The sequence below is a fragment of the Photorhabdus akhurstii genome, assembly GCF_019090985.1.
GTDB lineage: Bacteria > Pseudomonadota > Gammaproteobacteria > Enterobacterales > Enterobacteriaceae > Photorhabdus > Photorhabdus akhurstii.
The window spans coordinates 1,384,115-1,441,785 of record NZ_CP020335.1 but is presented as its reverse complement, the minus strand read 5'-3'; the positions used below and the strand labels follow the sequence as shown (position 1 = coordinate 1,441,785).

Sequence of the window (57,671 nt, the reverse complement as noted above, 5' to 3'; positions counted from 1 at the left end):
AACGAGCCGCATTTTCATAGGCTTTATTGGCTAAAATAACGGCCTGCTGAGACAACTCATCACCCTTAAGATGGGGATAACCGGCGATGCTATACAAATTAGCCGCTTTCAACCAGAAATTGCCGGCTTCCGGGATCTGCTCTACCTGCAACGCTTTCTGTTGCCACAACATCGCCTGATGTGACCACTCAAAAACCCAGTTACCTTTACGATAACCAATCACAGTATCCAGTAAATTATCATCACTGCGCTGCGCGTTTGTCATGGCAATCCGGCACAACACTTCTTCTATTTCAAACGGATCAATTCCTCGCCAAATCCACATCAGCCGGTTAATCATACGATACCAGCTACCATGACTATTACCATCCAACGTACTGTAATTACCTGCAATTAACCGAGGATGGCGATGCTTTACCAGCGTGGAAGTTTCCTGATGTTTTTGTCTTGGCTTAAAAAGTGATTCTGAAAGGTTCTGGTTTGCCATAACAAATGCTGACGTTATTTACCTTCACAAATTGGCGGAACGAACGCCACACCCATATCCCAGGGTTGTTCGATCCAAATATCTTGAGGAATATCAACAATATAATCATCAACCAGAGGTCGGCCCGCCGGCTTTGCAAAGATAGTCACAAAATGGGCTTTGGGATACATTTCACGGATGGCTTGAGCGGTTCCTCCAGTATCAACCAAATCATCCACAACGATGAAACCTTCACCATCGCCTTCCGCTTTTTTCAGAACATGTAGTTCACGTTGATTATTATGGTCATAGCTGGAAATACAGACTGTATCTACATGACGAATACCCAATTCACGCGCTAAAAGCGCGCCAGGTACAAGACCACCGCGACTCACGGCAATGATGCCTTTCCACTGTTCGACTGGGAGTAAACGTTGCGCCAATTTGCGGGCATGTATTTGCAACATATCCCAGGTTACGACATATTTTTCGCTCATAAAAATTGATCCCGACAACTTAAGAATACTTTAGAAAAGCACCTCGCAAAAAAAGTTGCGCGAATTATAGTGACTTAGGTCGGTAAAAACTAGCGGAAACAGGGAATCGATGAATCGTATTATTCTTAACAAAAGTAAAGTGGTATTCTGAGTCCAATAACATCATGGCGTTAAGCGCTCATCATATAGAAACTATTTCTCATGTAGATCCCATCTTAATTGAGATGCAGTCATAGGAGATTCGTCGTGTCAGAACTATCACAATTATCCCCTCAACCTCTATGGGACATCTTTGCCAAAATCTGCTCTATTCCTCACCCTTCTTACCATGAAGAAGCGCTGGCAACCCACATTGTTCAATGGGCGCAAGAAAAAGGGTTGCATGTTGAACGTGATCAAGTCGGCAATATTCTGATCAGAAAGCCCGCCAGTAAAGGCTTAGAAAATCGTAAAGCGGTTGTTCTGCAAGCACATCTTGATATGGTGCCGCAGAAAAACAACGATACAGTGCACGATTTCACTAAAGATCCTATCCGTCCTTATATCGATGGTGAATGGGTTACTGCCCAGGGAACAACACTGGGGGCTGATAATGGTATTGGCCTGGCATCAGCGTTGGCTGTACTGGCTGATGACAATGTAAAACATGGCCCGCTAGAAGTTTTATTGACCATGACGGAAGAAGCCGGAATGGATGGCGCTTTTGGCCTGCAACCGGGCTGGCTTCAAGCTGATATCTTAATCAATACCGATTCAGAAGAAGAAGGGGAAATCTACATGGGTTGTGCTGGAGGTATCGATTTTACCACCACTTTAGCATTGACTCGTGAAGCTGTTCCGGCTCACTACAAAACATCAAAACTGATCATCAAAGGTCTAAAAGGCGGGCATTCCGGTTGTGATATTCATGTAGGGCTAGGTAATGCCAATAAACTACTGGCACGCTTCCTTGCCGCCCATACTCAGGAATTGGGGCTAAAACTGCTCGACTTCCAGGGCGGTACGCTGCGTAATGCCATTCCTCGTGAAGGCCATGTTATTGTTGCTATCCCTGCCAATAAAGCAACGCAGCTTACCCAATTGAAAGATAAGTACTTGGATATACTGAAAAATGAGTATGCCATCGTTGAGAAAAATCTGACTGTATTACTGGAAGAGGTCGAAACAGACATTCAGGCATTAACTGATGATTGCCAAAACCTTTTTATCTCATTGCTAAACAGTACTCCCAATGGTGTTATCCGTATGAGTGATGTCATCAAAGGCGTGGTAGAAACCTCGCTAAACGTGGGCGTTGTGGCGATGGAACAAGATAAGGTAAATATCATTTGCTTAATCCGTTCGCTTATCGACAGCGGCAAGTCCTATATCATAGGAATGCTCTCTTCGCTGGCTAAACTGTCAAATGCTGAGATTTACGCTAAAGGGGATTATCCCGGCTGGCAGCCAGATGCAAGTTCTCCGGTAATGCACTTAGTACGTGAAACTTATCAACAGTTATTTGATAAGATACCCAATATTATGGTGATCCACGCAGGGCTGGAATGTGGCTTATTCAAGAAACCTTACCCTGATATGGATATGGTATCTATCGGGCCAACCATTACGGGCGCTCACTCTCCTGACGAACAAGTGCACATCAAGAGTGTCGGGCAATATTGGCAACTACTCACTGCAATTCTGAAAGCCATTCCTGAAAAGGCTTAATCAGCTCTCCCCTGCTTCGATATGATTGCAGGGGGATTACCATTCAAGCAAAAGTTGCCGCTCAATTTCTGGGTCCTGCAACGTCACGTGCAAACCCACTAAACGAACGCCACGCCCTTCCCGGCGAGATGTCCATGTTTTCTGAGCCAATTGCAGTAAATCCTGCTTATCCAATAGTGGATGAACATGCTCTTGAGTGGTTAGTTGAAAATCATCAAATTTCAGTTTAATCCCCTGACGGGCAATTCGCAGATCAGGTTTAACGTTACTCAACCGTTTTTCTAATTCGAGATATAAACTTTCTATCAGTTCAGTGCACTGTTCCCAATGATGAATATCTCTCGCAAGTGTCCGCTCCACACCAATTGATTTTCGCAGACGGTCTGGATTCACCAATCGTTGATCAATACCGTGACAACGATCCCAAAGTATCTGACCAAATTTCCCCAACTGTTTTACCAAAACAATAACGTCATATTTTTGTACATCAGAACAAGTTTCCAGCCCCATATTAGCCAGCCGTTGCACCATGACTTTGCCAACCCCCGGAATTTTTCGCAAAGGTAAAACCTTAACAAAATCAGCCACTCGTTCAGGAGGAATGACATACTGCCCATTCGGTTTATTAATATCAGAAGCGATTTTTGCCAAAAATTTCACCGATGCAATACCGGCTGATGCCGTCAATTGTAATTCATCAAAAATGGCTTTACGGATCTCCTGTGCGATCAGCGTGGCAGATCCATAACAATGATCACTATCAGTGACATCCAGATAAGCTTCATCCAATGACAGAGGCTCTATCCACTCAGTATAACGAGACAATATCTGATGGATATGCCGGGAAACCTCCCTATACAGCGCCATACGCCCCGGAAGAACTTTAAGCTGAGGGCAGAGTTTCAGCGCCATTGCAGTAGACATTGCACTACGTACCCCAAAACGACGAGCAAGATAATTAGCGGTACTAATAACACCCCGCTTGTCTGCGCTGCCGCCCACAGCAATGGGAATATGACGAAGTGACGGATCATCACGCATTTCAATAGCTGCGTAGAAACAATCCAAATCAATATGAACAATCTTTCGCATTCTGCTTTAGCCTATCAACAATGACTGTATAAACATACATAAAAATAGACTCAAGAGCAATCTAGCAACAACTTTGAAAATATCTTGAGCAATAAAATAATTAATTAATACCGTTATTAACTTTTCCCTGCCCGATTCCTTGCGTTAAGTGACCTATCCTGTAAGTGCGACTTTTCTATTTAACGACATTCCAAGGATGCTTATAACAATGAAAAATAGCGGGAAACCACAAAAAACCTCAGCTACAGCGACTACACAGCCAATTAATCGCACCCTTCATTATGCTTTATCGAGCATAATTATGCTGAGTACTGGCCTGCCAGGTTATCTGGCGGCGCAGGAAAATGAAGAGCAAAAAGCAAAAGAAAAACCGGAAAAATCAGAGAAAGTCATTACACTTTCTACACTTTCTGTTATTGGCGGGTTGAATAACAGCGTCAGTGCTGGAAACTCGGTATTGAAAAAAGAGGATATTGAACGTACCCAGGCAGATAATATTGCCGAGCTGCTCGATCAACTTCCCGGCGTTTCCATGTCAGGATCGCCTCGTCCGGGCGGCCAAACTCTGAATATCTGGGGAATGGGTGATACCGAAGATGTTAAAGTCACCTTAGATGACGCACCGAAAGGCTTCGAGAAATATCGGCAAGGCTCTATCTTTATTGAACCCGAATTAATCAAACGAGTCGATGTCGATAAAGGCCCACATAATCTACTTGATGGTAATGGCGGATTTGGCGGAACAGTTAAAGTTGTCACCAAAGATGCCAGTGATTTATTACAACCGGGAGAAGATTTTGGCGGATTGCTGAAATACAGTTATCACACCAATGACCGCCAAAATATTTATAGCAGCGCAGTTTATGGCCGGACAATAGAAGGCTTCGCTGACGGCCTGTTATATATGAGCAAACGAGATGGCGGCAATATTAAACGACCGGATGGCACCCGCTTTGCATTCTCTAAAAGTGATCAGGCATCCTATTTACTGAAAACGAATTTTTACCTGAACGATGCTAATACATTGACACTTTCTGCGATGCGTTCTGATTCTGATGGCTGGCAGCCGTGGGCAGCAAAACGTGATGAAATAGCCGTTCCGTCAGAAGCCGACGTTGAAAAATATGGTTGGAATGAAGCCTGGCGCCGGAAGTTGGTTTATCGTGATCAAACAGACCAAAATTACACAGCTAAATGGAATATTGCACCGGAAGATAATCCATTACTTAATCTGACAGCAACTTATGCTTATTCCAAAACCGAACAACATGATAAACGCTCTAAAAAAGCCCACAGCGGTTTTCTTGGCTCATTGGGAAATGAAAGCTGGATCGACTATGTGGATAACCTAGTAGATATAAATAATGAAAGTACTTTTATAACCGGACCGATAGAACACACATTATTAGCTGGAGTTCGTTGGCATAAAAATCAACGTAATACCCTTATCCATGATAGAAGTAAAGACAAAAAACCTGAATATAATCATGGCTATTTTCAGCCAACTTATATGCCTTCAGGCGAGCAAAAAACGAATAGTTTCTATTTGCAGGATACAATGGTTATCGGCAGTGTTACTGTGACGCCCGGTGTTCGCTATGACCATATCACCAATATTGGCAAACCCAATATCGCGACAATCTACAATGATAACTCACCAAATGTAGGTCATGATTACCGCAATGTCACCTATACCGGCTGGTCTCCTCATTTTGGCATTATGTGGAAAGCAACACAAAACCTGTCACTATTTTCAGATATCAGCCGAACATGGCGCGCTCCGTTGGTGGATGAACAGTATGAAATGCAATATGCCAAGGCAAGTGTCACTGCCACCAGCCGTAACTTGGATGTAGAAAGAATAACTGGTTTACGCTTCGGTGCGCTTCTGAATTTCAATAGCCTGCTGGCGGACCAAGATAGTTTGCAAATCCGTACGACTTTATTCCGTAATAGAGGCAAGGATGAAATATTTACCCGTCGCGGAATAGTATGTAAATCACCGGATTGCGAAAAGCCTTTATCCAACTACCGTAATTTACCGGGATATACCATTCAAGGATTGGAAATCGAGACTTTCTACGACAGCAATTACTTATTCGGAAAACTTTCTTATTCGACTATCCGTGGTCAGAGAGATACTTCACCTCGCGATCCGTGGGGTAATAAAACCTGGATTGCGGAAATTCCCCCCACCTCCGCCCGCGCCATGTTAGGCGTAAAAATCCCTCAATGGCAAATGGCAATAGGCTGGACCGGAGATTTTATCCGTAAACAAGACAGATCGCCTAAAGATGGAGATCCAATGGCAACACTCTGGTCAATACCCAAAAGCAAAGGTTATGCACTGCATGGTTTATTCGCCAGTTGGCAACCTACTTTCTGGCAAGGTCTTGAAGCGCGTGTCACGGTAAATAACCTGTTTAATCGGGATTATTACCCATACCTCGGTGAATCGGTTTCCGGGATTGGGCGTAACATTAAATTCAGCGTCTCGCAGAAGTTCTAATATCCCACCCAAAGTTCCCTCTGTTTGAGGGAACTCAGACTGTTGATCATTCAGCTCTCCAAGTTTCTTTCTCACACTGACACTGAAATACCGCAACTGACTGTTCTTCTGAAAAATCACACTTATTTAGTTGAATAAATTATTAATTTTAATTAACAATAATTACCTTGATTGATAAAATAGTCATTTCTTTATTGAAAAAGGTATGTTGTCGTCAGAATGGATACCTGTTAATTAAGACTCTTATTATTTTATCGTATGGTTCATCTTATTTAGGCTTTTTCGCTCCACATGATTTAACTATCCTTTTAACACGCTTATTTATATGCATTTTTTTCTTACTTTATATCTTATAGTAAAAAATGTTAATTGATATTTCCATGTGTACACCGTCAGAGTTATTATTTTTTCCGCCGACAAAAAAGAACATTTCATAAATTTCGCAGAAATCAATACCTATTTTTCTAGTGCTTGAGCTTACTATCTTTATCAAATATCATTAGATATATTTTACTATACCCCGGAAATAGAATATGACGGAACGTATTTATCTGTCCAGTCAGGTACTGACTGGTGATATTGAGGTAATTGATTGTATGCCTCGCGATGATGGTCGTTATGCCGTATGGCTGAAATCTACTATGTTTCACCCTCAAGGTGGGGGTCAGCCCAGCGATATGGGCTGGATCAATGAAGTGGAGGTAGTTCACGTTTCTGTGGAAGACGGCGAAATCGTTCATCTAACCATAGAGCCAGTGGCACCGGGAAGCGTTTTTGCCCGTGTTGATGGTGAACGTCGCCAATTACATTCGCGGCTGCATTCAGCCGGACATCTTATTGGGCATGTAGTTGAGCTAGCGATGTGGCACCCAATTAAAGCTCACCACTGGCCGGGTGAAGGAAGAATAGTATTCAAGCCGGGAGTGGATGCTCAAAGTATATCGGCAGAGTACATACAGATGATCTGTGAGAACTATATTACAAAAGATTTACCGTGCAGAGTGACTTTGAGAGACGATGGATTCCGAGAAGTCAGCTTCGGTCATTTTACGCCTTACCTCTGCGGTGGTACCCATGTGACATCGCTAGGGCAACTGGGAGGTATCAGAGTACAGGAGGTGCAGATAAAGAAGGGCAATCTAATCGTTCATTATGATGTGGTTTGATGGCTAACCGCATTGTTTCAGAGCATTATAGGTAACGATAAGGAAAGAGATAATATGATTATAGAAACTGATCGTCTTGATGCTACTTATATAGAAAAACTTGCTGACCAGGAAGTTCTGGCCATTCGAGTAAAGCAATTTATTCCTAGTGTTTTAGCGATGAAACTGGGTAAAAAAATACTGGGGCATGGATTTGATAAGTATTTGAATGCACCGAGCATAGGACGGATTGGAATGGCATTTTATGAGGCAGAAAATGAACCACCTCGTGTAGCTGATTATTTTGAAAGTGTGTTTAAAAACATCAATGACTTGCGGCAACGCTGTTCACCTTATCTATCTCCGATGGATCTGATGAGATGTACTCTGGATGAGATTTGGTCTGCCGGCGCTCAACTAGAAACACTTTATGGAAAGAAAATGTACGTGGGGCTGTCGAGGGTGATTAAACCCGGAGTTACCTTTCTTGCTCATCACGACATTTTTGCTAAGGATGCCCCTGATAGTTTCAGAGCTAAGAGCCTACAAGCACAGTTTGCGGCTAATGTTTATCTTGCTATGCCCAGTGAAGGCGGTGCCTTACAGATTTGGAAAGATAAACTTTCTCCCGAAGAGTTTGATTCTATGCGTGGTGACAGTTATGGCATTGAACCTTCCTTGCTCGGTAAACCAGAGCTGGAGATCCAACCAGATGTGGGTGATCTTTTGATCTTTAACTCCCAATGTATGCACGCCGTGACTGCTGGTGTAGACGATCTACGTTTGAGCTTGTCATGTTTTATTGGCTACCGCGGAGCGGCAAACCCGCTGTCATTCTGGAGTTAATATGTTGTATAACTATTGGGGGGAATTTCTAGGACTGGCGGTGATTCATTTTCTGGCAGTGGTAGCACCGGGGCCAGATTTCGCTGTTACCATACGACAAAGTGTGAGGTTTGGTCGCTGGGCTGGGATGTGTACGGCAGTGGGTATCGGAGCGGGAATATCAGTACATGTCATCTATACACTAGTGGGAGTTAGCGCATTAATGCATACCACTCCGTGGTTAATGGAATTAGCAAAACTTGTTGGGGGGACTTACATCATATGGCTCGGTATCAAATTTATCAGGAGTAAACCTACCGATTTGGCTGTCTTAGAAAATGAGGGAATTGTTCAAGCTTCACAGAGTAGATGGAAAGCATTTCTGATGGGGTTTATGACAAACGCCCTTAATCCTAAGGCGACGTTGTTCTTTTTGGCAGTTTTCACGACTGTGGTGAGTAGCAATACACCTATCCCGATACAAATATTTTATGGGGCGTGGATGTGTGTGGTCAATGCGGTATGGTTTGTATTGGTCAGTGTTATTTTTTCTAATGTATTGATTCGTAATAAATTTATACGCAAAGGGTATTGGTTCGAGCGGGTGATGGGACTGGTGCTGATCGGATTTGCTGTTCGGTTATTATTCATGTCTGTTTGAATTTCTCCAAAATAGGGATTGGCAACGAACGTCTCAATACTGGTATATCCTATGAATTTCAAGATGCATCGAGACGGCAAGGAAGCGAATCCCCGGGAACATAGGTAACTATGTGACCGGGGTGAGCGAATGCAGCCAACAAAGGGTAACGGGTATATTACCGTCGAAGAAAGACCGAAAAGAACTATCTGGAATACATGAACTCGACACCAGAAATAACTATGCCTTCTGCTGAAACCAGAATCGCCACATTTGAACAGCTTGAAAAACTTGAGATCACTCTTGATAAATTGCCAGTTCAAGTAAAAAGCGCTTTTTTGCTGGCACAGCTACAAGGTCTGCGTTATAGCGAAATCGCTGATCAACTTCAGGTTTCTTCCAGTTCAGTAAAGCAGTATTTGCAACGAGCACATAACAAATGTAAAAAAATTCAAATTCTCACTTAGAATTCAAAAAACCGTGTTAAATTCAAAATTGATTTCATTACGAAATCATTAATAAAGTTAATTATTTTAACTGAACTATAATTGGATGTTATGGAGAAAACGATGCGACACGGAATTACCGCTGCAATCCTACTTTGCTGCTCTGCCAGCACTTTCGCAACAACACCACAAATTATCGCTCATCGTGCTGGTACAGGTGATGCACCTGAAAATACCGAGTACGCCATTTCCAAATCCTTAGAGAATAAAGCAGATGCTATTTGGATCACTGTTCAGCTTTCAAAGGATGGTATTCCAGTACTCTATCGTCCGTCAGACCTAAATAGCTTGACCAATAAAAGTGGACTCGTTTCTGCTTATAAAGCAAGCCAGTTGGCTAAATTTGATGCCGGTTACAAATTTGGCTCTGATGGTCATCATCCATTCCGTAATAAAGGGTTAGGTATTCCAACATTAGAACAAGTCTTAAAAAAATATCCAGATACTTTCTTCTATATTGATCTTAAATCACCGGATGCAGATCCAGCACAACAAGCCAAAGCGCTTGAAAAAGTACTGACCAAACAAAAAGCGCTTGCCCGTACCCGCTTCTATTCCACTAACGAAACTTACCTTAACGCATTACCGGCAACAATTCAGCGTTTTGAAAGCCGTGATAAAACCCGCACTATGCTGGCAAATATCACAATGGCTCATCAATGCGATATCCCTGCAAATACCGACACCGCTCGCTGGTATGGTTTGGAAATGCGTCGTAACGTCGAAGTTGTTGAGAAATATACTCTTGGTGAAGCACGTTCCAAATCAGTATTGTCATGGGATAAGGAAGCAATGGAGTGTTTCCGTGCTAATGGCGGAGCTAACATCATTTTATTTGGCATTAAAACTGAGGAAGATTTCAAACAAGCTAAAGAGCTTGGCGCCGATGGTGTGCTGGTGGATTCTCCCAAGCTGTTCAGTACCTTCAAAGCAAAATAAAAATTGGGGGTTCCCAGAAAAAGACTCCTCAGTAATCATTTTGGAGGAACACTTTCCCCCATACAGACAAAACAAGGCAAAACCCGCATTCTTATGCGGGTTTTTTCCACTGAATCGCATTTTCCAAGCCCAAGATAAGATTTTTAATAATCAATCTCCAATTTCTTTAAGCGTGAGATCAATGTCGTTGGGTTCATTCCCAATAATTTTGCTGCGCCATCATCACCAAAAATTTTCCCTTTGCATTGTTTAACAGCAAGAGAGAGATTTTTAATCTCCAAATCTTTCAGTTGCTGCATGGTCAGCACGACTTCAATTTGTTGAAGTTTATTGTGAATATTCTGATGCGTAGTTTCATTTTGTTGTTGATCTTGTTCTAGCAAATATCTAAAGGAAACAGTGCCTTGTTTCGCTATAATTAGCGCGCGTTCAATGACATTTTGCAATTCACGAATATTGCCAGGCCAGTCATATTGCTGTAGTTCTAAAATATGCCTTTGTGAAAATGGCAGATAATTAATTTTACGCTTGTCACAAATCAACTTAGCAAAATGCGTAACCAAAAGTGGAATATCTTCTTTACGGTCACGTAAAGCTGGTGAACAAATCGGGAATACATTTAAACGGAAATAGAGGTCTTCACGAAAGCGCTTGTGTTTAACTTCTTCTTTTAAATTGCGGTTGGTGGCAGCAATAATCCGCACATTCACATGTCGCGTTTTTTCTTCGCCAACCCGCTCAAAGGTTCCTTCCTGCAATACACGCAGCAGTTTACTTTGTAGCTCGATAGGAATTTCGCCAATTTCGTCTAAAAACAGTGTACCCTGATCTGCCAATTCAAAACGTCCGGCACGGTCACGCACAGCCCCAGTAAATGCACCTTTGACATGTCCGAAAAATTCACTTTCAAACAGTTCCGAAGGAATGGCGGCACAATTGACTCGAATAAGTGGTTGCTGTTGACGGTGACTGGATTGGTGAATAGCACGAGCAATCAGCTCTTTGCCTGTACCTGATTCACCATAAATCATCACATTGGCATCAGTTGGGGCGACCACCTTGATTTTTTCAATAATCTGTAAAATGGATGCACTACTGCCAATAATTTCATCATATTGATTTTCATGTAAAATTTCCTCTTGCAGATATTCATTTTGCTGTTCTAGCCGGCTTTTTAAATCTTGTAACTCTTCAAGAGCATGGGTTAATTGCTTTTCGGTATTCAGCCGATCGGTAATATCGCGAAACACCACTACCGCGCCAATAATTTCACTGTCACGAATCACCGGAGTACTGGTAAATTCCACCGGAAAGCAACTGCCGTCACGACGCCAAAAAATTTCCTGAACCCCCTCATGCACAATACCATCATGCACCGCTGCATAAATCGGGCACTCTTCTTCAGGATAGGGGTCGCCATTTTCATGGGTATGGTGATGAATCTTATGGATATTATCATTCAATACATCTTCAGGTTGCAGCCCCAACATTTTAGCCCCGACAGGGTTAATAAAAGTACACAAGCCTTGTTTGTTAATACTGTAAATACCGTCACCGACTGAACTCAGCAATAAATGCTTGCCTGTGTCGGAGTCAATAAGTAGCTCTTGTAAGGCTTGCGATTCTTTTAAACCTGTACAAATGGCTTTATTGGTATTTTTATTAAGTTGGCGCAGTTCTAAATCTTTGACATCCACCAGCGACCATATCAGCAAGGTTTTATTTTTATAGGGCAATGAAACAGAAGTAATATCCAATTGGATTTTTTCACCATTTTTATCAAAGATATACAGCTCATTGTTCCAAGCCCACCCTTTCGCCAAAGCGCCTTCGGTAAATGCCACAAGATACGGCAGTTGTCTGAAATGACCAAAAATGGAAGTCACCGTTTTTTGAATAATTTCATGACGTTCATATTGTAATAATCGGGTGGCGCTAATATTCACATCAATAAACTGGTTTTGATGTGGGTCCAATACAATTAATGCCTGTGACGTGTGTTCAAATACCAACGGGCGAGTCGAGTCTTCATAAACTACCCAGTCTGAGATAAAGTCAGTCGTATTCATACTATACCCGTCATCTTTCAAGTTGCCTCTTTGTTGGCTGCACTCGCTCACCCCGGTCACATAGTTACCTATGCTCCCGGGGATTCACTCCCTTGCCGTCGCGATGCATCTTTAAATCCATAGGGTATATGAAGTTTCATAATTTAAGCTATGAAATTTCATAATACTACGAAAAATCCTAATTCCCTAGTAGTTCGAATTATCTCCATGAAAAATATTTTTATAAAAATTAAATGATATTTTTCAATGTGATAAGAATTAACTTCCGCTCCAAAATATAACTTGGCACAGCTCTCGCATTAATACAGTCAGACTAGACTACATGTTGGTTCATTCCCAAATAACATTGAACTAGGAGTTGGTTATGCCAAACATTGATATCGAACAATATAAAGACGGCGATTTTCTTGTCGATTATGAAGAAAAAGTGTTTGAGGACGTCAAAGCCCAGCCAGGTGAAAAGGCATTGGTGACTTTCCATACCGTTGCATTTGAAGGATCAATTGGCTTGGTCAATGTGTTACAGGCAAAACGTCTGTTGCGCAAAGGCTTTGAAACCAAAATTTTGCTTTACGGCCCAGGCGTGCAATTGGGTGTACAACGCGGTTTTCCAACTTTAGGGGCAGAAGCTTTTCCGGGTCATCTGGCCGTCAATAATCAGTTGAAAGCCTTTATGGCAGAAGGAGGCGAAGTCTATGCCTGCCGCTTTGCGTTGCAAGCGTTATATGGGCAAACCGAAAAAGCGCTTATTCCGGGCATTCGGCCAATTAATCCATTGGATGTAATGGATTTAAGACTGCTGATGCGTCGTGACAATGCCTTAATCATTGATACCTGGACTGCCTAAGTAAACATAAACTATAAGGGGATAAGGTTATGAACCGAATAATTAAAGCTGCCGCTGTGCAATGTAGTCCAGTGCTTTATAGTCAAACCGCAACGGTAAAAAAAATCTGTGACATTATTTTAGAGCTTGGAAAACAAGGAGTGCAATTTGCAGTCTTTCCTGAAACCGTCGTGCCTTATTACCCTTATTTCTCCTTTGTACAACCGCCATTTGCTATGGGTAAAGAACATTTAAAGCTGTTGAATGAATCGGTGGTTGTCCCTTCCGAAGCAACTTTAGCGATTGGTCAAGCCTGCCTTGAAGCCAACATGGTGGTGTCGATTGGCATTAATGAACGCGCGGGCAGTACGATTTATAACGCGCAACTGTTATTTAATGCCGACGGTTCAATCATTCAGCATCGCCGCAAAATTACCCCAACTTACCATGAACGAATGGTGTGGGGACAAGGCGACGGCAGTGGTTTACGCGCCATTAATTCTGCGGTGGGACGTATTGGTTCGCTGGCATGTTGGGAACATTACAACCCATTGGCGCGTTTTGCTTTGATGGCTGATGGCGAACAAATTCATGCTGCCATGTTTCCCGGTTCGTTGGTAGGACAAGTCTTTGCCGATCAAATCCGCGCCACCATTCAACACCATGCTTTAGAGTCTGGCTGCTTTGTGGTCAATGCCACCGCATGGCTGCATCCCGAACAACAACAGCAAATTATGCAGGATACCGGCTGTAATATCGGTCCAATTTCAGGAGGATGTTTTGCCGCCATCGTTTCTCCCGAAGGCAAACTCCTGGCTGAACCGATCACACAAGGTGAAGGTTATTGCATTGCCGATCTGGACTTTAGCCTGATTGATAAACGCAAACGCATGATGGATTCGATTGGACATTACAGCCGTCCTGAATTGCTCAGCTTATTGATTGATCGTCGTCCAACACAGGTATTACATGAACTGAAAGTTGAAACATCAACTCAAAGTCATCTCGAAAAGCTCTCAAAATTTAATGAAGAACATGCCGAAACCGTATTGATGTAAACCCGATCGATAGGGGGTTAAAGATGTCTGCAACACAACTATTAACCAATTTGCAATTATTAACCGATTTGCAATGTAATGGTCTGAACTGGGAAGGCGATTTTGGCTTGTCCCGTAAAGGCGGCGCAGGGCCAAGCGATCATAAGGCGCTGAGCCTTGGCGGGCAGACCATGATGATTCCTGTGCTGAACCTTGCGGCACAAGATTCTCCCTACACCGCAAAGCCTGAACCGCACTCTGACAAGGTAGTTGTCTTTAAAAACCGAATTCCTGTGGCGACCTTAACCGCACCTGCACGACCACGTTTTTATGATTTAAAAACCGCCGAAGGCATTGCCTACGAACAAATTGCGACCTTACATAGCCGTGATGTATTGGCGACAACGGTGTTACAGCATTGCATTCGTATGAAGGACAAGGCAACTGCCTGCCAATTTTGTTCGATTGATCAGTCTCTAAAAGAGGGGCGAACCTTGCCCCGTAAACGCCCGGAACAATTGGCTGAGGTGGCGAAAGCCGCCGTTGAACTGGATGGCGTCAAGCAAATGGTGATCACCACCGGTACGCCAAACACGGGAGATCGCGGCGCCAAAATTTTATATGACTCAGTTAAAGCGATTAAGGCGCAAGTAGATTTGCCGATACAGGTACAGTGCGAACCACCTGATGATTTTGCCTGGTTTCAACGTTTAAAAGATGCAGGCGCGGTGTCGATCGGCATGCACCTTGAGGCGGTAAGTGAACGTGTACGGCAGAAAATTATGCCAGGCAAAGCCGAAGTCTCGTTGGCAAAATATTTTGCGGCATTTGAGGCAGCCGTTGCGGTGTTCGGTCGAGGACAAGTCAGTACCTACATTTTGGCAGGATTGGGCGACACCGAACTGGAAATCGTGGAGATGACCGCCAAACTAACTGAAATTGGGGTATATCCATTTGTGGTACCGTTTGTACCGATTCAAGGCACACCATTAGAGCATCACCCTAAACCTGATCAAACTTTTATGCAGTCGCTCTATCCGAAAATTGGACGGCAACTCAAACAACATGGTTTGAACTCCGAAAATACCCAAGCAGGCTGTGCCAAATGTGGCGCTTGCTCTTCGCTGAAAGCATATGAATAAGGAGAATGTGATATGAAACCTCACTATCCTTGGCTGCTTGAGCAAAATAAAGTGCTGAAACAATTTGTTAGCGATGACATTGCCATCAAAATTGTGTCGGAAGATTGGGAGCGTCGCCAATATTATCGCTTGCGTGAAATGACCTTTCGCGATGAACAGAAAATCTTACAAGAAGATCGTGACGAATACGATGTTAAAGCATTAGGCATTGTTGCCATTGAGAAAATGTTTGGTGAGCATGATCGAGTGATTGGCGCGGTACGGATTTTCCCGGATGGCGAACAGACATGGTATGGCGGGCGTTTATGCGTAGAACCTTTATATCGACGTCGCCATATCATTGGTAAAGCGTTAATCAATACTGCGGTATCGACCGCCAAGAACTTGGGATGCCGTACTTTTTTAGCCACCGTGCAAAGTCAAAATGAACACTATTTCCAAAGGTTGTGTTGGGATAGTTTACGTCAGTTGACCATTGCCAACATTCCACATGTGCTGATGCAGGCACAGATTGAAAACTATCCATTACCGCATGTCCCGATGCAAGCCTATATGCAAAAGGAGACGCAATGATGGAACTCAATCAATTACTCGAAATGTTAAAACATACGCCTGCTATGCAGTCCAAACAGGCAATTGCTCACCATGTTTCAATTAACACAACTTGCCATGTGGATTCATTGGATAGCTTATATGCCTATCCCGGAGATGACACGGCGGCAGTGCCGCTAAATGGTCAATATGTATTACACGCCTGTGAAGGCATGTTACCCAGTTTTGTTGCCGATCATCCTTATTTTGCCGGATGGTCAGCGGTCATGGCGAATATTAGTGATATTGCCGCAATGGGTGGTCGGGCATTATCAGTGGTGAATAGCTTTTGGCATACCAGTAGCGAAAGTGCCCAGTTGTTAATGCAAGGTATACAGGATGCTTGTAACGCTTATGGTGTGCTATTGGTCGGTGGGCATACCAATCTTGGCGCAGTTTATCAGCCCACTTTATCAGTTGCGATTCAAGGCATAGCGCGAAAACTACTCTCGGTGTTGCATGTCAAACCACAACAAAAAATTCTGATTGCTTTAAATCTAAAAGGGCAATTCCACCCCAATACCACTTATTGGAAATGCTTTGAGCGTGTGCCTGACCGCATTTTACAGTCACAAATTGCCTTGTTGCCGCAATTGGCGGAGACAAATCTGGCTCACGCCGCCCGTGATATTAGCAATGCCGGTATTCTAGGCAGTTTGTTGATGCTACTCGAAGCGACAGCATCGGGGGCGCAGATCAACTTAGATGCCATTCCCAAACCTGATGATGTGGACTGGTTTAAATGGCTACAAATCTTCCCCAGTTTTGGTTTTTTACTGACGGCCGATGCAAATGAATGTGAAGCAATAATCGAACTGTTTCACCGTCAGGGCATTGCTTGCGCGGTGATTGGTGAAACCAATGTCAGTGGTGTAGTTGGCGTACAACAACAAAAGCGACACGGCATATTTTGGGATTTTAACCGCCAAATATTCACCGGTTTTTGTTATGCCGATGCTTTAAAAAAGTTACAGGCTCAATCCATACCGATTAAATCTAAAAGTCAGCAGGAGTCGATGTTATGCCCAGTGTGAATTTTACTGTGAAATGGCCTAATGGGGAGCTGATTCAATATTACTCACCCTCAACGGTGATTTATGAATATTTGTCCATTGGTCAACGTTACCCAAGCACGGAGTTCTTACATCAAGTTGAAAATGGTCTGCATGCCGCATCGGAAAGGGTACGGGCGCGTTATGGCTTTTTCTGTAGTTCGGCCGTGGACAATCTGGCGATTATCAAACGCCAAGCCAAATTCTTCGGGCTAAATCCAGAAGATCAAATTGAAGTTATTGAAATGACGAATCAATGAGAGGGATATCCCATGTTAAGTATCCAAAATCAAATGTTACAGCCAAATTACGATGTGGTCATTGTTGGTGGTGGTCAGGCAGGTTTATGTATCAGTCACTATTTGCAAAAAGCAGGCATTAACCATGTAGTATTGGAAAAAGAATCCGAGTTGACCCATAGCTGGCGCCATAAACGTTGGGATAATTTCACTTTGGTGACACCGAACTGGCAATGTCTATTGCCTGAACATCCTTATCAGGGGAAAGATCCTGACGGCTTTATGAAAAAGCCTGAAATTGTGGCATATCTTGACGAATTTATTGAAAAAACTAATCCTCCCGCCATCTTAAATATTCAGGTAGAACATGTGAAAAAAGTGGCGGCACATGAGTTTGTCATTGAGACCAATCACGGTATAACCACAGCCAAACAGCTTGTCGTTGCAGCAGGAGGATATCACACCCCAATTTACCCAAAATTAAGCGCTGCCTTGCCTAAACATGTGAAAGTGATGCATTCGGAAGAATATTTAAATGCAGACCAACTGCCAGAAGGTGCTGTATTGGTCGTTGGGTCAGGACAATCCGGTGCGCAGATTGCCGAAGATTTACATCTGGCAGGCAAAAAAGTCTATTTATCGACCGGCAATGCACCACGTTGCGCTCGCTTCTATCGTGGTAAAGATGTGGTGAAATGGTTGTTTGATATGGGGTATTACGAAACTACCGTCGAAAATCATCGCTATAGTGAAGAAGTGCGTAACAGCACCAACCACTATGTCACAGGGCGTGACGGCGGGCGTGACATTGACCTGCGTAAATTTGCCTTAGAAGGTATGCAACTGTTCGGACATTTTAATGACTTTAAAGAGGGTCAATTTTGGTTTAGACCAAATTTATCGGAAAACCTGGACCTTGCCGATACCACTTATAATCGCATTAATGCCTCAATTGATGAATATTTAGAGAAAAACAATATTGCAACCGACGAACCTGCATCGGTATATCAACCTGTTTGGCAGCCTGAGCAGGAAATCACACACATTGATTTAGCAAAAGAAAATATTACTTCCGTGATTTGGTGTATTGGTTTTAAACCAGACTATTCATGGCTTGATTTAGATATTTTTCAAACCAATGGTTATCCCAAACATGACCGTGGTATTACTATCGATCCGAATGTCACATTTATTGGTTTGCCGTGGTTATATACATGGGGTTCTGGACGTTTTCTGGGGATCGATCAGGATGCCGCCTATGTGGTGCAACATATTGAGCAACAAATAAGTCAGCAAAATATACATATACCACCTACTCTAATTAAAGGTGCTAAATCTAAAATCAAAGATAAAAGAATATCTCAAATGTGAAATTCCTAACTTCACCTGACAGAATATTTTTAAACGCTTATTTTTTTAATAAAGAGTCTGGTTGCAAAAACGGGGGTGACCATAGATTTTTACGGAGAGCATAAAAAACCTTGGGGCATTTATGTGGTAAAGCAGCTAAAGAAGCCACTTTAACGTATAAGTATTGGGCCGATAATGGGTAATAGTCCGGTTGAATTGCCCACTTTACCGCTAAATAACTCAAGTGCCCCAGACTTTTTTATGCTCTCCCCTAGTTGCTGAGTATACCATTTCTGGTATACTGAATTCACACAATACCAGAAAAGGTATAAACAGGATGGAGCAACAAAGTGAAAAGCTGCTAGTGTGGATAGGCAGCAGCAAGAAGGACTTGCTGAACTTGCCGAAGGACGTGCAGCGCTTCTTTGGCTTTGCCCTAGACTTCGCGCAGCGTGGCGAAAAGCATGATGCTGTGAAGGTGATGAAAGGGTTTGGTGGTGCCGGCGTTCTGGAAGTGTTGGAGGACGACATAGGTGGTACCTACCGAGCGGTGTATACGGTGAAATTTGACGAAGCGGTCTTTGTGCTACATGCCTTTCAGAAGAAGAGTAAGCACGGCATAGCGACGCCGAAAGAAGATATGGACATCATCCGTAATCGACTGAAAGTGGCCGCTGTGATGGCCCAGGAGATGAAAAATGAAAGAGAAAACCATTAATGGCGTAGCAGTTGAAATCAGCTCCGGCAACGTGTTTGCCGATCTGGGTTTCCGTGATGCCGAAAAGCACAAAATTAAATCCGGCTTGGCCTTTGAGATCATCAAATCTATCAAGCGTCTGGGGCTGACACAAACTACTGCTGGCGAACGTATTGGGATCAGCCAGGCAAAAGTATCCCACCTGTTCCGGGGCGATTTTTCCAACCTGTCAGAACGTAAGATGATGGAGTGTCTGAATCGGCTGGGGTGTGACATCGAGATCACTGTCAAGCCGACTACTGCCCAAACCGGGCATTTAATTTTGGCACATAGCGGGTAAGGTAAATTTGCCCATCTCTGATTAGCGGTGGGTAAAGACCAAACACATTGAAAGTTATAGAGAGCATAAAAAACCTTGGGGCATTTATGTGGTAAAGCAGCTAAAGAAGCCACTTTAACGTATAAGTATTCATGGGCCGATAATGGGTAATAGTCCGGTTGAATTGCCCACTTTACCGCTAAATAACTCAAGTGCCCCAGACTTCTTTATGCTCTCATTTTTACGCTCTCCTGTGGAAGAACCCCCAAATTTGACGATCAATTTAATCGAGGATCTAAAATATCTATTACTTTAGCTAAGACTTCATCAACGCTCCACATAAGCATCCATCACAGGCTGACGATGATCCTTATTACCTGTCAAACTTAATGAGGTTCCTGTCATACCGTGAAAACCATTGGTAAAAGCAACGACTCGACAGCGTTGGGTTACTTTACGTGCAAGCTTAATCGCCGATTCAACAACACTGCTACCAGTCGGTGAAGTAAACTGTAGTTTATAGGTCAACTCTCTGGGTACCAGAATGTTTTCTTGAAAAGCGGTGATAAAGTCTTTTTTCGCTTTAGTGTGCAAATCCAATGCACCTTGAATACCATCTTCATTGATGTACTGAAAGCCAGTTTTAGTGCGTAATGGTTATGCCCATAATTCAACGCCCCTGCACAACTGAGAAAATCAAGATATGGCGAGCCATCTGTTTAAGTTCTCCTCCAAACGTTTTCTGAATGAGGCTAATGTAAGTCAGCCTCGTAGATTAGATTTCTGCGTTTACAGCAACTAAAAACTGTGAAATCAAATACCAAAAAATTAACTATCCGACGATAATTAAATAATCTGCTCGGATACAAATGCTATGTCTTCTATCTTTTCACTAAGTCGTTCGGCCAACGCTAAAGCGAATCCCGTGCCATAACGTTTTTCATCTGCTGTCACATTTATTAAAATACCTTCGCCTTTCAAATCATTTATCAACTCAACCCTAATCGGTAAGCTGGTATGGTCACGCATATCTTCATCACTATTCACCAACCCTTGCTCTAATAACTCATTGCGAGAATGAAAATGAACGTAGCTAAATGCAGCCTCGAAGGGTGGCCCTCCTAACATGGTTTGTATTTCTGAATATGGAAAGCGTCTAAAGGGCAATATTTCTTTTTCAGCATCGAAAGACTGTCTTGCCAGTGCCTGCCAGTTATTAGCAGAGTCAAGATTCAACTTTATCGGAATATGATTAAGGAACAGTCCAAGAGTTAAATCCGCACCTTCCATCTCAGTCCTACCGTTAACAGACATCCCTGCAACAAAGTCAATATCTTGTAACTGATGAGCTGTTGTCAGATAGAAACCAGCAAAAAACATACTTTTTAACGGAATGCCCCAATCTGATACATTTTTTAGCAATTGCTTCACTGTTCGTTCCGGCAAGACCGATACTGCTTTCCTATAATCAGTATCTTGATATCTATCCGTTTTTCCTTTAGCTAAATATTGACTAAAAAACTGTTTCGCCTTGTCGTTACTTAGCGCTTCACGCTCAAGTTTGACAAACTCTGACAATGGTGCTGGTTGCTCCAATAAAACAGACTCGCCAGCTAAATTGGCTTGATACAATCTCAAAAGCTCAAGGATAAAAACAGACTCACTCCAACCATCAAGGATCGCATGATGAAAGGCATAAGCTAACCGAAATTGCCCTTCATTCAATGTCGCCGCATGTACCCTCATTAAAGGAGCCTCTTCAGGATCAAATGGTTGGCTTAACTCAACCATTACCTTTTCGTGACGTGCAGCCAACTGTTCATCATCAAAATTTGTGTAGTTTTCCACTATAAGTGGCAATGATGGTAGTGATTCAACCAATTGCATCACTTCACTAAAAGAGGCCAAATCAAATCTTGTTCTGAGAACTGGGTGCCTTTTGGCGATTGCCTGAAGCGTGTCGTGAAATATTTTTTCATCCAGTGGCAAGTTGACATCCCGAGCAATAACATCAAGGTAGATTGCTTTACCACTGTATAATCCCTCAAACAGCATCCCTAGCTGCAATCTCGTCGCTGGATAAGCAGTTTCGATATTAACAGGCAACCTTTGCTTATCCGTTTCATTTATCAATGGGTTATCATTCTGCTGACTGAGAGCTTCTTCTGTTCGTGCCAAACCGCGGCAAACCCCACACAATGTCGGATTGCGAGCTAGTCCATTATCTGTTTGTTCTGGGAGCACCAAATCTTTACACATCGCCCTAAGCGTCGAGGTACGAAATAAGGTAGAGAGTGTCAGATTGAGTCCTCGTTTTTCAGCTTCCGCGATAACCTGAATAGCCAATAACGAATCGCCTCCCAACGCAAAAAAATCAGCATCAGGCACAACGTCAAATGGCCCTAGAATTTGTTGCCAGATCTCTGCCACCAGCGCTTCTGTCACGGAGAGTTCACTGGATACCACCTCTTCTAATCTCTCAGCCTCTTTCCAACCCATCAAAAATCGACGATCCACTTTACCACTGCTTGTTAAAGGTAGCTGTTCATGCTGGATAAACTGACCAGGCCACATATAGCTGGGTAACAACGTTTGAACACGAGTGATGATAGCTTGCTCAACATCAGTGCTTTTATGAGTTGTATGATCAGTGTGAGTTGTATAATGGGCGACCAGTTGTTCAACATGGCGATCACTGTCAATGTTCAGCACAACACAAACAGCGCTCACATCCTGGCAGCTTTTTATTGCATGCTCTACTTCTGCCAGCTCAACTCGATGCCCCCGCACTTTGACCTGATCATCAAGCCTGCCCACAAACTCAATCAGTCCATCATTCGACAATACGCCTTCATCACCAGTAGCAAACATTCTGGCTCCTGGTTGGGTAGAGAAAGGATCAGGTAAAAAACGCAGGCTGGTTAGCCCAGGTTGATATAAATACCCCCGTGCGACAGACTGTCCCCCAATATAGATTTCACCACGCTCACCTGGCCTGACCGGTCTTAACATCTCATCCAATAAGTACATTTCCGCATTGACGATAGGCTTACCTAAGGGAGATTTTATCGCATCAATACTTAATGATGACATAGAGTAACTACTCACCAAGGTCGTTCCTTCAGTCGGGCCATATACGTTATTAAATAAAAAGTGTTTGCCTAATTTCTGCTTCCTAGACAAATATTTAAACGCATGAGTGACTGACATTGCATCGCCGCCAACAAGCAATTGAGGTACGCTATCCAGAGCCTCTTCGCGATAATCTACCAATACGTGGAATAAGGCAGGTGTCAGTAGCAATATCGTAATCCCATGTTCAACAAGGCATTTCGGTAGCTCATCAATGGCTTGATATGAAGGAGAAGCCAATACCAATGCCGCGCCATTAGTCAATGCTCCCCATATTTCAAAGGCAGAAGCATCAAAAGCCGCCGGCGCTAACTGCAATATTTTTTCATTAGGTCCGAAATGAACGTACTGCTGCTTCTGGCTAACGAGGTTGGCAACACCATGATGAGTCACTCCCACTCCTTTGGGGCGTCCTGTACTTCCCGAAGTATAGATAACATAAGCTAGCTGTTGACTGGTAACTTGTGGCAGGGTTTTTGGCACTACAGACTGGATTTCATCGATATAAACAGTGGCAACATTTTCAATGACCGTTGAATCTTTCATCATGGTTCGAGTCAACACCAACCTTGCACGCGAGTCCGTTATCATATAACGAAGTCGCTCAGTCGGATAATCGGGTGGTAGTGCTAAATAAGCAGCACCAACTTTAAGCGCAGCCAACATCGCTATGATCATGTCAGAAGAGCGCTCAATATAGATTCCAACCACATCTTCAGCCCCGATACCCGACTCCATTAGTCGATAGGCAAGTTGGGTAGCACGGTCTTGCACATTTTGGTATGTCATTTCTATATGATGTGCACTAATGGCGATCTTGTGAGGAGCATTCTCAACCATCACATCAAATTGTTCATGCAGCACTATTCGTTCATGCAACACTATGCGTTCTTTCATTATTTATTCCTATGAATAATGTGCAGCAGTCAATTTGACTGGCAAGCGATGGTAACCAGATAGAAAAGTCGAATAGATAGGGCTGGGTTCTCCACACAAAGAGATCTGATCAACAAGCTCCACAAGCAGTGCAGTAATTTCTATTCTGGCAAGAGCGGCACCAAGGCAGAAATGAGCCCCATATGAAAAAGAAATATGCCGATTATCACTCCGATTCAGATCAAGCTGATTAGGTTTAGTAAAGACAGCTTCATCGAAGTTAGCAGACCAATTCCAAACAATGACAACATCACCAGCCCTAATCTGCTGACCGCCTAATTCAACACCTACCGTTGCGGTCCGACCACCATGTAAGGCCGGCGTGGTCCATCGTAACAACTCCTCTACTGCCTTACTAATTTCTGCTTCACCACGTCGCAATTGAGCCCAGCATTCTGGATATTCGGCAAATGCTTTTATGATGCCTATCAATGCCAACCGAGTTGTTTCATCGCCACCCAGTAACACGCTATAGCAATTGAAGACTATTTCTTCTTCTGTTAATGCCAAGGAGTTTTGAGTCATTGCTATCAGGTTACTGACAAGATCATCTTCCAATGGCTCGATTTTGCGAGTCTGAATACATTTATAGAAATACATCAACACTTCATTTCTGGCGAGTCGGGTATCTACTTTATCAACTGACAAAGAGCTCGAAGCCAGTGCTGCACTTGCATTGACAAATAGTTTTGCTCGATCAGATTCTGGAATTTTCAAAATATCACATATAGCCGCTAACGGAATATGTGGAGCTACATCAGTGGCAAAGTCACATTGCCCGGATGCTACCGCATTATGTACAAGCTCATGCATCGCATTTTTGATTCTTTTCTGTACCGACATCAGGTTCTTAGGGCTGAAAGACTTTAACAACTCTTTGCGGATTTGACGGTGTCTGTCTCCATCAGACACTGCAAGCATGCGACCACCCGCTGTGTCTCCATCATGTAACAGTGTAGCCATGACATTTCCACGAACAGAGGTAAAGGTTTGACTATCACGGTAAACCCGCATAGTTAACTCATGGGTGCTGACAACCCAAAATCCTGATTGACCATTGACCGCAGGATGCCAAGCGACAGGTGACTCATTACGTAATTGCCGCCAGATGTTATCTATATCAGGACGTAAATGAGTCAGGGGGTCAGTGAGATTTATGTTATCCGGCACTTTAGCTACATTTGAAATAAGACTCATATCGCCCCCAATTCATGCGCATTAAGAATTTGAACTTCTTCACTGTCCATAAATCGAAGATGAAAACGCAAGCACTGCCCCATACGCTGATAAATATCCAGAAATGCCTTATGGTTATCCACTTTGCCCAACACCATGTTAATTTCATTGGTTTGTGAGCCACCCGGCAAAGTAGTTCCTGCCCACACATATGGGCGATATGACGATACACCATCAAGAGAGAGAAGTTCATCTTCCCCATTAATTCGGAGAATTTCACATGGACGTGTTGGCGCAATATGGCAGATATTGAAATAGACGCGTTCAGGATTGAACACAGGGAAATCAATCATTTTTCCCAGCGCTAATCGTGCAGCCATTTCAAGCAGGCTAATATTGAGGCTGATTTTGGCCATCTCGTTAATACCCCCACCCACTCGACCATTTACTTCAATGATCCTGGGGCCCTGCTCAGTCAACTTCAGTTCGGTATGGGTGATCCCCCGATTAACTCCTAACACTTTGATGGCACTTGACGTTAATGCATAGATTTGGTTTTGTTCACTATCACTTAAGACTGATGGCCAGATATGACCATATTCACGAAAAGGGGGACTAAGTGGCATCTTGCCGGTCACATTTATATGCTTAATCTCTCCGTTAACCACCAAGCTTTCAACCGAGACATAATCGCCAAAAGGCAACGATGGCCGCCCCTGGAGGAACTCCTCTAATACCAGTGAACGACCACCATCAAATCCAATCTGTTTATTTGAAAGCAGTTTTTCTACCAGTCTCTTTCCTGTTTGCGGATCTTCAATAAGATAAGTATCGATGCTGCCACCACCATAGGATGGTTTTAACACTGCGGGAAGACAAACCTGTTCAACAGCTTGCTCCCAATCTGACACAGTGTTAATGAGGTAGAATCTTATCGATTCAATGCCAGCCTCTTGTAAAGCCACTCGCTGCTTATTTTTGTCAGTAAGTCGATATACTGTTTCGAGATCGTGAAAAGGCAAATTCAAGTGTTTTGCCAGCATAGCTGTAAGACGTAAGGCACGCTCACTAAATGTCACAATCCCCGCAGGATTAAGGAGAGCGAGTTCTGATACCGCCCTTGCAATATCAGAACCATCAACTACGTGACAAAATCGTGAGAAGTAGGATATGCGCTCTCTATGTGTGTTCGTTTGAATTGATAACAAGTACAAGTGGTGCAACCCCATTCAATTCAGTGACAATATCTTTGGGAAGGGCTGCGCCTTCATCATAAATCACTATCAGGGGTTGATTATCAAAGGATTGTGGGACATTACGCAGAGAAGCCGGGCGCATATCGGTCCAAACTTCTTCAATCCATTTTTTACATGCTTCTTGCGTTCCACTAAAACCGATCGCTCGCCATCCGGTAGCGAGAGGCCATTCGGAATGAACACAGGCATATTGCTCTTCATCATTTATTACAACCAAATATTCATCCGTCAAACCTTCAAAACTGGATGAATACTTCATTTGTGTTTGGGTATTTTCATCACTCATTAGCGCAGACTTCCTTTTTTAAGCAAGTTTGACGGATACACAAATAAATGTCGTAAAGCTGATCTCGATAATAGAAGTGATCTCCAGGGAACATGACTAATTGGCAAGAATCATGTGTCAGCGATTGCCACTCTTGTAAATGATATGGACTCACCCACGGGTCACGATCACCGCCAATGGCTAAAATAGGGCAATGTACCTTGCCACTGGCTTGTTTGTGCTCAGCCACCAACAAATAATCAGCACGCAATACAGGCAACATGAGATCAAGCACATCCTCATGAAGCAGTTTCTTATCTTCATTTCCTATATTGGTTTTTAGCTCTTCAATCCAAGCTTCCCGGCTCATGCGGAGTATCTCTTCTGGCACCATGCCATTCAAATGTGGTGGACGTGCTGCTGATAAGACCAAATATTCAACGGTTCGGTTAGCTTGTTCTAAAAGTAATGCCAATTCATGACATAACAATGCTCCCATACTATGACCAATAAGAAGAAGAGTACCCTGTGTATGCAGCAATACATCTTTTGCCGCTGTAGCCGCTAAATCTCTTATACATAAAGGGAGTGGTTCAATACTTCGAGAACCTCGTCCCGGATACTGAAGCACCAGTACCCGATAACTATCTGCCAGCAGTTGCTGAACCCAGTCGGTCATAGAATAAGCACTGCCGCCGCCAAAAGGCGCAATCACAACAGTCATTGTCGTTTTCTCTTGATCGCAGTAATTCCATAATCCTGGCGTCAGTTGAACACGTTTCATTCCAACGTCTCTCCGGAAACTTTCAATTTGGGATCACGCCAATATGTAGCTATCCAATCCAGGCATTCTTGTTCTGATCCCGAAAAACCCACATTTTGCCACCCTACCGGTAATGTCCGACCTTCTGGCCAAATGGAGTGCTTATCCTCTTTGTTACATACCACCCTGTAATTCATGATGTTTCGCTCCGCCGTTTGATAGTCACCACTTGATCCGCCTGAGCAAGCAGGTCAATATTTTGCGAGGCTACAATCCAGATCCCCGGCCACTTTTTAGGTAGTGCTGACCATATGGCTCTGGCTGTATCAGTATCCAGAGATGAATCGCAATCATCGACGACATAAACTTCGGCTGAATGACATAGCATACGGGCCAATGCCAAACGTTGGCGCTGGCCTCCTGATAACTGTTTGACACTACCGGAACCCAGCACAGTATCAAGCCCTTCAGGAAGATCAGATGAACCCGGTTTCAGATATACTGCCGTTAACGCCCACTCCATAGTTTCATCACTGATAGCGTCGTTACCCAGTGCCAAGTTATCTCGAACAGTACCGCCAATAAAGCCAGCACCCTGACGGGCATAAGTAACTTTAGGGCTTTGCCACCAATCAACGTCTCCACAAACTTCTTTGTTATTCCAAAGCACACTTCCTGATAAGTGTCGTTCCAGCGCGAGCAGACCGCGAAGCATACGACTTTTACCGGAACCCACTTCTCCATTAACGACAATGAGTTGATTGGGTGTAGCTGCAAACGAAATAGGTTGCGTATCGCTATTGCAACAAAGCCCCCTCACCGTCAGTGATTTCAGTATGTCATCAGCAATAGGGGCTTCGCTGACAGGCTGCTCTGTCTGTAACAGTGGCTGAATTCGCTCGTAGCAGACATCGGCATTTTTATAGTTAGCCAATGCGCGACCAAAAAAGAAGATCTGCTCACTGACCCAACCGATATAAGTCAAAAACAGAGCCAATTTACCAATAGTGAAATCACCACTGACAATTCGGGTACTGACAATAATCAAGACAATAGAGGTACCTAGCATCACGATGTTACGAAATAGCCCCGACAGCAGATCAGTGAACATTTGATGCTTTGCCTGCACCGCCCGACGACGTTCAAAACTTGCCGAAAGTCGCTCAATATGCAGATCCAACTTTCCACCAAGGCGAAGGTCACGGATTCCTGCCAATATGTCGGTGATACGACCCGCAATTTGGCCTTGATATTGACGTTTCTCTTCCTGTAATGCTCCGACCTTATGTTTGAGAGCTATACCCAGCCACAAACCACCAACCATCGGTAAAAGCGCCAATGTCGTCACAATGTCAGTACTCAGCAACACCACAAGTGCTATCAACAATAGTACCGCCCGGTAGAAGAAATCCGCTGTCCAGCCGAGAAAAGAGGCTACTTCATCACTGTCATTACGAATACGGTTGAGCATATCCCCTTGAGAAAGACGCAGATCCGCGCCAGAGTGACCGCAATTTATTCCCTCCAGAATGCGTTGTTTAAGATATGCGCTGACCTTAAAAATAAGGGTAAAATCAATCTGTAAGCCAAAAATCAGTATCACTGAGCGTAATACCATCGAGCCTACCGCCAATACCAATAGCCACCAAACCGCTGAACCTGCGGGATCGACAACAGCACTATCAAGAAGCCGGCTGATGGCAAAACCAACGACCAAAGGTAAGCCGTGGATCAGCGTCCATATAACCATGCTGATGAAGTAAAGAAAGGAAAATCTGCGCACTAAACTCAGTAAAGAAGGCAACATTTTTGATGGGAAAAAGTGGGTTAACCCCGTCATGATATAAGTTCCCTATGTTTTGTTAACGTTTTGATCCCTGCGCCATGAAGGACTTCCTCGACACGGCCTTCATTCATGATAATGATTTGGTCAGCAGTGGATAATGTATGCAGGCGATGGGCAACGATGATCACGGTACGATTAGCGCTAATTTTTTCCAGTAATCTCATCCAACTCTGCTCAGTGCGAGGATCTAATAGCGAGGTGCCTTCATCGATAATGATTAATTGTGCGTCTTGAAGCATGGTTCTTACCCCGGCAATCATTTGGACTTCCCCTTCCGACAATGAACGCCCCCCAACCCCCACCAAAGTATCCAGCCCCTCTGGTAATGTCTTCGCCCATTTATGGATCTCTAACTCTTCGAGCGCACACCAAATTGCATCATCTGAAATGCTGTTATCGAACAGAGTTAAGTTTTCGCGTAGTGTTGCTGAAAAGAGATACGCTTTTTGGCTTAACACTGCCACACGATTGGAAAATTCATCAGGATGAATGGAAGTGACCTCAACACCAGCAAGAGTAACCCGTCCGCTATCAGGCTGAGCCAACCCACACATGAGATTGAGTAATGTGCTTTTACCTGCCCCCGTGCGCCCAACAATGCCTACTTTGCTTCCAGCGTCCACACTGAAGCTCACGTTATGTAAGACTTGCTTACCCTGACTTTCATAGCGAAAGTCAACCTGATCAAATTGAACTGACAGGGGGCCTTCAGGTAGCTGATTCTCTACACTGTTGTGATTGACTTTCTCCTCATCTCGCAACATCTTGACTACCAGTGATAAGGTCGCCATCAATTGTTGTACCTGATCTACCTCCGAAGACATCTCTTCCATTGGCTCTCTGAGTCGGTCAACATAAAGATAAATCATGGTTAACGTACCAATACTGATACTGTTATGACCGAGTAATTGCAGCCCAAATCCAAAACCCAGGCCAAAACTCAAGGCAAAAAATAGCTGGGTAATCGGCCAAAATATGCGTCCGCTGACATAGGCTTTACGTTCTATTTTTAATAAGCCAGAAAGCATCTTCTGTAGTTGCAAAGCAGGCCAACGGCTCCTTCCCAATGAATGCAAATCATCTTTCGCGGCAAGAGTATCGCCGATAAAACCAAATATGTGGGCTCTCTCTTCACGGGCTTTTTTCCATCGCACTACTGCAAGGTTAGTAAGTTTCACCAGAACATAAGCCACAACGAGAACCAACACGGTAATTGCGATACCGACTTCTGGGATAATAGAAAACAAAATCACCAAAGTACCTAATGCTAATGCGATATTTCCTATAATCCGGAATCCAGATTCCGCAATAGTTTTTCCAATGATGTCCGCATTCCCCTCAATCTTTTCAAGGAGCTTACCCTGAGCTTCACTTTCAATTTGCAGGATAGACCGATTGTGCACAACATGATGAAATAGCTGACGCCTAAGTGCATCGGCAATACCCCAACCTGCACTGGTACTGCAATAACTGGTAACCAGACCAGCGATAACACCGCCAAAAGAGATGATTGCGTATCCCAAAGCCAAGAGGACCAGTTCATAAACGAAAGTACCTGCGGTAGCTTTATCGATGTAATGACGGATCACAAATGGCCCCACTAAATCGCAAACAAGTGTGGCAATTAATGCCAGGAAAGTGCCAATAATGGCTTTTTTCATTGTCCGGGCGCTCTGCCAAAGCAACTTAAAACCTGTTAATGGGTTAGGAGAGTTCATACCTTGCATATTCGTTTGTATCTTCATATTAATTTTTATGAGTTATCCGTTCATTAAATTCAGATAGGACCGTTTTTATTTGCTCTTTTGGCATGACATCACCTGCAAATTGAGCACGAATTTCCATCTGGCCATCATTCACACTGATGTTAAAACAAAGCAAATAATCCATCGGCGTTACCCGAGGCTTCCAGTAACCCGTTCCCTCTGTGGTGATATCAATAAAGATCGGATTAACTTTCTCCTCATCAGGTGTATTCAGAAATAAAAGCTCTCCTTCAAAATCCAGTCTTAATTGTGGTCGAGGAATTGCCTTTAATTTTTCGGTGATTTTAGGATTAACAGAAAGATAGCGAAGTGCTTCAAAGCCAAACCCTCGAACAGGTACCTCACGTAACAACCGCGCCACATCAGTTGCATGTTCATCAAAACTGCGTCCCATCGAAAAGGGCAATAGGAACGGAAAACCACATGTAAACCAGCCGATAGTACGTCCTAAATCAACTTCGTCGAATAGGTCTTCTCGACCATGCCCTCCCAACTCAACAAGGATATTGTTGGCACTGGAAGGAAAATGGCTTTCTAAAGACCGAGCAAGCAGAGTCAGTAATCGGGCAAGTACGGGAAGTTGACTGTGCTCAGATGGTTTTAAAAACTGCTGAGTCTGTACTTCATCAAATACTGTTGTTTGCTCAACCATATTCGCCTCAATGCCAATAGCATCCGTACTTACTAACTGCTGTGCCTGTTCATAAGGTTGTGAAAGCCAGTAACGAACACCAAACAACTCTGGATCATCCTGCACCAATCGGTGTAAACGTCTGGCCCAAGCGAGATACGAAGTTGTCGGAATATCTAATTCATGGGCTTCAGCTCCTCCAAGCAACGCCGCTAAATCTTCTGTAAGTAAATCCCAGGAATAAGGATCGACTACCAAGTGATGAACTATAATCAACAATTTGTCCGGCAAATTATGAGCAGTCCGATAAAGTTGTATGCGGCAAATTGGCCCATTCAGCAGATCTAACGACTTATGACCTATATTCGCTAACTCAGTAATTTTCTGCGATAAGCTATTTGGGGCTATCTGCTGCAATTCAAATTGTTCAATTGCGATACGGGCTTGCGGGTTAATTCCTTGCCACCTCCCCAATGTAGTAACCATAAAGCTGGCTCCCAAAATAGGGAATCGGGCCAATAGCGCTGCTGCTGCCTGTTCAACAGTCTCCAATGACAAAGTGCGACTCAGTGTAAACAACACACCATGATTACAATGATTTTCATTTGGATTATCACGCTCAAAAAAGCATGCTGAGCTGGTGTCAAAGGGGCCAAATCACTTAATTCATTCGGCGCATGTCTGACTTTGGTTAGTGCGCCCTTCCACTTGGCTAATAATGCATTAATTGCAGCTTCATTATGACGGAAAGGGATGTATTCAAGGGTAATAGTCAGTTTCCCATCAACGATGGCCGCATTGATTTCCCATTCCAGAGGACGGTGCCCCGTTGCTGCCCGCCGCATTCCAATATCTTCTTCTACACTGAAAAAGCCATCATTCGGCTGCTTCGTATTGAAACGCCCTAAGTAGTTGAATCCAATGTTTGGATTCTGCTCCATAACATAAGTTTGTTGTAAATGGGTCTTGATATAGGGATTAGCTTCAATCATTGCAGTCGCAACTTCGACTACCGTAACCATAGCATTGACCGGTAGCACAAAGGGACCTATTGTTGTAAACCACCCCACAGTTCTCATTACGTCAATAGACTCGTTTTCCTCTTGCCTGCCATAACCTTCCAACTCAAGCAAGAGTTGACCGTTACCCTGTTCAACAGCAATGGTATTTGCAAGTCCCGTCAAAAGAACCGCAGGGATTCCTCCGTTAGGCACTAATGCCGAAATTTCCTGAATATATTGTGTTTCCGACTCAGATAACTTGACTTCAGCAACCGAGCGTTTGCCATAAAGGTTACTTACATGACTATTCACCTGTACCACATCAATTGGTGTGGTCAACTGGATCGGAGGAAGTATTTGGGGAGATGTTGCTGTTTGTTGTTGAGACCAATAGAGATATTGCGTGCTTTTCCTCGGTAACCTCGGCATTTCTTTTTGAATAATAGCCTGATACGCAGTTTCAAGATCTTCCAGCAAAATTTGCCAGGAAACTTGATCCACAATTAAGTGATGTAATGTCAGCAAAACTCGAAAATCATCCAACATCACAATTCGTAGTAACGGTCCTTCCTCGATTGATAATGATGCATGAGCCTCATTGGCGATGGTTTCTTCCGAACAATCTGGTTCAGCAAACCAAAGTAAGTTGTCATAAGGCGAGCGCAAAGCTTGATAATGCTTCCCCCTCTCTTTGGGAAAACAAACTCGCAATTGTTCATGGTGCTCAACTAGTAACTGTATCGCCAGGGATAATGCTTCTGCATTTAACTGCTCCTTTGTACTGATCACATGTGACTGATTCCAATGGTGCTGTTCAGAAAACCGCTGCTCGAAAAACCATTGTTGGATTGGTGTCAATGGTGCTTTTTCTATACGCGGAGTTGAATTTGCTGCCATTTCGCCTTTGGTACTCGCCAGTTTTGCAAGTGAAGCAATAGTTGGATGTTCAAGCACATGACGAGGACGCAAATTGATCCCCAAAGAGCCCGCCTCATGTATCAGACGGATACCAATAATGGAATCCCCACCCAAAGCGAAAAAATCATCCGTGATGCCCACTTTGGCTAGCTTGAGGTATTTACACCATAAATCACAAAGCTGTTGCTCCAACCTGGTGCGAGGTGCAATATAAGAAGCAGATTCAGATTGTTGTTTTGCCAGTGCCTTTAATTGCTTACGATCAACTTTACCATTGGCATTACATAACAGCGCATCAAGAAAATAAAACCTGCTCGGCACCATATAATCCGGCAATTGCTCAGCCAAAAATTTACTCAACGAGCTAGCATCCACAACGGCATCACTCGGCCGCGTCACGAAAGCGCTTAATTGCTCAAAGCCACCCATATCAACAAGTTCAACCGTACACATTGCTACACCCGGATGGTTTGCCAGCACTGCTTCAATTTCTCCAAGTTCGACGCGGCGACCACGAATTTTCACTTGGTTGTCGGTCCGGCCAAAGCACTCCAATATGCCATCCTCTCGCCAACGACCACGATCACCCGTCCGGTACATACGGGCACCCGGGACAGGCAGAAATGGGTCAGGCAGAAAAGCCGCCGCTGTGAAGCGATTATTTCCGATGTATCCCCGCCCGACATTCGGTCCACCAATGAAAATTTCACCACCGACCATTGGAGGAACAAGTTGAAAATCTTTATCTAATACATAAATTGTCACGTTTGGCAAAGGTGTACCCACTGGACAATATAGCCCATCAAACTGTTCTTCGACCCTTCCTTGAGTCACATCATCGGTACACTCAGCGGGACCATAAGCATTTAGCAGTGTCACCGTTGGTATACACTGATGCCAACGACGTGCCAGTTCCGTGTTTAACACTTCTCCGGTTGAGATCATCCCACGTAGCTGTCGCTGAACCAGCGTCTTCAGTGAAATTGATTTTTCAAGGATATCTAGGATGACTGCGATGAGAGAAGGAACCAGTTCAATATATTCAAATTCCTGCTCAATAATGTATTGAATTAACTCTTGAGGATCTTTTACAACCTCATCAGAGACAATAGAAACCGTCGCACCTGCGGTTAATCCGGTAAACATTTGCCAAACTGAGATATCAAACGAAATGGGTGCTGTTTGCGGTAATACCACTCCTGGTTTCAATTCACAGTTTTGGACCCGAAATGCCAGTAAATTAAGGAAGGAACGATGTTCAATTCCTACACCTTTAGGAAAGCCTGTCGAGCCTGAAGTAAAGATTACATAAGCTAATTCGCTTGGTGATGGCTCAGTTACCTGCTGATTAAGTAACTTTATCTCATCATCATCCACTAAAGCCTGGCTTTGAAAACTAAGTTCACTGAATGAGAACCAAACTATCTGCGGCATATCTACAACATGATCTGCAATCAATGCTTTCGCATGTTTTAGCATATGCTGTTGCCGGGCTTTCGGTAAAGTTGGATCAACGGGTAAGTAAGCACCACCAGAGAATAAAATACCGGTAGCAACAGCAATAAACCGAGCACTACGTGGTGCTGAGAGCGCCACAATATCATCGGCACTAATGCCAGCATTTTTTAACTTCAATGCTACCGATGACGCCAACTGAAATAGTTCCCGATAGGTAAGCGACTCTGTTTCATCACGGAGAGCTATCGCATGGGGGTTACTTTCCGCTTGCTCCAACACTAGCCGATAAAACGATTTTCCTGAGCTATAATCAGGTTGTGAATTGAATCTGGCTAGCAATTTTGTTTGCATCGCGTCATCGACGATAGCCATATTATTCAGACAGATGTCGAGATCAAAAAGCCCCTTGTTTAACAGTGTAGCGATACCTGTCGCTAAATGATGAAGCATCTGAGCCTCAGCAACAATTCCACTAACACTAACTACACCATCAATAAGTTCGATAACTATCCCAGTTCCCGTCTGAGCGCAATTAACGACAATAGGCATGAAATGCTCCAAGAACGGCATCAACAGCGCCTTGTCTATCGATCCATGATTAATCGCCTCAACAGCAGCCATGCGAACATTGCTTAACCATTCACGAAAAGTCACAGCAGGAGGTACAGTCAATAAGACAGGCAAACGCTTGCCTTGTTCTGTGTTAATATGCAACACAACAGAGGATACTCCCCCAATACGGCGCAACACGATACTAGTCACTGCCGCCAAAATTGCCCATGTCAGCAATTCAGAGTTGCCCGCTACTTGTTTCAGTCGGTCAGTAACAACGGAGGAAAGCGGACATTGCGCACTTACCAAAGATCCCTCATGGTGAGGAAAAATATCTGCGGTTGCAGCAGCGGCCTTAGTTAAATCACCAACCCGCATCAGCCAGTATTCACGATCAATCAGCTTCATAGTTGTCATTTTTTTATCCACATCTAGAACTGAAAATCTGGAATATCGCTAAAAACATCGTCTTGACCATCAAATAAGGCGAAAAGAGTGGTTTCCTCGCCTAATGTCACTAGCTGTGTCAGTGCACCTATATAAATATTCAACCAGCGAGAAACCGTGTCTTGTGAGAAAAGAGAAGTGGAATATTCCAATCGCGCTTGAAGTTCATCACCATATTCAATACAGGTAAGATTGAGTGGATATTTTGCGCCATTAGGATCGACATCCAGCAATTCGACAGCGGCTCCATTTCCCCCTAATACCTTAATAGGATCAACATCATTCTGAAAATCAAACATTGTGAGATGATAGGAAGTATTTGCCATCAGTTTCTGAATTCGATCAGCAGGAAATGCACTATGTAAAATCGCACTGAGTGATGCCTGCCTAACCGCATTCAGCACTACGTGAAATGGCTGGTGTGGATCAAGCCGTGCACGCACAATCACGGTATTAACATAACAACCAATGGTGTTTTCATCTTTCAGTTGCCGGTTCATCAGCAAGACGCAATGCATCAACAAATTCAAGACCACCATCGACGACCTGTGCAGCCAATTTCCCCACACCGTAGGCCAATAACAAATCAATCGTCACCCCAAACGCTGTCAATACCGCGTGATGTCCCAACAACCAAATAATCCAGCGCTGCCGAAGCGTCCAAGCTTTCCTTGAACATAAGTTCTCTGCTTGTTTTATTACACGATGAAAAGCCGGAAATGTTTCTCCTCGTTTCATCAATAGTTGAATATCTATTGGAGAGCATTCATCAAAAATAAGACCAACAGATAACGAAGATAATGGTGAAGATAGTGAGATTGAACCGTGATTCGTGAGTTGCTGCACTAAATGCGAAACAGATGAAGCCACGCAGCTCCAACGATATGGGAAATGCTCCCGTCCCAGCATTAATATATCGGCAACCTCGTCAATTGATGCTTCGGTTGAGGATAACGCATTAGTTATAGCACTTAGGTAAGTGCTAAGATCTTGTGTCGTCTGTGCCGATATCAGCACCAACCTCTCATTTGTTTCGTATTTTTTGTGCCTTAAAGTTGAGGGAGCCTCTTCAACGACTAAATGCACATTAGTACCACTTAGACCAAACCCACTGATTCCCGCACAGTAAGGACGCTGACCTTGACGTGGCCACGGCTCACAAGAGGAAGAAACTCGTATCGGCAACTCTTCTGTAGATCTACACAATGGATTCAACTGTTGGAAGTGAGCTGTAGGGAAAATCTGACCAGTGCGGAATTGAGCTATAATACGAACAAGCCCCGCCAACCCAGCCATACCACTTAAATGTCCAAAATTACTTTTTACAGAAGAGATAACACAAGGCTCCTGTTGCACTTCATAGGCGGCAAATGTATCGATTAAACCTTGCACTTCTATCGGATCACCAATTTTAGTACCCGTACCATGAGCTTCTATATAACCAATATCAGTAGCTGTGACCCCTGCTTGATACCATGCTGCCGTAATCACCTCGGTTTGTGCGATGCTGCTAGGTGCAGTGATACCATTGCTACGGCTACCGTCATGATTAATCGCACTCCCTCGTATGACAGCATGGATAACATCATTATCTTGATGTGCACGGCTCAACCGTTTAAGCAGGACAAAACCTCCTCCTTCCCCAAATCCAGCACCATCAGCCATTGCATCGAAAGGACGGCATCGATCTGTCGTTGACTCAACCCCTAACCCACTTGAGTTCTCACTACGCTGAGGCAAGGTGCCTAAAACAAGTTCACAGCCTCCTACCAGAGCAAAATCAGCCTCCCCTGTCAGAATTTTGTTCCGTGCTTCGTGAAGTGCGACCAAAAATGATGAACATCCCGTATCTATGGCATAAACTGGGCCACGCAGATCAAGCAGATACGCAATGCGACCCGCTGAAAAAGCATGCAAGCTGCCGATAAAAGCGAACGGATTAGCTTTTCCCTGTACCGATAACGACTGAAAAAGATCTGGATGCGGCCCGCCATGCGCAGCAACAAGTACTGCTGTACGCGCATTTGATAACTCTTTCAGAGTGTATCCCGCATTGACAATCGCTTCTGTAGCCAGTTGAAGCCCTATGCGTTGTCTGGGATCGATATATTCAGCTTCACTTAGTGCAATACCAAAATAACGATGATCGAACCCTGTAATTTCATCAAGCCATCCCCCCTCTTTTTCATTGCCTGTAAGAACCTGCCCCGTATTAGCCACCCGACTTTCAGGTATTGGACGAATGCAGTCCCGACCGTCAGCCAGAATATCAATCAATTCACACCAATTTGAACATTGTGGTAACCGAAAAGAGACGCCAATTATGGCGACCGCATCATCTGAATATAGTGTCGTCACAGCTGTACCACCTTAGTTTTATTAGGAGCTGTGCTCTCGCCACCAAGCTCTTTGGCTAAGGATTCAATGGATGGATATTTAAATAGTTGGGCAACAGTGAGATTTGGAAAATGACGACGTAATCGCCCAAAAACCACTAACGACTTGAATGAGTCACCTCCCGATTCCAGGAATTTAGCCTGTATATCAATATCATCACGCTTAAGCACTTCACGCCAAATATCTAAGATAAGCTTTTCTATGTCATTACGAGGAACGGTAACATCAGAAGAAATGGATTCAACAGTATTAATAGAAGCCTGCAAACGCGCTATATCAAGCTTTCCATTAGCATTAACAAGGATTTCATCAATGCTGTAGATTCTGGATGGAATATGACTGGCCGGTAATCGGGTAGCTAAGTTTGAAAGTAGTTCATTTTCTCTCGCAGTACCCACAACATAAGCAACCAGTTCATCAATCTGGTGAAACTCAGATTTTACACTGGTAACAACAACCTGCTTCCAAAGATATCAACAAAGTGAGTTTCTGTCAGATCTTGATCCCCATGATAGCCTCTGGCCAACGCAAGCCCTCCTATATATAGTTGCCCCACTTCCCCGAAGGAAACTGGTCGCCTGGCGTCGTCCAGTACAGCTATTTCAACGCCCTTTAAAGGCTTACCGATTGGAATTGAGTCATTGCCTAAGAGTGTTCCATTTAGCTGATGCATTAATACACCAATGGTCGTTTCCGAAGGGCCATAGTGATTAAATATTCTCAGATTGGGGTTTGCTGCAAATAAAGTTTTAGCAAGTGCCGAAGTTAGTTCTTCCCCACTAATAATAAGTACTTTTTCAGGTAATAATTCCGAAAGGTTACCTTCTCTGGATAACATCTCTAATTGCGAAGGCGTACATTTCAACATTCCAATTGAAAATTTACTTATATGTTTAGCAAGCGCGATTGAGTCCAGCATCATTTCTCGATTGATAAGCTCAAGGGTACGACCTGTTAGCAGAGCGACGAAAATAGACGTATTACCAAGATCCGAAGCAAAAGTTGTTGTACTCGCCAAACTGGAGGGTATTGGTGATACGCGCTCAACAAATGCCGAGACGTAATTCATGATACTGCTGTGTTCAATTGCGACAAGTTTGGGAATTCCTGTTGAGCCGGAAGTTGATACCAAATAAGCCAAATCACCGGCTTTGCGACCTGATACCGGAATGTATTCCTGTGGCTCTAATATTTGTCTATCAAGATTAATGTAAGAATGGTGTTCAATACGTCGGCAGTTCAAATCATCAGTTAATACTTTAACCCCGCCTGAACGCTCTATTAATTCATTAATTCTACTATCGGGTTCGCTGACCTCTAACTGAATATATGCAGCGCCAACTGCCCAGATAGCCAATGCAGCTACAAGACTTGTAGTAGATCTTTCCATAAAAATAGCCACAACATCACCATTTACCACTCCTTGTGAAATGAGTAATTGAGCAATGGCACCAGCCTTCCCTGCCAATTCTTTATAAGTAAGCGCAATGTTGTCATGGCGTACAGCATATAATGAATCTGAAGTGGCTACTGAATTAGCAAAAAGATCTGCACAAGTTCTTGATTCTGTCAAAGTGTTCCATGTTTGCATCTCATGTCCTCATTTGGCAGGGAAAAATTGCAATGCATTGGTGAAGCCATGATCACATAAACTTTACGTGCTCCACTAAACGGTTCCCTACCGTGGGCAACTGCAAGGTTGTCAACAACCGCCACATCACCGTTCTTCCAATCTGGGTACACTGTCTCCGCATCAATAGCGGCTCGAATCTCAATTAATGTGGATTCGCTGATCAGAGTACCGTCGCCATATTTCGCCATTCGTGGAAATATCCCCACACCGAGTGCAGCTTCCAAAGCAAGCTGAACTTCTTCAGGCAAACTGGAGGGATGGAACAGATTCGCTTGATTAAACCAGCTTTCTTCCCCAGTGTAAGGATGAGTCATAACACCTTGTACAACCTGTCGTGTGATCAACTGCTCTTCATCTAGCCACTCAAAGTCAACACTTTCAGATCTGAGTTTTTCTTCAACTATTCTCCGTTCCTCAGTTTGAAATACTTGCTGCCAAGTTAAGTCAAACCCAGTGTTATAACGTCGTTCATATAAAACACCTTTACTTTTAAATTCTTCACGGGTTTTATTCGAGAGGCGTTGGAGCACTCTTCGATAATCTGCCAATGTTGTCTGACCACCAGAATCAGCAGCTTTTTGTGACCACAACCATAAATATTTTGGCCAAGTACGCCGGTAAGACATTTCATTATGCAAAGGTATTCGCTGATCAGCAGGGTACTCTGTAGAAGTGAACACCCGATCATTGACTTTAGTACGTGGTGTTGATGGTTCTTCATAATCCAATATTTCAGGAGTTGCACTTAATACTGCCTCTCTGAATGCAATAACATCTTCAATGTTGAATCCACGAAAAAGTAAGGCACCATGATTATTAAGCTTTTTTTTACATTCGTTCCAGTTATTACTAAGCCAGGAACACAGTGTGATCCCACTATTTGGAGAGTAAATCGTATAAGGTAGCATATCATATTAACCCTATTTAAAATGGATTAGCTAAACTGCCTACGTCATTCATTTTCCAAAATTATTGATTAAGTAAATTACCAAAACTAAAAAGAGCAGCAGGAATTCGAAATATCTGGCACTATTTCAATACCCTTAAAATATATTTAAAACCTACATGTCCAAGTTACTTGGACATGTAGGTTTTAGAATTTGTAAACGGTTAGTAATCCTAAACGCTAGTGAACACTAACACTCTGATAAAATTATATTTAATAAATTGATCTATTGCTGCTATGAACATTTTATTACATAAATCAGAAAGACTCAATACTCCCACGGAATTGAGATGGATAAAATTGCCGTTTGTCTCAGATACTTTATTCTGAATTTTTTTTATAAGAGTAAGTATTATTCAGTTAAATAGTTAATAAGCTGTATGGTTGGATAGGTTTAAAAACTATTACTGACATTATTTATCAGGCTTATTTTTCATATTTTAGGTAATCTTTGATATGTCTAACGATGGTCGTTTTATGAATTAGTAATACTTGAAAACCATGAATGTATTCCAGTTAATATTAAATTTTTTTCTCACCATTATTTTACGAAGAAAACTATAAAAAAATAGTAAAACGGTTAATTCGGCAAGATTTAAACCCTAAAAAAGAGGGATTATCTTAAAAGAACATAAGCGGGTATCTTTATATCATCAAACTATTTACTCACTGATTTATGAAGATAAGACTATGATGATTGAACTTAAAAAAACAGGTATTTTTCCCTGAAAAAAGGACAAATAAAAAGGTGAATGGTTTTAATACCGAGTTTCTTTCCTAAAGCATAGAAGCTTTTGTTTACTTGTTCTAGTTAATAGTTTCGGTTATTGGGGATGGTTGGGATAACAGAATTTAAAGCATTTATTTACCATTTTCACACTTATATTCACTCCCGTCTTTTCAGGTTAAATCAGATTTGGGTGTGGGGTCTTCGTTCTGTTACTCAGTTTTAAGCATTATTAAAACCTGAATCTTTAAAAAGCTTAAGTCTATGGCGCCATTTTATCAGGGATTATTTTAGTAGGAATATAATGGCTGACTCGTTGCGTTTATCCAACTTTTTGCTACTATGTAACCAATGTGGCTTTTTTTTACACAACGATGTTATACTCAAATCGTAAACTCCGTCCGTTAAATACCGATGTGACGATTTTTGATTTTAAGAATATTAAAGGAAATTTCACGATGACACATAAAAGATACAACCCCTCTTGGGAAGGCTATATGGGCGATTTTCTAAGAGGTCATATTGGGATTAATCACTTGAAACCTCAATTTCAGTCCTTTAATGCTATTGGTCTTGAAAAACAGTTAAACGAGAATACAGCGTATATTGCACTGCTATCCTTAGAGGAAGCGAAAGATGTTTTAGAGGAGATTGATTCGCCAACACCAAAAAGCCCATTTATAAAGAGCATATTTTCAGTTACCGATCCTATATCACCCTATGCAGGTAATATACGTGATGCTTTCGACTTTATAAATGTAGTAGGAGAATTTAAAAGATTAGGGATTAAAGCCACAGAGTATGTTGGTAAAAATGGGCAAAGATATATTAAAATCTCAGGTCATGCAGGGCTTAGAAAAATCATCACCGCTTCAAGATACAGCGCTTCTAACATGAAGATAATCTCTATGGGAATAGGGCAACAAGGAATAAACAGTGGCATAGTTAAGGGAGTTAAATTCAATATATTATTTTCCTCAGCCTATCGGGCGGTTGAATACATCTTTAAAGATGAATACACACTGGCCGATTTCTTAGGCAATATTTCAGTAGATTTGGCTAAGGCGGCAGTGGCGGCTTTTGCTTCTTGGGCTGTGGGTGTTGCTCTTTCATTTTCATTTGTGACAGGTGCCAGTGTAATTGTTGTGGCTGGTGCAATGCTTGCTATAGGTGTTGCAACGGCATCTATACTTGATTCTTTGGATAAAAAATTCAAAATTAGTGAAACTGTGATTAATTTGATCAAGAAAGAAATAGAAAGAAGACCAAGAACACCAGAAGCTAATTTCAATCAATTCCTTCATAACTGGGGGAATTATGGCAAATAAGAAAAATATCTTACCAATAATCTGTGCTTTTGCTATTTTTATTTTAGCGTTATCAGGTTTCTTTTTGGCTGGGGAAAATTTAATTTCATTAGTTAAAATGGAGGATAAAATAACATTCTCAGGTCATGTTTTTATAATATTTTTCTCTTTCCCTTTTATTTCATATCTTATGATTTTATCTATTCTTGTTAACATAACTGATCGTTATCCTAAGCATCATGATACCTATGTTAAATATTCAGCCGTAATAGCTTTTTCTTCATTTGTTTTAAGTTTTCCTCTATCTTTTTATGTGGATTATAAATTAAAAAGTGAAAATTATTTAATATGTAAAAGAATATCCTTGGCGTCACCGAATACCTATGTAAAAGATATTAAGCTATGTGATTAATATTATCTTATTTAATTTCTCCATAACTGGGGGAGCTATGAAAAACCCCTCACGTTGAATTTTCGTATGCTATACCTAACGACAGAGTTTTCCGCATGTTTTTAGGCGATGTGCACACAGGACATCCAGACCATTTTTGCCTGTGTCGTAAAACACCTGTTTACCGGCTACCTGCGCCAATGTTGTCATATAGCTCCATTAGTACATATGTGCTAATGTGGGAATGTGTAATTTTGGAGTTTGGAGATTATCCCATGAGTCGCCTAACCATCGACATAACAGACCAGCAGCACCAAAGCCTGAAAGCGCTGGCTGCCTTGCAGGGCAAGACCATCAAGCAATACGCGCTGGAAAGGCTGTTTCCCGGCGATGTTGATGCCAATCAGGCATGGAAGGAACTGAAAATCCTGCTCGGCACCCGCATCCACGAGGGACTTGCTGGCAATGTGTCTACCAAGAGCATCAGCGAAATTCTCGATGAAGAACTGACCGAGGGCCGGGATTGACCGGCTACGTTCTCACTACGGCGGCAGAATCCGACCTGCGTGGCATCGTCCGCTACACCCGCAAGCAATGGGGCGATGCTCAGGTGCGCCGCTACATTGCTATGTTAGAACAGGGTATCGCCAACCTCGCCGATGGCCGGGGTGTGTTCAAAGACATGAGCGCGCTTTTTCTGGGCCTACGGATGGGGCGGTACGAACATCATTACGTCTTCTGTCTACCGCGTGAGGGAGCGCCTGCTCTGATCGTGACTATTTTCCATGAACGCATGGACCTGATGACACGACTGGCTGACCGGCTCAAAGAGTGATGGCTTGGGCAGCCATGATCGAAATGGCGGCTGGTGACACTACTGTTGGGTCTACCCTAATAATCTGTGCTCTTGTTATTTTTATTTTAACGCTATCAGGTTTCTTTTTGGCTGGGGAAAATTTATTTTTCTTAATTAAAATGAAAGATAAAATAATATTCTCAGGCCCTGTTTTTATAATATTTCTTCCTTTTCTTTCATACCTTATAGCTTCTGTTATTTTCCTTAATATAACAAATCGCTGTCCAAAACATCACGACAGTTTTATTAACTGTTTTGGGTTTATAGCTATTATTTCATTTTCCTTAAGTTCCCCCCTATCTTTCTATGTGGATTATAAATTAAAAAGTGAGAATTATTTGGTATGTAAAAGAATATCCTTGGCGTAACCTAATACCTATGTAAAAGATATTAAGCTATGTGATTGATATTATTTCATCTAATTTCTTCATAACCGGGATGATTTTGACATATATTTTTCCCAAGGATTTTTTAAACTAACCCCCTCTCAGAAATAAGTATTTGGCATAATATAATGAGCCAAATATTTATAATATTTGGCCCAGATTGTTGAGGTTTTTAGGTAAAATTTTACAAGCCTCTACCTTCATATAAAGCGATATATTTTCCACAGTAATCTAAATACTTATAACCTTTAAGATACCATCTAACTCCAGCCCAATTATATATACCAGGAAAATTTCCATTATCTTTAGCAATATATTGCGTATATAGACCATTGTTATGAGATATACCAGAACTATAACAATTGTCCCAAGGAATATATACGCTTGCCGATGCAGCGCCAATTCCTCCGGTTAATGTAATACCTGCCGATAATATCCCAACCGCTAATAATTTCTTAAACATAAAAATTACTCCTTTAATAGTTTTATGACTTTAATAGATTTATAAATTTCATCTTAAGTGTATCGCTTTTATAAAGTTTGTCAAAATCCTGAGGTTATAAAAATATTTATTTTAACCCTGGGAATATTGGAATTTTATTTTATTAAATAGAAAATTATTTGCTGAGAAATATAAAATCACATGTAATAATTCATGCTAAATCATCATTAGCCTATATTACAACTTTAAAAGCTGTTTATATTTTTCATTTTAAATTGGAAGTTTAATTTCTTATTTACAAAAAACTCCTCACACAATATAAATGGTCTTCTGTCAATTAAATAGTTTTCAAAAGATACAATTAAATAACCTGAATTTCATATTTATATGAATTCAGATTGCTCACTTTATCTTAAAACCTATATTAACAGGGTGTGTATTTAAAACCCCCTTCACAGTAAGCCGCTTAATGTGAAGGGGATTTTATCAAACTGGTATTTCTGCTTTTTATTTACTTTATCTCAAACTACGTGAAAGCAGGAAGGAGTATTACGCCGATTGGTTAAACTCAGATAATCCGATGTTTCTCTAATTGAACCTGCCGCGCAGCCTCACGAGCCATACGTCTCTTACGAGCATCACAAGGTTCCGGACAATCACATACTTTCTCCACTCCAATACTGCTTAAACCGCCACAGCTCCCTTGTATGCTCTTACGTTTAATCATATAGCCCAACGACATTCCTGCAAAAGCCAGCAGGAAAAAGACGAAGGCTGCAATAAATACTTTCAGCACTTCTTTCCCCTTCTCATTGATTTTTCTGTAGGTATGGCTCAAAGGCTTTACTGTAACGCTCTTCAAAACCATTTTTCGTTTTTATGATCATAAAAACCGGGATACTCAGATTTTCTGCAACTTCCATCCCTTTTTCCGGCCCTAAAACATTCAGTCCAGTAGATAGGCCATCAGCACTCATACAAGCTGGAGCAATTACCGTAATAGAGACTAAATTATGAGAAATAGGGTTCCCCGTTTTTGGATCAATCGTATGAGAATAGCGCACACCATTTTGTTCAAAGTAATTACGGTAATCACCAGAAGTCGCTATCGACATATTCCCAGGCATTATCACTTCCTGAGCATTTTGAGCCATGCCAGTGTCAGATGGCTTTTCAATCGCAATCCGCCACGGCAGATCTTTACCATTACGACCTGATGTACGGACTTCACCGCCAATATCAACCATATAATCTTTGATATTCTGCGATTCCAAATATTCAGCAACAACATCTACGCCATAACCTTTAGCAATAGATGATAAATCGATATACAGCTCTGGAACGGTTTTAATCAGGTTATTACCTTCTACCACCAGTTTATCTATCCCAATCCATTCACGGCGTTTTTCCAATTCACTCGCAGAAGGTGCTTTCGTCACGTGCCCCTCAGGACCAAACCCCCATAAATTAACCAATGGGCCAACCGTCACATCCAATGCGCCATCCGTCAATTTATTAATGTAGATCGCTTCTTTAACCACTTTGGCTGTCGCGGGCGATACAGGGAACGGACGATCAATTTGACGGCTTTGATTAAAACGGCTCAATTCAGAATCAGGGCGATATGTCGACATCTGATCGTTAACTTCTTCCAGCAAACGATCAATCTCTTTTTGTAACATTTCTGGCGAAGGCGCCGACGAACCCGTGACAAATTTAATGGAATAGTAAGTCCCCATTGTTTGCCCATGAATATTTTTCTGCTCCAGACCATCGCATGCCGCCAGCAGCAATACGGCAAATATTAACGCTATCCAGCTACTTATCTTTTTACGCACAGTTAATTACTCTTTCCGAATTGTTAGCGCCCACAAAATTGTGGGCGCCAGTCATTAAAATCAAACTATTTTATGGCTTATCAGCCACCGAAATCATCCAACATGATGTTTTCATCCTCGACTCCAAGATCTTTCAACATCTTGATCACCGCAGCATTCATAACCGGAGGCCCACACATGTAGAATTCACAATCTTCAGGAGCGGGATGATCCCTCAAATAATTCTCATACAGAACATTATGGATAAAACCGGTGTAACCATCCCAGTTATCCTCAGGCAGTGCATCAGATAGCGCTACATTCCAGGTAAAGTTTTCATTTTCCGCCGCTAGCTGATCAAAATCCTCTGTATAGAACATTTCACGTTTAGAACGGGCGCCATACCAGAAGCTAATCTTACGTTTGGAATTCAATCTTTTAAGCTGGTCAAAGATATGAGAACGCATTGGCGCCATACCTGCGCCACCACCGATGAAGATCATTTCCGCATCAGTATCTTTCGCGAAAAATTCACCGAACGGACCAGAGATAGTCACTTTATCACCAGGTTTCAGTGACCAAATATAAGAAGACATAATTCCCGGCGGCGCTTCCGAATTTCTTGGCGGCGGCGTCGCAATACGAACGTTAAGCATGATAATACCGTGCTCTTCCGGGTAGTTTGCCATTGAGTAAGCACGAATTGTTGGCTCTTTCACCTCAGAGACAAAGCGGAATAAATTAAATTTATCCCAATCCTCTCGGTATTCTTCCGGCACATTGTAATCGGAGTAACGAGCAATATGTGGTTGAGCTTCAATCTGAATATAGCCGCCTGCACGGAAAGGTACAACTTCCCCATCAGGGATCTTCAATTTCAGCTCTTTAATGAAAGTTGCTTTGTTATCATTGGAGATAACTTCACATTCCCATTTCTTAACACCGAATATCTCTTCCGGTAATTTAATTTTCAGGTCCTGTCTTACATTGACCTGACAAGCCAGACGACAACCCTCTTTCGCTTCACGCTTACTAATGTGAGAAAGCTCTGTCGGCAGAATGTCACCGCCGCCATCTTTAATCTTTACCCGGCATTGACCACAAGAACCACCGCCGCCACAAGCAGAAGAGACAAAAATCCCCTGGCTTGACAACATATTTAGCAATTTATCTCCGGCTGGAGCGGTAAAGCTCTTTTCCGGATCGCCATTAACTTCAACTCTAATATCCCCAGTGTTAACTAACTTTGATTTTGCGAACAAAATCAGCGCCGTCAGTACTAACACAATTAGGGTAAACATCACTACGCCTAAAATTATTATATCCATGAATGCTTCTCGCCTTTATAACTGCACACCAGAGAAGGACATAAAACCCAATGCCATCAAACCCGTAGTGACAAAGGTGATCCCCAATCCTTTCAGACCTGCCGGAACATCAGCATATTTCATTTTTTCACGGATAGAAGCCAGCAGGACAATTGCCAACATCCAACCTATACCTGAGCCAAAACCATACACGATGGATTCAGAAAAGTTATAGTCACGCTGCGCCATGAAAGAGACACCACCAAAAATCGCACAGTTAACGGTAATCAGCGGCAGAAAAATGCCAAGCGCGTTATAGAGTGAAGGAAAATAACGATCAAGGATCATTTCAAGAATCTGCACTAACGCAGCAATCACGCCAATAAACGTAATAAAGTTCAGGAAGCTGAGATCAACCCCTTCAACCAATGCGCCGTCACGCAATACCAAGTTATACACCAGATTATTAGCAGGAACAGAGATCCCTAAAACCACCGTGACGGCAATACCCAGACCAAACGCTGTTGTGACATTTTTCGATACCGCCAAAAAAGTACACATACCGAGGAAGAAAGCCAACGCCATATTCTCAATAAAGACAGCACGGACAAACAGGCTTATAAAATGTTCCATGTTGTCAGTTACTCCTTCTCAACCTGCGCCGGTTTCAAAGTCCTCAGACCCCAAATCAGCATACCAATAATGAAAAACGCGCTAGGCGCCAACAGGAACAAACCATTAGGCTGATACCAACCCCCATTCTGTACCGATTCCATCACGGTAATCCCGAACAGTTTGCCGGAACCAAACAACTCACGCAGGAAACCAACCAGTACCAGAATAACCCCGTAACCTAAACCATTACCGATACCATCCATAAAGCTCTCAATAGGTGGAGACTTCATGGCATAAGCTTCCGCACGTCCCATCACGATACAGTTAGTAATGATAAGGCCAACAAATACAGACAACTGCTTGGAAATTTCATAAGCATAAGCCTGCAAAATCTGATCTACCACGATAACCAGCGATGCAATAATCGCCATCTGTACAATGATTCGCACACTGCCAGGGATGTAATGACGGATCAACGAGATAAAAAAGCTGGAAAAGGCAGTAACCAATGTTACCGCTATTGTCATTACCAACGCCGTTTCCAACTTGGTTGTTACCGCCAGCGCTGAGCAAATCCCCAGAACCTGCAATGCAATCGGGTTGTTATCCAAGAGCGGCCCAAGAAGGACTCGTTTTATTTCTTTACTATCAGCCATCTTTCAACGCTCCTTCGCGTACTTTTTTCAGGAACGGACCAAAACCGTTATCCCCTAACCAGAAATTAAACATATTCTGGACACCGGCAGAGGTGAGGGTCGCACCAGACAAGCCATCAACACCATAAGAGTCATCGGCAGCAGCGCCGCCACGAACAATTTTGATCGCCGGATTGCCCTCATCGTTATACAGTTTTTTACCTATCCACTTTTTACGCCATTGCGGGTTATCCACTTCTCCCCCCAATCCCGGCGTTTCGCCGTGCGAATAATAGGTGATGCCGCGGGCCGTTTTACCGTCCACATCAACGGAGATAAAAGCATACATAACAGACCACAGGCCAGAACCATAAATAGGCAGAACGATTTCGCGAGTTTTACCCTGCTCATTTTTCACCAGATAGATTTCAGCCATATTGGCGCGACGGCGGATTTTCGCCAAATCCTTTTCAGGTGGTAATGCAATACTAGTATCATCACTGCGCAATGCATCGTTCAGGTTAAACTTGCCCTGACTGCTTTCAAGTGTTGCAGTATCCAGATTCAACAACTCGGTTTTAATACGGCTTTTGAATGTTTCTTTAACTTCATCGGCACTCATCTGAGGATTGAGTAATCCAGCAACATCGAGGATATTACGCTGTTTATCCAGCAATTTTTGCTCCTGTTGCTGAGATTTCAGCCCTACCGCAGAACCTGCCACCACAATTGAGCAAACGAGACATAGCACAAAAACAACGATAAATGTTCTGCCCACGCTGTCATTATTTTTAGGTTTATCATTAGCCACGGGCTTTTCTCCGTTTAATATTGGCTTGCACTACCAGATAATCAAACAATGGCGCAAACAGGTTTGCGAACAGAATCGCCAGCATCATACCTTCTGGATATGCCGGGTTGACAACCCTGATCAGAACACACATCACACCAATCAGAATGCCGTACCACCATTTACCTTTATCGGTAAATGAAGCGGATACCGGATCGGTTGCCATAAAGATCATACCAAAAGCGAAACCACCCAGAACCATATGCCAATACCACGGCATAGCAAACAATGGGTTAGTCTCTGAACCGATAGCATTAAATAGGTAGGAAGTCGCAACCATACCCAACATCACCCCGGCGACAATGCGCCATGAAGCAATACGGGTAAACAGAATCATCGCACCGCCAATGAAAATCATCAGCGTAGACACTTCACCGATAGAGCCAGGAATATTACCAATGAAAGCATCCATCCAGGTGATAGGTTGACCAGTAACGATATTCACTAATCCATGACTACCACCAGCCGCCCATTGAGATAACGGCGTCGCGCCAGAGAAACCATCAACCGCAGTCCATACCAAGTCTCCCGAAATCTGTGCCGGATAAGCAAAGAATAGAAAAGCGCGGCCAGCCAGTGCCGGGTTCAGGAAGTTACGGCCTGTACCACCGAAGACCTCTTTCGCAATGACAACACCGAATGTAATACCCAGCGCCGCCTGCCATAGAGGAATCGTCGGCGGAACAATCAACGCAAATAAAATCGAAGTAACGAAAAATCCTTCGTTAATTTCATGTTTACGGATGATGGCAAACAGTACTTCCCAGAAGCCGCCAACGACGAATACAACGATGTAAATAGGAAGAAAATAAGTCGCGCCAAGCAACATTTCGCTACACCAGCTAGCACCTGGCGTCAGTGACGCACCAAAAAACTGAGCAACACGATAGTGCCAGTCAGATGCCAGAATTTGCTGTAATTCCGCGCCACTGTACAAATGATACAGCGCAGGGATCGCCTGCTGACCAACGTTATACATTCCCCAGAACATTGCCGGGAATACCGCCAGCCATACCATGATCATCATACGCTTTAGATCGATAGCATCACGGACATGAGCACGACCAGAAGTTACTGTACCTGGTGTATAGAAAACCGTCGTTACCGCTTCATACAGCGGATAATATTTTTCTAATTTGCCCCCAGGCTCAAAGTGGCGCTCAATTTTTTCAAAATAGTTTTTCAGGCCCATGAAATCATCCTTCCTGCTCAATCTTAGTCAGCACTTCACGCAGTACCGGACCATATTCATATTTGCCAGGACAGACATAGGTACAAAGCGCCAAGTCTTCCTCATCTAACTCCAGACAACCCAGTGCCTGAGCGCTATCGGTATCGCCCACCAGCAGATCTCGCAGCAAATGCGTCGCCATAATATCCAAAGGCATAACACGCTCATAGTTACCGATTGGCACCATAGAACGTTCGCCGCCATTCATTGTGGTTGAAAAAGCAAAACGCTTATTTTTAAGGAAATGACCAATGGTGGTGCGGGTGATGGAAAATTTATCGGCGCCCGGAATGATCCAACCGAATAGCTCTTTTTCACGGCCTTCACGCAAAACAGAAACTAAAGTGTGGAAACGACCAAGATAGTGATGAACCTCATCTGACTGAGTACCGCACAATACGGAGCCTGAAATAATACGGTTTTCACCCTCTTTAAGCTGATCCTGAGTTAACTCAAGCAGATCAGCCCCTAAGCAGGTACGTATAAGCCGTGGTTTCTCAACCTGTGGACCGGCCAATGCGATGACACGATCAGTATAAAGTGTGCCGGTAGTGAATAATTTACCGATAGCAATCACATCCTGATATCCCAAGTGCCATACCGTTTTAGTCGCACTGACGGGTTCAATAAAGTGAATGTGAGTTCCAACTAATCCCGCAGGATGCGGACCTGAGAACTGATTATAAGTGATTTGTGCATCATTACTGACACCCGGCAAGTTTCCTGCACTATGGCAAACATGGACTTTACCTTCGGTCAGTTTAGTCAGCACATTCAGACCATCAACAAAAGCCTCTTTATCGGTAGCAATAATAACCTGTGGATTTGCAGCCAGAGGCTGAGTATCCATAGCGGTTACAAAAATCGCTTTTGGCGAGGAGCCGGGAGCAGGACTTCGGCTGTAAGGACGGGTACGTAATGCGGTCCATAACCCGGAATCGATAAGATTCTTTTCCACTTGTTCTCGGGATAACTGAGAAAGTTGGGAACGATCATAACGGTCAAAATCAACCTGTTCGTCTCCCGTTATCTCAATCACGATTGACTGCAAAACACGTTGTTCACCACGATTAATCGCCACAACCTGTCCACAGGCCGGACTGGTGAAAACTACACCGGGATTCTTTTTATCTTCAAAAAGAATCTGGCCCTTCTTAACATGCTCACCTTCTTTAACCAACATAGAAGGACGCATTCCAACATACTCTTCACCCAACAGTGCTACATGGCGAATCGTCGGACCGTCTTCTATTACTTGAGCAGGCGCTCCTGCAATCGGGAGGTCGAGTCCTTTTTTAATTTTAATCATAAGATTTGCACAAGTTTATCAATTAAATCATATGCTACAGATTACCTGGTGGTAACATAGCCACTCTATAAAAAACCCCTTAAGTCACGAATCGTGCCCAGGTTATTATTCTCCGATAATTGTTACGATTTTCTTTTAATCTCCAGGCGGTAATTTTAACATCTCCCTTCTTGGCCTGTCTGACTAATCAAGTGATTTAGTTCAAGCAAACAGGAATAATTTTGGCACTGAACGATTAATTACTCGCAAAAAACGAATTATTATATCATCTTTACCGACACCTGATTGTATTTTAACCTAACAATCACTTTGTAGTGATAAAGTTATCATCGTCATTTTCTATTCACAAAGTCGATGACTCATGGCAATCTTAAGCTAAATTTTTAGTCAGCTCACTACGTCGCTATATGGTAGTCACATGAAAAAAACTGCGGTTTTTCCTGCAATAATATTGTTGTTTTCTAATTCACTCGCTCCTGTCTATTCTCAGGATACTTTAGTTCAATTAAAGCAAAACTACCCTGCGCAGACCGGCGCTCCCGTCTTTATCCAAATCTTCAAAGAAGAGCGGATACTGGAGCTTTATACTAAAAATAGTCATGGAAGCTACCAATTGTCTAAAAGCTACCCCATCTGTAATTACTCTGGCGGCCTTGGTCCCAAAACCACAGAAGGCGATCTGAAAAGCCCGGAAGGATTCTATCGTGTAAAAACCCATCAACTCAATCCAAATAGTCGGTATTACCGATCTATTAACCTTGGTTTTCCCAATGAATACGATAAATTCAGAGGCTATTCCGGCAACTATTTAATGATCCACGGAGAGTGTAAATCTGTCGGTTGTTACGCTATGACTAACGGTTACATGGATGAAATCTACGATTATGTAGAAAGTGCATTATTGCGCGGGCAATATGAAATTAATATCAGTATTTATCCATTCAGAATGACGCCTCAGAATATGTTACGCCACCGTTCATCCTCCCATTATATGTTTTGGCTACAGTTGCAACCGGCCTATGAGTATTTTGTAAAAAATCACCAGCCGGCAACAATCAGCGTCATTAACGGTCAATATGCGGTTAATCCTACACCTGACAAATCGCCACTTTTGCAGCATCAATCACAATACGCGTTCACCAAGATGAAATAATGCATAGCTACCCGGATCAATACGATTCCAGTCTTCATTACCGGTTAACGGTTGGGTAACAATAACAGAAACAACATCATCCGGCTGTGTATGCTGTTGAAAATCAATTTCAACATCCTGATCGAGAAGTTTTGCTTTTCCAAACGGCGCCCGACGGGTAATCCAATAGAGGTTGGTTGAGCAATATGCCATCACAAAACGCCCATCTGACAGCAACATATTGAATACGCCTTTTTTGCTGAGTTCGTCCGCTAATGAAGCGATAAAACGAAAAACCTGAGGCCAATTGGAAGGGGTTCTTGGATATTTTTGTGAAAGTTGATGCAAAATCCAGCAAAAAGCATGTTCACTATCCGTTTGCCCAACGGGACGATACTGACCCGTTTCAAGCTGCCGATAGCCCCGAAGCTGCCCATTATGGGCATAAGTCCAGTTGCGTCCCCATATCTCACGAATGAAAGGATGAGTATTTTCCAACGCGACATTACCGCGGTTAGCCTGCCGGATATGAGAAACCACCACTCTGGATTTAATCGGGTACTCTTGTACGAAGCGAGCAACAGGCGAATTGTAACTTGGTTGATGATCTTTAAATGTGCGACAGCCCCGCCCCTCATAAAATGTGATCCCCCAACCATCTTTATGGGGCCCGGTATGACCACCCCGTTGGATCAGACCACCTAAACTAAAGCAGATATCTGTTGGCACATTTGCGCTCATGCCAAGTAACTCACACATTGCCCACCTCTGTAGCCTGTAAAATCAGGCTTTAATCATCTCTTTTTCGATAAGTTGAATCAGGATATGAATAACTTTGATATGAATTTCCTGAATACGATCTGCATAACCAAAATGCGGGACACGAATTTCCACATCAGCGGTTCCCGCCATTTTACCGCCATCCTTGCCTGTCAGCGTAATAACTTTCATGCCTTTTAAGCGGGCAGCTTCAACTGCTTTGATAATATTACCGGAATTACCGGAAGTGGAGATACCCAGTAACACATCTCCCTCTTTTCCAACCGCTTCCACATAACGAGAAAAAACAAATTCATACCCGAAATCATTACTGACGCAGGAAAGGTGGCTGACATCAGAAATCGCAATCGCCGGATAACCAGGGCGATTTTCGCGGTAACGGCCGGTCAATTCTTCGGCAAAATGCATCGCATCACAATGCGAACCCCCATTACCACAGGACAGTACTTTGCCACCCGTTTTAAATGAATCAGCCAGTAATACCGCTGCTTTTTGAATTGCTTCAATATTTGCATCGTCACTTAAAAACTTTGCCAGCGTATCCGCGGCTTCGTTCAATTCACTACGGATCAGGTCTTGATACATAGGCTCCTCACTTCGGTCAGGTAATCTTTAATGTTGTGCCGGATGGCAGTTTACCGGATCAAGAGAATTGAAAGAAGACAACATCACGTTTCTGGAGAATTAATCCGCTGCCGATCACCACGAGTTTGTGAGCTAGATTGTAATTAAGATGTAAAGATATTGCTAAAAACAATTTCATGGTCTAAAAAGAGAAGAACACCCTAACAGGTCCGACCTCTGATGACTTACCTGACCCTGAGATTAACCAGGAGCTTTTATTATGACCACATTGAGTATTATTCTATTCTTAGTATTGATTGGAATACTTTGCTATCACAAAGTCAATCTCAGTCTCAGCAGCCTACTGCTCCTTGTCTATACCGTCTTGATGGGCGCTATTGATGCATGGAGCTACTGGATGTTGTTACCAACGGCCATTATTCTGTTCCCACTGAATTTTGCGCCAATGCGCCACTCCTTACTTACTGTTCCGGCCTTAAAAGCCTTCCGTAAGGTGATGCCAAGCCTATCTCGCACGGAAAAAGAAGCTCTTGATGCAGGTACTACCTGGTGGGAAGGTGAACTATTCCGCGGTCAACCCGACTGGAAAAAATTGCATGACTACCCAAAGCCTCAGTTAACCGCTGAAGAACAAGCATTTCTGGATGGTCCGGTAGAAGAAGCTTGCCGTATGACCAATGATTTCCAGATAAGCCATGAACTTGCTGATTTGCCGCCTGAGTTATGGCGTTACCTGAAAGAACAGCGCTTCTTTGCCATGATCATTAAAAAAGAGTATGGCGGTCTGGAATTTTCAGCCTATGCACAGGCGCGAGTCCTGCAAAAATTGGCGGGGACATCCGGCATTCTGGCAATCACCGTAGGTGTGCCTAACTCTCTCGGCCCGGGGGAATTGTTACAGCATTATGGCACCGAAGAGCAGAAGAACCGCTATCTACCCGGACTTGCCCGTGGCGAAGAGATCCCATGTTTCGCATTGACCAGCCCGGAAGCCGGCTCTGATGCCGGATCAATCCCAGATACAGGCGTAGTCTGTATGGGAGAATGGCAAGGCGAGCAAATTCTGGGTATGCGCCTGACTTGGAACAAACGTTATATCACACTTGCACCTATCGCTACCGTACTCGGTTTGGCTTTCAAACTGTCTGACCCTGACCATTTATTGGGTGATACAGAAGAATTGGGCATTACCTGTGCATTGATCCCGACCAATGTACCGGGGGTAGAAATTGGTCATCGCCATTTCCCACTGAATATTCCATTCCAGAATGGGCCAACTCGCGGTAAAGATATCTTTGTTCCGATCGACTACATTATTGGCGGGCCAAAAATGGCCGGACAAGGCTGGCGCATGCTGGTTGAATGTCTGTCTGTCGGCCGCGGTATCACTCTGCCGTCAAATGCAACCGGCGGTCTGAAAAGTGTCGCTATGGCGATTGGCGCATACTCTTATATCCGCCGCCAATTCAAAATGCCAATTGGTAAAATGGAAGGGATTGAAGAACCACTGGCACGCATTGCCGGTAACGCCTATTTGATGGATGCCGCTTCAACGCTTGCAACAACCGGTATCATGCTAGGTGAAAAACCCTCTGTGTTATCCGCTATCGTCAAATATCACTGCACCCACAGAGGCCAAAGATCTGTTATTGATGCAATGGATATTGCCGGTGGTAAAGGTATTTGCCTTGGTCCATCCAACTTCCTTGCTCGCGCTTACCAAGGCGCACCTATCGCCATTACCGTTGAAGGCGCCAATATTCTGACCCGTAACATGATTATCTACGGTCAGGGAGCTATCCGCTGCCATCCTTATGTTCTTGATGAAATGGCTGCGGCTGAAAATAATCGTATCAAAGACTTTGATAAGGCACTGTTTAGCCACCTTGGTCACGTTGCCAGTAACATGTTACGCAGCTTCTGGCTTGGCTTAACCAATGGCCGCACCAGCAGCACACCGGTCAGTGATGCAACACGCCGTTACTATCAGCAACTAAACCGCTTGAGTGCCAACCTTGCGCTATTATCAGATGTGGCAATGGGGGTATTAGGTGGTAGCCTGAAACGTCGTGAACGTGTCTCCGCCCGTCTTGGCGATGTTCTGAGTCAAACCTATCTGGCTTCCGCGACGTTAAAACGCTATGAAGATGAAGGTCGTCAAAAAGAAGATTTACCGCTCGTTCAGTGGGCCGTTCAAGATAGCTTATATCAAGCAGAACAGGCGATAGATAATTTACTGAGTAACTTCCCGAATCGTCTGGTTGCCGGTCTGATGCGTGTTATCGTCTTCCCTCTAGGGCGTGTACATTCAGCGCCATCTGACCATCTGGATCACAAACTGGCCCAGATCTTACAACAACCTTCGGCTACCCGTGATCGCATTGGCCGAGGTCAATATCTGACACCAAGCGAGCACAATCCTCACGGATTACTGGAAGAAGCTCTGCACGATATTATTGCCGCAGAACCGATCCATGCCCGTTTGAGTCGCGAAGCAGGTAAACGCCTTGGTTTTACTCGCCTGGATAAA

At 43.2% G+C, this 57,671-nt stretch carries 54 protein-coding genes (2 of these 54 running past the window's edge); 23 read left to right on the top strand and 31 right to left on the bottom strand.

Translation table 11 applies throughout. The annotated features are described in order from the left end of the window. Both frsA and gpt read right to left on the bottom strand, forming a co-directional pair. Positions 1–487, bottom strand: the start of a protein-coding gene (gene frsA, locus B0X70_RS06190; protein ID WP_217471144.1) for an esterase FrsA. 761 nt of this gene lie to the left of the window's left edge; the window shows 487 of its 1,248 coding nt (coding positions 1–487); it begins with the start codon at positions 485–487; its stop codon lies off the left edge, out of view. Positions 488–501: 14 nt separating this feature from the next. After that, a complete protein-coding gene (gpt, locus tag B0X70_RS06185) occupies positions 502–963 on the bottom strand; it encodes a xanthine phosphoribosyltransferase (RefSeq protein WP_217471143.1) in 462 nt (153 codons plus the stop codon). Positions 964–1,209: 246 nt separating this feature from the next. Between gpt and pepD the strand changes: the two genes are divergently transcribed. Next, positions 1,210–2,670, top strand: coding sequence for a beta-Ala-His dipeptidase (pepD, locus tag B0X70_RS06180; RefSeq protein ID WP_217471142.1), 1,461 nt, complete (start codon positions 1,210–1,212; stop codon positions 2,668–2,670). Between the two features lie 36 nt (positions 2,671–2,706). Here pepD and dinB read toward each other — a convergent pair whose 3' ends face one another. Further along, positions 2,707–3,762 carry a DNA polymerase IV gene (dinB, locus tag B0X70_RS06175; protein WP_217471141.1) on the bottom strand — a complete coding sequence of 352 codons (1,056 nt, stop codon included), beginning with the start codon at positions 3,760–3,762 and terminating at the stop codon, positions 2,707–2,709. Between the two features lie 208 nt (positions 3,763–3,970). Between dinB and B0X70_RS06170 the strand changes: the two genes are divergently transcribed. The 6 genes from B0X70_RS06170 to B0X70_RS06145 all read left to right on the top strand — a co-directional run bounded on the left by B0X70_RS06170 (position 3,971) and on the right by B0X70_RS06145 (position 10,326). After that, positions 3,971–6,271: a TonB-dependent receptor, heme/hemoglobin family gene (locus tag B0X70_RS06170; RefSeq protein ID WP_246593457.1), complete on the top strand. Its 2,301-nt coding sequence runs from the start codon at positions 3,971–3,973 to the stop codon at positions 6,269–6,271. Between the two features lie 533 nt (positions 6,272–6,804). Further along, positions 6,805–7,437, top strand: coding sequence for an alanyl-tRNA editing protein (locus B0X70_RS06165; RefSeq protein ID WP_217471139.1), 633 nt, complete (start codon positions 6,805–6,807; stop codon positions 7,435–7,437). A 54-nt stretch (positions 7,438–7,491) separates the two neighbouring features. Next, positions 7,492–8,262, top strand: coding sequence for a 2OG-Fe(II) oxygenase (locus B0X70_RS06160; protein WP_040151452.1), 771 nt, complete (start codon positions 7,492–7,494; stop codon positions 8,260–8,262). Between the two features lies 1 nt (position 8,263). Beyond that, entirely contained in the window at positions 8,264–8,902 is a 639-nt protein-coding gene (locus B0X70_RS06155) for a LysE family translocator (RefSeq protein WP_036814139.1), read from the top strand. A gap of 197 nt (positions 8,903–9,099) precedes the next feature. Further along, positions 9,100–9,348 carry a sigma-70 family RNA polymerase sigma factor gene (locus tag B0X70_RS06150; RefSeq protein WP_256448171.1) on the top strand — a complete coding sequence of 83 codons (249 nt, stop codon included), beginning with the start codon at positions 9,100–9,102 and terminating at the stop codon, positions 9,346–9,348. A 102-nt stretch (positions 9,349–9,450) separates the two neighbouring features. Continuing rightward, positions 9,451–10,326 carry a glycerophosphodiester phosphodiesterase family protein gene (locus tag B0X70_RS06145; RefSeq protein WP_040151447.1) on the top strand — a complete coding sequence of 292 codons (876 nt, stop codon included), beginning with the start codon at positions 9,451–9,453 and terminating at the stop codon, positions 10,324–10,326. 143 nt (positions 10,327–10,469) lie between these two features. On the opposite strand, the gene B0X70_RS06140 is transcribed toward B0X70_RS06145, so the two are convergent. Next, positions 10,470–12,446 (bottom strand): sigma 54-interacting transcriptional regulator, encoded by a 1,977-nt coding sequence (locus B0X70_RS06140; protein ID WP_246593455.1) that lies wholly within the window; start codon positions 12,444–12,446, stop codon positions 10,470–10,472. Between the two features lie 313 nt (positions 12,447–12,759). On the opposite strand from B0X70_RS06140, the gene B0X70_RS06135 reads away from it, so the two are divergent. The 9 genes from B0X70_RS06135 (at position 12,760) to B0X70_RS06095 (ending at position 19,669) form a co-directional block, all read left to right on the top strand. After that, positions 12,760–13,242: an MSMEG_0572/Sll0783 family nitrogen starvation response protein gene (locus B0X70_RS06135; RefSeq protein ID WP_036776840.1), complete on the top strand. Its 483-nt coding sequence runs from the start codon at positions 12,760–12,762 to the stop codon at positions 13,240–13,242. A gap of 29 nt (positions 13,243–13,271) precedes the next feature. Next, positions 13,272–14,279, top strand: coding sequence for a Nit6803 family nitrilase (locus B0X70_RS06130; RefSeq protein ID WP_217471138.1), 1,008 nt, complete (start codon positions 13,272–13,274; stop codon positions 14,277–14,279). A gap of 23 nt (positions 14,280–14,302) precedes the next feature. After that, a complete protein-coding gene (locus B0X70_RS06125) occupies positions 14,303–15,400 on the top strand; it encodes an MSMEG_0568 family radical SAM protein (RefSeq protein WP_217471137.1) in 1,098 nt (365 codons plus the stop codon). A gap of 12 nt (positions 15,401–15,412) precedes the next feature. Continuing rightward, positions 15,413–15,973 (top strand): MSMEG_0567/Sll0786 family nitrogen starvation N-acetyltransferase, encoded by a 561-nt coding sequence (locus B0X70_RS06120; protein ID WP_217471136.1) that lies wholly within the window; start codon positions 15,413–15,415, stop codon positions 15,971–15,973. After that, the gene (locus B0X70_RS06115; protein WP_217471135.1) at positions 15,970–17,025 is read left to right on the top strand and encodes a sll0787 family AIR synthase-like protein; all 1,056 of its coding nucleotides are present in this window, start codon (positions 15,970–15,972) and stop codon (positions 17,023–17,025) included. The genes B0X70_RS06120 and B0X70_RS06115 overlap by 4 nt, the downstream gene beginning before the upstream one ends. Further along, entirely contained in the window at positions 17,013–17,303 is a 291-nt protein-coding gene (locus B0X70_RS06110; protein WP_036814154.1) for an MSMEG_0570 family nitrogen starvation response protein, read from the top strand. The genes B0X70_RS06115 and B0X70_RS06110 overlap by 13 nt, the downstream gene beginning before the upstream one ends. Before the next feature lie 12 nt (positions 17,304–17,315). Next, positions 17,316–18,653, top strand: a complete 1,338-nt coding sequence (locus B0X70_RS06105; RefSeq protein ID WP_217471134.1) for an MSMEG_0569 family flavin-dependent oxidoreductase — start codon at positions 17,316–17,318, stop codon at positions 18,651–18,653. Positions 18,654–18,969: 316 nt separating this feature from the next. Beyond that, a complete protein-coding gene (locus tag B0X70_RS06100) occupies positions 18,970–19,350 on the top strand; it encodes a type II toxin-antitoxin system RelE/ParE family toxin (RefSeq protein WP_011145550.1) in 381 nt (126 codons plus the stop codon). Continuing rightward, positions 19,331–19,669: a helix-turn-helix domain-containing protein gene (locus B0X70_RS06095; protein WP_011145549.1), complete on the top strand. Its 339-nt coding sequence runs from the start codon at positions 19,331–19,333 to the stop codon at positions 19,667–19,669. Before B0X70_RS06100 ends, B0X70_RS06095 begins: the two co-directional genes overlap by 20 nt. A 306-nt stretch (positions 19,670–19,975) precedes the next feature. On the opposite strand, the gene B0X70_RS06090 is transcribed toward B0X70_RS06095, so the two are convergent. The 16 genes from B0X70_RS06090 to B0X70_RS06015 form a co-directional block, all read right to left on the bottom strand. Then, complete coding sequence (locus B0X70_RS06090; RefSeq protein WP_246593454.1) at positions 19,976–20,242, bottom strand: aminotransferase class III-fold pyridoxal phosphate-dependent enzyme; 267 nt, start codon at positions 20,240–20,242, stop codon at positions 19,976–19,978. Positions 20,243–20,494: 252 nt separating this feature from the next. Continuing rightward, the gene (locus B0X70_RS06085) at positions 20,495–23,677 is read right to left on the bottom strand and encodes a non-ribosomal peptide synthetase (RefSeq protein WP_217471133.1); all 3,183 of its coding nucleotides are present in this window, start codon (positions 23,675–23,677) and stop codon (positions 20,495–20,497) included. Positions 23,678–23,686: 9 nt separating this feature from the next. Beyond that, positions 23,687–24,913, bottom strand: coding sequence for a cytochrome P450 (locus B0X70_RS06080; protein ID WP_217471132.1), 1,227 nt, complete (start codon positions 24,911–24,913; stop codon positions 23,687–23,689). Beyond that, entirely contained in the window at positions 24,910–26,106 is a 1,197-nt protein-coding gene (locus tag B0X70_RS06075) for an ATP-grasp domain-containing protein (protein WP_217471131.1), read from the bottom strand. Before B0X70_RS06075 ends, B0X70_RS06080 begins: the two co-directional genes overlap by 4 nt. Continuing rightward, positions 26,072–26,434 carry an MbtH family protein gene (locus B0X70_RS06070; protein ID WP_246593453.1) on the bottom strand — a complete coding sequence of 121 codons (363 nt, stop codon included), beginning with the start codon at positions 26,432–26,434 and terminating at the stop codon, positions 26,072–26,074. The genes B0X70_RS06075 and B0X70_RS06070 overlap by 35 nt, the downstream gene beginning before the upstream one ends. Continuing rightward, entirely contained in the window at positions 26,427–27,197 is a 771-nt protein-coding gene (locus tag B0X70_RS06065; RefSeq protein WP_217471130.1) for a thioesterase II family protein, read from the bottom strand. The genes B0X70_RS06070 and B0X70_RS06065 overlap by 8 nt, the downstream gene beginning before the upstream one ends. Then, positions 27,194–27,373, bottom strand: a complete 180-nt coding sequence (locus B0X70_RS06060; RefSeq protein WP_036814158.1) for an MbtH family NRPS accessory protein — start codon at positions 27,371–27,373, stop codon at positions 27,194–27,196. Before B0X70_RS06060 ends, B0X70_RS06065 begins: the two co-directional genes overlap by 4 nt. Beyond that, positions 27,370–29,016, bottom strand: coding sequence for an ATP-binding cassette domain-containing protein (locus tag B0X70_RS06055; protein WP_217471129.1), 1,647 nt, complete (start codon positions 29,014–29,016; stop codon positions 27,370–27,372). The genes B0X70_RS06060 and B0X70_RS06055 overlap by 4 nt, the downstream gene beginning before the upstream one ends. Further along, the gene (locus tag B0X70_RS06050; protein WP_217471128.1) at positions 29,013–30,767 is read right to left on the bottom strand and encodes an ABC transporter ATP-binding protein; all 1,755 of its coding nucleotides are present in this window, start codon (positions 30,765–30,767) and stop codon (positions 29,013–29,015) included. Before B0X70_RS06050 ends, B0X70_RS06055 begins: the two co-directional genes overlap by 4 nt. Position 30,768: 1 nt before the next feature. Next, the gene (locus tag B0X70_RS06045; RefSeq protein WP_217471685.1) at positions 30,769–32,001 is read right to left on the bottom strand and encodes a condensation domain-containing protein; all 1,233 of its coding nucleotides are present in this window, start codon (positions 31,999–32,001) and stop codon (positions 30,769–30,771) included. Next, positions 31,986–35,765 carry a non-ribosomal peptide synthetase gene (locus tag B0X70_RS06040; RefSeq protein WP_217471127.1) on the bottom strand — a complete coding sequence of 1,260 codons (3,780 nt, stop codon included), beginning with the start codon at positions 35,763–35,765 and terminating at the stop codon, positions 31,986–31,988. The genes B0X70_RS06045 and B0X70_RS06040 overlap by 16 nt, the downstream gene beginning before the upstream one ends. Positions 35,766–35,779: 14 nt before the next feature. Continuing rightward, positions 35,780–36,313: a condensation domain-containing protein gene (locus B0X70_RS06035; protein ID WP_217471126.1), complete on the bottom strand. Its 534-nt coding sequence runs from the start codon at positions 36,311–36,313 to the stop codon at positions 35,780–35,782. Further along, a complete protein-coding gene (locus B0X70_RS06030; RefSeq protein WP_217471125.1) occupies positions 36,273–38,153 on the bottom strand; it encodes a polyketide synthase in 1,881 nt (626 codons plus the stop codon). Before B0X70_RS06030 ends, B0X70_RS06035 begins: the two co-directional genes overlap by 41 nt. Beyond that, entirely contained in the window at positions 38,150–38,590 is a 441-nt protein-coding gene (locus B0X70_RS06025; RefSeq protein WP_036814163.1) for a phosphopantetheine-binding protein, read from the bottom strand. The genes B0X70_RS06030 and B0X70_RS06025 overlap by 4 nt, the downstream gene beginning before the upstream one ends. A gap of 41 nt (positions 38,591–38,631) precedes the next feature. After that, positions 38,632–39,783, bottom strand: a complete 1,152-nt coding sequence (locus tag B0X70_RS06020) for an AMP-binding protein (protein WP_217471124.1) — start codon at positions 39,781–39,783, stop codon at positions 38,632–38,634. Beyond that, on the bottom strand, positions 39,762–40,733 hold the full coding sequence (locus tag B0X70_RS06015; RefSeq protein WP_046394715.1) for a TauD/TfdA family dioxygenase: 972 nt from the start codon (positions 40,731–40,733) through the stop codon (positions 39,762–39,764). The genes B0X70_RS06020 and B0X70_RS06015 overlap by 22 nt, the downstream gene beginning before the upstream one ends. A 1,223-nt stretch (positions 40,734–41,956) precedes the next feature. On the opposite strand from B0X70_RS06015, the gene B0X70_RS06010 reads away from it, so the two are divergent. The 5 genes from B0X70_RS06010 to B0X70_RS05990 all read left to right on the top strand — a co-directional run bounded on the left by B0X70_RS06010 (position 41,957) and on the right by B0X70_RS05990 (position 44,420). Further along, complete coding sequence (locus B0X70_RS06010; RefSeq protein WP_181147796.1) at positions 41,957–42,826, top strand: hypothetical protein; 870 nt, start codon at positions 41,957–41,959, stop codon at positions 42,824–42,826. Further along, a complete protein-coding gene (locus B0X70_RS06005) occupies positions 42,816–43,217 on the top strand; it encodes a DUF1240 domain-containing protein (protein ID WP_217471123.1) in 402 nt (133 codons plus the stop codon). Before B0X70_RS06010 ends, B0X70_RS06005 begins: the two co-directional genes overlap by 11 nt. Before the next feature lie 254 nt (positions 43,218–43,471). Beyond that, entirely contained in the window at positions 43,472–43,723 is a 252-nt protein-coding gene (locus B0X70_RS06000; protein ID WP_046397708.1) for a type II TA system antitoxin, ParD family, read from the top strand. Continuing rightward, positions 43,720–44,031, top strand: coding sequence for a type II toxin-antitoxin system RelE/ParE family toxin (locus B0X70_RS05995; RefSeq protein WP_217471122.1), 312 nt, complete (start codon positions 43,720–43,722; stop codon positions 44,029–44,031). Before B0X70_RS06000 ends, B0X70_RS05995 begins: the two co-directional genes overlap by 4 nt. After that, entirely contained in the window at positions 44,031–44,420 is a 390-nt protein-coding gene (locus tag B0X70_RS05990; protein ID WP_246593452.1) for a DUF1240 domain-containing protein, read from the top strand. Before B0X70_RS05995 ends, B0X70_RS05990 begins: the two co-directional genes overlap by 1 nt. 202 nt (positions 44,421–44,622) lie before the next feature. Here the strand turns inward: B0X70_RS05990 and B0X70_RS05985 are convergent, their stop codons facing one another. The 9 genes from B0X70_RS05985 to B0X70_RS05945 all read right to left on the bottom strand — a co-directional run bounded on the left by B0X70_RS05985 (position 44,623) and on the right by B0X70_RS05945 (position 52,644). Beyond that, positions 44,623–44,901, bottom strand: coding sequence for an LCI fold-containing protein (locus B0X70_RS05985; RefSeq protein WP_105398151.1), 279 nt, complete (start codon positions 44,899–44,901; stop codon positions 44,623–44,625). A 547-nt stretch (positions 44,902–45,448) separates the two neighbouring features. Next, positions 45,449–45,676, bottom strand: coding sequence for a (Na+)-NQR maturation NqrM (nqrM, locus tag B0X70_RS05980; RefSeq protein WP_040152259.1), 228 nt, complete (start codon positions 45,674–45,676; stop codon positions 45,449–45,451). A gap of 13 nt (positions 45,677–45,689) precedes the next feature. Further along, positions 45,690–46,718 (bottom strand): FAD:protein FMN transferase, encoded by a 1,029-nt coding sequence (locus B0X70_RS05975; RefSeq protein ID WP_040152257.1) that lies wholly within the window; start codon positions 46,716–46,718, stop codon positions 45,690–45,692. 80 nt (positions 46,719–46,798) lie between these two features. Further along, entirely contained in the window at positions 46,799–48,025 is a 1,227-nt protein-coding gene (gene nqrF / locus B0X70_RS05970; RefSeq protein ID WP_036776865.1) for an NADH:ubiquinone reductase (Na(+)-transporting) subunit F, read from the bottom strand. Positions 48,026–48,040: 15 nt separating this feature from the next. After that, positions 48,041–48,637 carry an NADH:ubiquinone reductase (Na(+)-transporting) subunit E gene (gene nqrE / locus B0X70_RS05965; RefSeq protein ID WP_011145527.1) on the bottom strand — a complete coding sequence of 199 codons (597 nt, stop codon included), beginning with the start codon at positions 48,635–48,637 and terminating at the stop codon, positions 48,041–48,043. A gap of 8 nt (positions 48,638–48,645) precedes the next feature. After that, positions 48,646–49,275 carry an NADH:ubiquinone reductase (Na(+)-transporting) subunit D gene (locus tag B0X70_RS05960; RefSeq protein WP_011145526.1) on the bottom strand — a complete coding sequence of 210 codons (630 nt, stop codon included), beginning with the start codon at positions 49,273–49,275 and terminating at the stop codon, positions 48,646–48,648. After that, entirely contained in the window at positions 49,268–50,065 is a 798-nt protein-coding gene (locus B0X70_RS05955) for a Na(+)-translocating NADH-quinone reductase subunit C (protein WP_217471121.1), read from the bottom strand. The genes B0X70_RS05960 and B0X70_RS05955 overlap by 8 nt, the downstream gene beginning before the upstream one ends. Next, positions 50,058–51,296 (bottom strand): NADH:ubiquinone reductase (Na(+)-transporting) subunit B, encoded by a 1,239-nt coding sequence (locus B0X70_RS05950; RefSeq protein ID WP_217471120.1) that lies wholly within the window; start codon positions 51,294–51,296, stop codon positions 50,058–50,060. Before B0X70_RS05950 ends, B0X70_RS05955 begins: the two co-directional genes overlap by 8 nt. 4 nt (positions 51,297–51,300) lie before the next feature. Beyond that, on the bottom strand, positions 51,301–52,644 hold the full coding sequence (locus tag B0X70_RS05945) for a Na(+)-translocating NADH-quinone reductase subunit A (RefSeq protein WP_040152252.1): 1,344 nt from the start codon (positions 52,642–52,644) through the stop codon (positions 51,301–51,303). Between the two features lie 418 nt (positions 52,645–53,062). Between B0X70_RS05945 and B0X70_RS05940 the strand changes: the two genes are divergently transcribed. Then, positions 53,063–53,797 (top strand): L,D-transpeptidase family protein, encoded by a 735-nt coding sequence (locus B0X70_RS05940; RefSeq protein WP_046396938.1) that lies wholly within the window; start codon positions 53,063–53,065, stop codon positions 53,795–53,797. Here the strand turns inward: B0X70_RS05940 and B0X70_RS05935 are convergent. Further along, the gene (locus tag B0X70_RS05935) at positions 53,768–54,535 is read right to left on the bottom strand and encodes a class II glutamine amidotransferase (RefSeq protein ID WP_046396937.1); all 768 of its coding nucleotides are present in this window, start codon (positions 54,533–54,535) and stop codon (positions 53,768–53,770) included. The genes B0X70_RS05940 and B0X70_RS05935 overlap by 30 nt on opposite strands. A gap of 24 nt (positions 54,536–54,559) precedes the next feature. Further along, positions 54,560–55,141 (bottom strand): D-sedoheptulose 7-phosphate isomerase, encoded by a 582-nt coding sequence (gene lpcA / locus B0X70_RS05930; RefSeq protein ID WP_046396936.1) that lies wholly within the window; start codon positions 55,139–55,141, stop codon positions 54,560–54,562. A gap of 259 nt (positions 55,142–55,400) precedes the next feature. On the opposite strand from lpcA, the gene fadE reads away from it, so the two are divergent. Continuing rightward, positions 55,401–57,671, top strand: partial view of an acyl-CoA dehydrogenase FadE gene (gene fadE / locus B0X70_RS05925; RefSeq protein WP_217471119.1) — the 5' portion only. 165 nt of this gene lie beyond the right edge of the window; 2,271 of the gene's 2,436 nt are visible here — the first part of the coding sequence; it begins with the start codon at positions 55,401–55,403; the stop codon falls past the right edge of the window.

Excerpts from the sequence above, each read along its gene's own strand:
- gpt (WP_217471143.1), bottom strand. The coding sequence starts at position 963 with ATGAGCGAAAAATATGTCGTAACCTGGGATATGTTGCAAATACATGCC.
- dinB (WP_217471141.1), bottom strand. The coding sequence starts at position 3,762 with ATGCGAAAGATTGTTCATATTGATTTGGATTGTTTCTACGCAGCTATT.
- B0X70_RS06170 (WP_246593457.1), top strand. The coding sequence starts at position 3,971 with ATGAAAAATAGCGGGAAACCACAAAAAACCTCAGCTACAGCGACTACA.
- B0X70_RS06165 (WP_217471139.1), top strand. The coding sequence starts at position 6,805 with ATGACGGAACGTATTTATCTGTCCAGTCAGGTACTGACTGGTGATATT.
- B0X70_RS06160 (WP_040151452.1), top strand. The coding sequence starts at position 7,492 with ATGATTATAGAAACTGATCGTCTTGATGCTACTTATATAGAAAAACTT.
- B0X70_RS06155 (WP_036814139.1), top strand. The coding sequence starts at position 8,264 with ATGTTGTATAACTATTGGGGGGAATTTCTAGGACTGGCGGTGATTCAT.
- B0X70_RS06150 (WP_256448171.1), top strand. The coding sequence starts at position 9,100 with ATGAACTCGACACCAGAAATAACTATGCCTTCTGCTGAAACCAGAATC.
- B0X70_RS06145 (WP_040151447.1), top strand. The coding sequence starts at position 9,451 with ATGCGACACGGAATTACCGCTGCAATCCTACTTTGCTGCTCTGCCAGC.
- B0X70_RS06135 (WP_036776840.1), top strand. The coding sequence starts at position 12,760 with ATGCCAAACATTGATATCGAACAATATAAAGACGGCGATTTTCTTGTC.
- B0X70_RS06130 (WP_217471138.1), top strand. The coding sequence starts at position 13,272 with ATGAACCGAATAATTAAAGCTGCCGCTGTGCAATGTAGTCCAGTGCTT.
- B0X70_RS06125 (WP_217471137.1), top strand. The coding sequence starts at position 14,303 with ATGTCTGCAACACAACTATTAACCAATTTGCAATTATTAACCGATTTG.
- B0X70_RS06120 (WP_217471136.1), top strand. The coding sequence starts at position 15,413 with ATGAAACCTCACTATCCTTGGCTGCTTGAGCAAAATAAAGTGCTGAAA.
- B0X70_RS06115 (WP_217471135.1), top strand. The coding sequence starts at position 15,970 with ATGATGGAACTCAATCAATTACTCGAAATGTTAAAACATACGCCTGCT.
- B0X70_RS06110 (WP_036814154.1), top strand. The coding sequence starts at position 17,013 with ATGCCCAGTGTGAATTTTACTGTGAAATGGCCTAATGGGGAGCTGATT.
- B0X70_RS06105 (WP_217471134.1), top strand. The coding sequence starts at position 17,316 with ATGTTAAGTATCCAAAATCAAATGTTACAGCCAAATTACGATGTGGTC.
- B0X70_RS06100 (WP_011145550.1), top strand. The coding sequence starts at position 18,970 with ATGGAGCAACAAAGTGAAAAGCTGCTAGTGTGGATAGGCAGCAGCAAG.
- B0X70_RS06095 (WP_011145549.1), top strand. The coding sequence starts at position 19,331 with ATGAAAGAGAAAACCATTAATGGCGTAGCAGTTGAAATCAGCTCCGGC.
- B0X70_RS06085 (WP_217471133.1), bottom strand. The coding sequence starts at position 23,677 with ATGAAAGAACGCATAGTGTTGCATGAACGAATAGTGCTGCATGAACAA.
- B0X70_RS06080 (WP_217471132.1), bottom strand. The coding sequence starts at position 24,913 with ATGAGTCTTATTTCAAATGTAGCTAAAGTGCCGGATAACATAAATCTC.
- B0X70_RS06070 (WP_246593453.1), bottom strand. The coding sequence starts at position 26,434 with ATGAGTGATGAAAATACCCAAACACAAATGAAGTATTCATCCAGTTTT.
- B0X70_RS06065 (WP_217471130.1), bottom strand. The coding sequence starts at position 27,197 with ATGAAACGTGTTCAACTGACGCCAGGATTATGGAATTACTGCGATCAA.
- B0X70_RS06060 (WP_036814158.1), bottom strand. The coding sequence starts at position 27,373 with ATGAATTACAGGGTGGTATGTAACAAAGAGGATAAGCACTCCATTTGG.
- B0X70_RS06055 (WP_217471129.1), bottom strand. The coding sequence starts at position 29,016 with ATGACGGGGTTAACCCACTTTTTCCCATCAAAAATGTTGCCTTCTTTA.
- B0X70_RS06050 (WP_217471128.1), bottom strand. The coding sequence starts at position 30,767 with ATGAAGATACAAACGAATATGCAAGGTATGAACTCTCCTAACCCATTA.
- B0X70_RS06040 (WP_217471127.1), bottom strand. The coding sequence starts at position 35,765 with ATGACAACTATGAAGCTGATTGATCGTGAATACTGGCTGATGCGGGTT.
- B0X70_RS06035 (WP_217471126.1), bottom strand. The coding sequence starts at position 36,313 with ATGCATTGCGTCTTGCTGATGAACCGGCAACTGAAAGATGAAAACACC.
- B0X70_RS06020 (WP_217471124.1), bottom strand. The coding sequence starts at position 39,783 with ATGCAAACATGGAACACTTTGACAGAATCAAGAACTTGTGCAGATCTT.
- B0X70_RS06015 (WP_046394715.1), bottom strand. The coding sequence starts at position 40,733 with ATGCTACCTTATACGATTTACTCTCCAAATAGTGGGATCACACTGTGT.
- B0X70_RS06010 (WP_181147796.1), top strand. The coding sequence starts at position 41,957 with ATGACACATAAAAGATACAACCCCTCTTGGGAAGGCTATATGGGCGAT.
- B0X70_RS06005 (WP_217471123.1), top strand. The coding sequence starts at position 42,816 with ATGGCAAATAAGAAAAATATCTTACCAATAATCTGTGCTTTTGCTATT.
- B0X70_RS06000 (WP_046397708.1), top strand. The coding sequence starts at position 43,472 with ATGAGTCGCCTAACCATCGACATAACAGACCAGCAGCACCAAAGCCTG.
- B0X70_RS05990 (WP_246593452.1), top strand. The coding sequence starts at position 44,031 with ATGGCTTGGGCAGCCATGATCGAAATGGCGGCTGGTGACACTACTGTT.
- B0X70_RS05985 (WP_105398151.1), bottom strand. The coding sequence starts at position 44,901 with ATGTTTAAGAAATTATTAGCGGTTGGGATATTATCGGCAGGTATTACA.
- nqrF (WP_036776865.1), bottom strand. The coding sequence starts at position 48,025 with ATGGATATAATAATTTTAGGCGTAGTGATGTTTACCCTAATTGTGTTA.
- nqrE (WP_011145527.1), bottom strand. The coding sequence starts at position 48,637 with ATGGAACATTTTATAAGCCTGTTTGTCCGTGCTGTCTTTATTGAGAAT.
- B0X70_RS05960 (WP_011145526.1), bottom strand. The coding sequence starts at position 49,275 with ATGGCTGATAGTAAAGAAATAAAACGAGTCCTTCTTGGGCCGCTCTTG.
- B0X70_RS05950 (WP_217471120.1), bottom strand. The coding sequence starts at position 51,296 with ATGGGCCTGAAAAACTATTTTGAAAAAATTGAGCGCCACTTTGAGCCT.
- B0X70_RS05945 (WP_040152252.1), bottom strand. The coding sequence starts at position 52,644 with ATGATTAAAATTAAAAAAGGACTCGACCTCCCGATTGCAGGAGCGCCT.
- B0X70_RS05940 (WP_046396938.1), top strand. The coding sequence starts at position 53,063 with ATGAAAAAAACTGCGGTTTTTCCTGCAATAATATTGTTGTTTTCTAAT.
- B0X70_RS05935 (WP_046396937.1), bottom strand. The coding sequence starts at position 54,535 with ATGTGTGAGTTACTTGGCATGAGCGCAAATGTGCCAACAGATATCTGC.
- lpcA (WP_046396936.1), bottom strand. The coding sequence starts at position 55,141 with ATGTATCAAGACCTGATCCGTAGTGAATTGAACGAAGCCGCGGATACG.